Genomic DNA, 57,671 nt, shown 5'->3' with positions numbered 1-57,671 from the left:
AGCCTTTCCCTTATCAAAGAGTACTTTTTCATCGATTAACGTTAGTTTGATAACTAATTGCGCAAACGTTTGCTTTTTCTCTGGCAGGATCAAACAGTTCTGGTATGATGCGTGGCAATTATGAGTGATTCCACTCTTCCACTTGTTGTCGCCCAGTATCGCGACGTAAACCAGATAGGAATGTCTCCATGAGTCTTGCTGATCAAGTTCTAGCCGTAAACGACGATCTCCCAATCCGCACTGATAAGCCTGTTCACAGTGGCAAAGTGCGTTCTGTCTATTGGTTGACTGAAGAAGATAGCCGCCGCCTAATCAAACAAAAAGGCTACGATGTGGCAGAAGATGCCCCACTAGCCATTATGGTTATCAGTGACCGCATTTCTGCGTTTGATTGTATTTGGCACGGTGAAGGCGATCTTCGCGGCGTTCCTGGTAAAGGCGCTGCGCTTAATGCGATCTCTAACCACTGGTTCCAACTGTTCAAAGACAACGGACTCGCTGACAGCCATATTCTTGATATTCCACACCCATTCGTTTGGATCGTTCAAAAAGCCAAACCGGTAATGATTGAAGCTATCTGCCGTCAATATATCACTGGCTCAATGTGGCGTGCGTATGAAAAAGGCGAACGTGAATTCTGCGGCATTACCTTGTCAGAAGGGTTAGAGAAAGACTCTAAACTGGATGAAATCCTCATCACGCCATCTACAAAAGGCATTTTGCACGGCATTCCAGGTGTGCCAGAAGCGGATGATGTGAACATCACGCGTCAAAACATCAGCGACAACTTCGAAGCGTTTAATTTCTCAAGCGCTAACGATATCGACAGCTATGAAAAACTGCTTAAAGACGGCTTTGGTGTGATTAGCCATGCCCTTGAAGCTATTGACCAAACGTTTGTTGATACCAAGTTTGAATTTGGCTATGTGACAGATTCAAAAGGCAACGAAAAGCTCATCTACATGGATGAAGTCGGTACGCCAGATTCATCGCGCATTTGGGACACTAAGGCTTACCAACAAGGTGAGATTGTGGAAAATTCAAAAGAAGGTTTCCGCCAGTTCCTACTTAACCACTTCCCTGATCCAGACATTCTACTAAACAAAGAGCGCATGCCAGAGCGTGAAGCATTGGCAAAAGACAACGCACTACCACTAGAAGCATTGATGGACGTTTCTCGCACATACACGGGTATTGCAGAGAAAATTACTGGACGCCCAATCACATTGAGTGAGAATCCAAAACAAGAAATCATTGATATTCTTCGCGCTGAGTACGACTTAATCGCCGATTAAGTACAGTCAGAATTGAAAAACAAAGAGGGGAGCCAATGGCTCCCCTCTTCTAATATGCGTCTAGCGAAAAGCTATGCCTGAAAAAACTAGGCTTGAATTTCTGCGATCAACACATCGTCATCTGGCAACGTGGTGATCACGGCATTAGCCTTGCTTTGTATCTTGGTGATTTGATCTGGTTCTAGCGAGTACGGCATGATCACTTGCAAACGCTCGATATGCTCATCCCTTGCGATACGGATCAACGACACCAAATTAGATTCATCACTACGGCGGCTAGAAAGAGACTGCAACGCTATTTGCCATAGACGACTGTCTGGATCGCTGTCTTGTTTGGTTGTCTCCTTCCAAGCTTCACCAAACACTGGAGCCACCGAAGCAATAGCTTCGAGGAAAGTCCATTTTTTACTGCACGACTCGCCGAGAAAACTGGTGTAATCAAACTCCACTGGCGATTTTTTATCATCACACATCTTCACTCCCGATTGCAGAATGCTACCTAATCACTATCATTCATACTCGCTTATATAGCAATAGGATATATAAAAACGGTCTTTTATAGCCTTTTTATGCCCACAAAAGTGATATAAAAACCTATCTCGCAACATCTCTTGAACATACACTCATCAAACAGAACTCTGTTGTGTAACTTGTTGTGTATTCTACCGATGCGTATGCTGTTTTATTTCGAAGCGCGAAGCATTTAGCGTAAATCCAGCACTCGGCTCGCTTTACGATATTTCACTCGCCAACCAGACCATGCCGGCAATTCTTTGCGTTTAGGATCCTCTTTTCGAGAGCCCGATGAATAGCTGACTTCCACCAGCTTGCCTTTGCCAAAATACTGCACGGTAAGTGTTAGGCCACTGAGCTGAACCTCTAGCGGATACTTATCAGCAAAATCTTGGTACTCCCACTCAGGAATGCCGTCAAACACAAAGTCGGAGGCATCGATTAACTCAAGATCGTCTTGGCTTTCAACGCCCAGCTCAACAAGCAGATGATAAAACCATTGAGTTAAATCATCTGCTGAGTTTTGTTCAGGGTTTTGAATGGGCTTCTCGAAGGTGGTGTCAGCAAGCCCCAAATCACAATAGAGCTGAAAGTGCTGCATCTGCTTACCGATTTTTTCAGCAAGCCCCGAGTATAACTTTCCTTCAACTATCGCTTTACTGATCACTTCAAGCGCCGCCTCACCTTGTGGCTGACCAGTACGATGACCAATTTTACGCCCAGCGTATACAAGGTATTGGTGACTCACCAATCCTTGCTTCGTCTGCTCAGTATCACCATTCACCCATTCACCAACGCCCTGTTCACGCAGTAAGTTTAGCTCCACCGGTACCATCAAGGTACCTAAAGTCATGGTTTGCTTTACACCTCTCCCCGGTAAAGAGTGGGTAGAAAGCACCAGCGCCGCCTCAGATTGGTGTTTTAACCGACTCGCACGTCCAAGTAACACTTCTATATGACCATTACCAAACGCATCACGCCTTCGTTCACGGCGTACAAACACTAAGTTTGAGTTGGCTTTAATCATCTCTGCCAACCACTGATTTCTGTTGTAACGAGAAGCGACCTCCAATGAAGGCAGTTCGAACGCGGCGCGCATTTGCTCTGCAAGCCCCTGCGCTTCTCGAAGCGCATCTGGCTCTACTGTTACCCCAGAATATTGATGCCCTCGAACCAAGCCAACCATCAGCTCAGCATCACAGCCATATTTTTCCTCTTGGTCTAACCGCTCCAAAGCTTCTTCGTTACTGGTTAATTGATATAACTTACCTGTGGTACAAATCGCTGCGGTCAGGTCTATCATCACTTCTTTCAATGCCCTTGTCGGCATCTTAGTCACCAAGTCGGCATAGATGGCGTCAATAGGCAGAGGGGCGAGCTTTAAACCGTGCTCTGTAATACCTTCTTGGTCGATAGCTCCCAACTCGAAAAGCTGTGCCTTGGCACTGACCAAAGATTTATCCGGAATATTGTCAATGAAAGACAAAGCGTCGAGCTCATGGCCACACACTGCGGCAGCAAGCATTGGCTCAACGATAGACTCACGCTGCAACTCTGGTGGCGTCACAGCCTCAAGCGCCGCATGTTCTCCATAGAGACGAACACATACGCCATTCATCACCCGCCCAGCACGACCGCAGCGCTGCGCCGCACTGGCTTTGGATATGTGCGTAAGCATCAGCGTCGTTTGGCCGTTACGCTGAACGTTGCGACGCTCAAGTCCTGAGTCAATGACTAATGAAATGTTGGGGATAGTGAGCGATGTTTCCGCCACATTAGTCGCGAGCACGACTTTTCGTTTTGACTGTACGGTCATGGCTCGCGCTCTTTGTTCATCACTCACCGAGGCATGAAGTGGAGTCACCATCAAATCACGGCTTTCTGCTAAGGAAATCAGTGCAGTTTGTACTTGTTGGATCTCTTTTCTGCCAGGAAGAAATACCAACACGTCACCCTCGGTGTCATCCAGCCGCAGCTCAAGTTCTTGTTTGATTCGACTATCAAGATAACGACTATCTGGAAGTTGGCGACTGTCCTCTCGGCGATGCACCACATCGACATTGTAAACACGGCCGCTCGCAACCAGTCTTGTGGCATCGAAATAGCTCGCCAGTTTTTCACCTTCAATGGTTGCCGAAGTGATAATGGTGCGATGACTTTGCTTTTGCTTGAGCAAAGCAACCAACAGATCAGTATCCCAGCGGCGTTCATGAAACTCATCCACCACGACCACGGAAAAATCCGTCAGCTGATTGTCGGCATACCAGCGCAGCGCTACACCTGGTGTCACAAATACGATATTCGACTCATCACAATATCGGTTTTCCAACTTGATGGCATACCCGACCTTTTTACCAACGCGGTCGCCTAGAGACTCGGCGACAAACTCTGCCAACGAGGTACAAGCAATACGTCTGGGTTCAACCACCAGCACTCTGCCCTGCTCCATCGCCCAAATGGGTAGTCTGGTTGACTTGCCGGAGCCTGTCTCTGCTTCAACAATTAGGTGTGAATGAGTGAGTGTATTTTTAACGTCGTGTTCGATGGCGTCGATAGGTAAGATCATGGATATGTCAGCAGTTTCTCATGGGTGTGCCGAGTATACCCTGAACCAAGCTACAGTTGCAGTGACAGTCGCACTGAGCATCCGATTTTTCCTTGATAAATTCTACAATTAGTTAACATTTGCACTTCGCTAACCTACCCTAAATGTGTTAAATTAGCGCCCTAATTGTTCCTACTTCCCGAATGACTGTTCCCATATCAGGTAACCTAATGAACAACAACAAACGACCACTCTATATTCCTTACGCAGGCCCTGCACTGCTTAGTACACCATTGCTTAATAAAGGCAGTGCTTTCACCTCAGAAGAAAGAATGTCCTTCAACCTAGAAGGCCTACTTCCAGAAACCACTGAAACCATTCAAGAGCAAGTGGATCGTGCTTACAAGCAGTACACCAGCTTTGACAATGACATGGATAAGCACATTTACCTGCGTAACATCCAAGACACGAACGAAACCCTTTTTTATCGTTTAGTTCAAAATCACATTTCTGAGATGATGCCGATTATCTATACACCAACGGTTGGTGCAGCGTGTGAGAACTTCTCTAACATTTATCGCCGTGGTCGTGGTCTATTTATCTCGTATCCAAATCGTGATCGCATTGACGATCTGCTAAACAACGCTCGTAACCACAACGTAAAAGTTATCGTCGTGACTGATGGTGAGCGTATTCTTGGTCTAGGCGACCAAGGTATCGGTGGTATGGGTATTCCTATCGGTAAACTGGCTCTCTATACCGCTTGTGGTGGTATCAGCCCGGCTTACACACTACCTATCGTTCTTGATGTGGGCACCAACAACCCACAGCGTCTTGCTGACCCTATGTACATGGGCTGGCGTCACCCACGTATTACCGGTGATGAGTACCGTGCATTTGTTGAAGACTTTATCCAAGCTGTTCAGCGTCGCTGGCCTGATGCCCTCGTTCAGTTTGAAGACTTTGCACAGAAAAATGCGATGCCGCTTCTTGAGCGCTATAAAGACCGTATCTGCTGTTTTAACGATGATATTCAAGGTACGGCAGCCGTTACCGTTGGCTCGCTTCTAGCGGCATGTAAGGCAGCAGGCAACAAACTCTCTGAGCAGCGCATCACTTTCTTAGGCGCTGGTTCTGCTGGCTGTGGCATTGCAGAAGCTATCGTCGCACAAATGGTGTCTGAAGGTATCAGTGATGAACAGGCTCGCTCACAGGTCTTCATGGTAGACCGTTGGGGTCTGCTGCAAGAAGGCATGCCAAACCTACTCGACTTCCAGCAGCGTTTGGTGCAAAAGCACAGCCACACGCAAAACTGGGAATCAGATAACTCTGGCTTCTCACTGCATGATGTGATTAAGAACGCAAAGCCAACCGTTCTTATCGGCGTTTCTGGTGCACCTGGTCTGTTTAGCAAAGAGATCATCCAAGAGATGCACCAGCACTGCGAGCGTCCAATCGTGTTCCCACTTTCGAACCCAACAAGCCGTGTTGAAGCGACACCAAACGATATTCTGCGTTGGACTCAAGGCCAAGCGTTGGTGGCAACGGGTAGCCCGTTTGACCCAGTGGTTGTCGAGGGTAAAACCTACCCAATCGCGCAATGTAACAACAGCTACATTTTCCCAGGCATAGGTCTTGGCGTATTGGCCGCACAAGCGTCTCGCGTTACCGATGAGATGCTGATGGAATCAAGCCGTGCACTTGCTGAATGCTCGCCACTGGCACAAAAAGGCTCTGGTCAGCTATTGCCACCTCTAGAAGAGATCCATTTGGTATCAAAACGTATTGCTTACGCTGTTGCTAAGAAAGCGATTGAGCAAGGTGTCGCGAAAGAATGCACTGACGAGACACTACTCAAAGCCATTGAAGAGAACTTCTGGCAGCCTGTGTATCGCAAATATAAGCGCTCGGCGTTCTAACCGGAATCAATGTCACACAAAGGCTCTTGTTATCAAGAGCCTTTTTTTTGTCTAATGAAGCGCTTAGAACACGAAGAGGAACCCTAGTTATGTTTGATATGTTTGCGCCTGGCGGACAGTTTATTTCACCTTACCTTCTTGAAATCGCCACCGCTTTAGTCGCTTGCACGCTAGTCGTGCTCGGCGCCGACATTAATCGTTTGATGCGTAACGCATTACGTGATACTAATTTCGTAATTCGAACAGTCTGTTTTATACTTCTTAACGCATTTGGTTATGGATTGATCATCATTAAAGCCACGCCAGTGTTAAAGAATGCACTTAGTAACATCGACCCGGGTTTGATGTTTTCCATTGTGGTTTTAAGCTTTATAGGTATCGGCATTTGGGCTCAAAGGAATCGACAGATTTAGTGACCTTTAAATTTGATAAGGAAATGTGGCAACGTGGTGCGCTAGTTTCATTGTTGAAACGCAGTGCACGCCTACTCGTTGTCGCTTTGCTTGCTGTCGTTGTAGCTGTGGTCGCTATTGACCGCTGGATCAGTTGGCGAGCAAAAGACCAACTGCTTACCTCTATTTCTGAGATAGACAATGTTCAAGTAGCCGTGGTGCTAGGCACAAGCAAATATCTAGGCCGAACACTCAATGAGTACTATGCTCATCGCATTAATGCAGCTATCGAACTTTACGACGAAGGCAAGGTGTCGCACTTTCTGCTCAGCGGCGACAACGCCCACCGCTCCTACAACGAGCCATGGACAATGAAGCGGGATCTGCTCAGAGCAAATGTACCTGAGCCTGCGATTCATCTCGACTACGCCGGATTTCGCACTCTAGATTCTATCGTTCGTGCCAAAGAAATTTTCGATACAGATAACTTTTTGATCATCACGCAAAAGTTCCATTGTGAACGCGCTCTGTTTATCGCTCAGTATTATGACATTAATGCACAATGCCTAGCGGTCGCAGGCCCCGTCTCTAAGTCAGGGTATTCGGTAAGATTACGAGAAGTGTTTGCAAGGACTAAAGCGCTGCTCGACTTGTATGTCATGCACACTCAGCCGCGCTTTCTTGGCCCTAAAGAGCCGATTGTGACAGCACCAGAACCTGAAAGTACTCCGCTACAAGAATCCATTGAGCCAGACAAGATAGAGCCGCGAGATAACTTGGAACAATAGAGTTTCAATCATCTAAGATACTCTCGCTTACGGTAATGGCTCCGTAAGCGATTTATTGACTGTAACGCGAATCACCCTTGCAGTGACTGTCGCTGATGCCCCGCCATCGGATAGCACATGTAAAGTGAACTCAGGATTCAAATCACCTGAAGTGCCTTGTGCAGCAGCGCTGCCAGCAGAGGCCTCTGCACCAATGTCAAAATACCACTCACCATCCTTCCAATCAGCCACCAACTCTTGCGTATTCATAAGTATCAACACCTTATAAGAACGCGCACCCCAGCCAGCGCCAAAGTCGAGTCGCTGAACTGTAAAATAGATACGAGGTTCGTCGCCCTTTATCACTAATACACCTTCCCCACCGCCGACACCCACTACAGGTATTTTAGATACCTTCATGTTTGCTACGCCGTAGGCCAACGCTTCATCCATTTGTGTTTGTAGGTGTGGTTCTTGTTTTAGTAGTTCTGATATGGTGGTTTGAGCAACCGTATCAAGCTCATTTCGCTCAGCTATCTTTTGCTGCTCGCTTAAGGATGTGCATCCACTAACGATCACCAAAGCAGCTAAAAGCAATAAGCGTTGGAGTTTCATGTTATTTCCTCATCGTGTACTGATGAAAGTAGCGACTAAAAACGTCGATTCAATGCAGAAACAAACTGACGTTTCCTATCACTTTTCCAGCCGTATTCCATCATCAAAGACCAATCACGATTAAAGTTGTAATTCGCACCAACAAGGCCAGCCCACTTATCGGTATTACTTTGTTTCACCTTGTAGTCGATACCAACCCCATTAAAGGTGTAGGTGCCTGTCAGAGTTAGCGTGCTATCGAGATATGTTGCACCGGCATATACCGCCACAGATTGCGACCCCACAGTAGGGATCACTTTACCCACACGAGGTGAAACGTTGAGAATCAATCCTTCTGCGTCGTTTTTTCTCATATCGGCGTAGGTAAATGAAATTGGCAGAGTAACGAAATAGTCATTCCATCCCGTTGCCAAAACAGTTCCGAGAGTGTAGTTATTCCCTTCAAGTTGTGCTGGCGCGACAAACTCGGCTTCCGCATCCCTTAACAAGCATACTTTCGGTCTTTGTAGTGGCGGTAGGCTGCAGTTCGCTTCCATTTGATCAATAAGGTCGTTGCCACTGAACTTAATTCCTATATCAGCCGTGCCACTGATTTTCCCCACCGCACCAAATACATTCATAAATGGAAATAGCCAAGCATCGAGCTTAAGCTGAGGTGATTGAGTATTGTTGCTATTATTATCAAACGAAACAAACTCTATTGGGTACTTCTGAGAGCCATTAATGCCAACGTTGAGGTCAGTTATATCCATATACTGAAAAGTATCGGTGTAAATAATACTGATTCCGTAAGGTTTTGGGAGAGAATACCCTCTATCTATCACCTGTTGAGCATAAAACGGCAGCGCTCTATCCCACTTCTTTGCCCCCTTCGCTGGAGCATCGGTATTTAAGTCTCTATTGGCGATACCAATGTCCCCGACTCCCGTTTCTGTTAAATCATAGTTCACAGAACTTGATACCACTCGCACGCTGCCTATCGCTGACGCACCAGATGTTGTGATTAAATAGATGGGAACGTCATCATCACCCACTATCGTGGAACTGACATGAGTACTACTCTCTCCGAAGCTCACATCCGCACCTATAGAAAACCGCCACACACCGGCTCGATAAGATTCTAGCGACTGCTTATCATCGAAAATAAGTAAGGCTTCATTATTGCCCAGTGCTAAACCTGCACCAACATCGTAACGATCCACGTCAATATAGGTTACGCTACCATCGCGGTTATTGTAGATAGCCCCTATACCCGTCCCTCCTCCAACAACCGGTACTTTGACTCCCGACATGCTGATGGCGGCATAACCGTATGCGTTATTAACTAAAGTGGGAATTTCACTGTACTCATCACTCAATTTGCTAACAATTTGACCGGAAGTAGCATCTATCTCATCGCGAGCTGTTTGTCGCTCATTGGGGGGAATATTACCGCTGCATCCAAGTAACACCAGCATTGGTAAAGAGCCGAACCACCGTAGACGTGTCTGCATTACCTAGAACCTCATAATTATTATCATAGTGCTATCTAGATTTGGGCGGCACATCCTACTAGAACCCGGCCACTAGGAATACCGTAATTTTACTGTTGACAAGATGATCCCTAGTTTTGAAGCCTTAACTTGGCTGAAAATCAGAGTACTAATTTGACACGCCTATCGTAACCATATGCCATCACTGACAATTTTTCGCTTCTTCTCTGCAGATTATTCGTTATTTTTTTACCGGGCAGTGTGAGTAGTCCATGTTCAAGCACAATCAAACGCTAATATTAATCGCTCTAACACAATTTCGTCCCTGCCGTTTCGCCTCATAAAGCATATCATCGGCAAAGTTGATGGTCTCATAAACCTGATGGTTTTGACCCAGCGCCACTCCGATGCTGCAACTCATCTCGTCACCGTGCACCCATAAATGCGCGTGAACATAGTGACGTATCTGCTCTGCCATCTTCACCAGTTCGCGTTGTGATTTTTGCTGGCAAAATACCACAAACTCTTCGCCGCCCCAACGCACTACTTTGTCTTTGCTACCTACGAGATCAGAAAGCACCATCGCAAACTCGCGCAACACATCGTCGCCGATGCCATGACCGTAGGTGTCATTGATACGCTTAAAATGGTCGATATCGATAAACAGTACACCAATCGACGAGGCCTGAATTTGAAGCTGCTGCCTTTCCAGCCAAGCACGAACGGCATGACGATTACGAATCCCCGTCAACTCATCACGGTGCGCTAACTCAGAAAACTTAATGTTCTCGCTTTCTAAGCGTTGATTAACTTGGGACAAGTAACTGGCTCTGCGTTTCTCGCGCTCCATATCAAGCTGATAGTTTCGCAGTTCCCACAGTAACGCAAACACAGCAACAATAACCCAAACCACCAGCATTAAAAGAAACAGTGTCTCACCAGACATATAGCGGCCGACCAACGTAATACTATGAATTTTGATCGAGTGTTCACCTAGCGCGGAGTTTGACCCAGTGGCCAGTTCAAACTTGTTGATATTAGTAAACTCAGGCGCCGCGTGCGCAATAGGAATTTTATTGTCCACCACCCACCAAGTCATGACTTGGAAATTACGCATCGGAATGATGATTTTCCCTGCATCAGCTTGTAACGTGACGCCGTTATATTTGTGGGTGTACTCATCTTGTGTGTTGGAGTAGATAGGATTGTAATTACGAAAGTAGATTCGAAGAGAACGATCATCATTCGGAGGAATATCGTAATCGATATCAAGTTCAAGCGTGTGATAATCAGAAAGATCTAACCCAAGTTGTGGATCTGAATAAAAGTGCACAGAGACGCCACAATAAGGCCAAGCGTAATCGCTTGTCTTCAGTCTGCAATCGAGCTGAACACCTTGATCCATTTTCTTAAGCGAAGAGAGACTAGCGCCACCTTGGAACTGATCATTAGTTGCAAAAAAACCAAATTTGTCACTCGATACCACAAGCCGTTTTTGGTCGCCCCAAAGTCGATAGCTGCTGATCACTACTAAGGTCACGAGGATAAGTGACAACAATAACTTTACCGAAAACTTCATAAAAACGACTCAACAACACCACTAGTCTTTGACAATACCATCAACAAAACTAGCTTGGCGCTTGAATATTAGCAATAGGTAAATTTGGATTGTATGACGTCCCTCGCCCGCTGAAAATGGGAGCGTTGACTTTTGGGGTGGGTTTATAAAAAAGCGAGAGCTAAAAAATAGCCCTCGCTTGAGTGAAACACGAAATATATGGTCTATTGTGTCGATGTCATTTCTCTACAAATGATTAACTAGTGATGAATTCGTCATAATAAGATACAAGACTTATAGAGTCATCATCCCCTATCTTTATCAACTCAACACCTACGACTGTATCGGTGCCCTCATTCGTCTCAATAGTATAAACATCATCGGCCTTAGTTATTTTAGTGATGCTCGCGTCATTATAAATTACGGTATCTTCCCCCTCGCCGCCATCAATGATGTCGTTCCCTCCGCCACCAACTAGAAGATCGTTTCCAGCGCCACCATTGAGTATGTCATTTCCAGTTCCGCCATTTACACCAGTGTCACCAAATAGTACGTCGCTACCCGATCCACCAGTAAGTATGTCATGGCCACCATCGCCAACTAACAAAGTATCAACCTGATCCTCTGCTGTCATTTTGTTCACATTGCCTGGGTGTCCGTCTTGAGCATTATGACCAGTAATCAATGTGTAAGTCCCTTCCGAAAATGAAACTTTTTCTACCGAACTATCTATCAGCTGATCAGTTCCATCTCGATTGGAGATTGAATCCTTGATATAATTTTTATCCACCCTGTACTCTAGGATTGAGCCACTAAATACTGCCGTATCTTCACCTATACCGCCGTCTAGTATGTCATTTCCTCCACCACCAACTAGAAGATCGTTTCCAGCGCCACCATTGAGAGTGTCATTTCCAGAACCTCCATTTACACCAGTGTCACCAAATAGTACGTCGCTACCCGATCCACCAGTAAGTATGTCATGGCCACCATCGCCGACTAACAAAGTATCAACCTGATCCTCTGCAGTCATTTTGTTCACATTGCCTGGGTGTCCGTCTTGAGCATTATGACCAGTAATCAATGTGTAAGTCCCTTCCGAAAATGAAACTTTTTCTACCGAACTATCTATCAGCTGATCAGTTCCATCTCGATCGGAGATTAAATCCCTGATGAAATTTTTATCCACTCTGTACTCTAGGATTGAGCCACTAAATACCGCGGTATCTTCACCTAAGCCGCCATCTAGTATGTCGTTTCCAGCCCCACCAATAAGGATGTCGTTACCATCACCGCCGCTTAATTCGTCACCACTACCCTTATAATGAAAGTGGGTACCATTGTCACCGATCAAAACATCGGCACCATCCCCGCCAATCAATTTGTCAACACCATGCATACCAACCATCAACGTGCCATCATTTGATATTGCTGTCATGTTATCACCAGCATTGTGACCACGTTGCCATGTATAAATGTCATCTCCGAACTGAATCTTCTGTCCGTTCTCAATGTAGACTTTCGATTCACCATCTCGACCATCGACTGAATCTACAACCCTGATATATCCATAAGTTTGAAAGCTGTAGTCAGCAGCTGAACCTTCAAAGACAGGGATGTCGCCGGTCAGCACCCCAACAATATTGTCTATCATCAAAGCATCAGCTTTATCAGTTGGGTCTAGTGCAGTTTTATCACCCATAATGCTTTTGATTAGTGCATTATCACCAAGACCTTCCAAGTTGATCGTTGTACCTTTGTTGCCTTCAAAAAAGGTAAGAACCAAGGTACCATTACTATCAAGGCTAATGGTTAGCTTTTCGCCCAATGCTTTTTCAACGAACGTATTTGCATTCTCAAAGCCAAAAGTCTCTTCACTTTCACCCTCGGCTTGTTGAAGGTTTAACTCACCCCCAAAAAACTTGGTATTCAAGCCTTCTAGCTTTCCGTCAAGCTTTTCGTCAACCCTACCCTCATGTTTATCATTTCGCGCTAAGTCGTTGGAAAGAACAAAGTGTTTGCGATCCACTAAAAACTGCAAACTATCAGTACCAACCTCAAAATCCTTGATGGTGTTCACACCACCATGAGTAATGCGCATAGCAAAGGTATCTTCTCCTTCTCCACCAGTAAGCTCATCGTTACCCACACCGCCAAATAGGATATCGTCACCCGCACCTCCATTCAGTTCATCATTACCCTGGTTTCCTTCGATCACATCGTTACCTGCACCGCCAGTAATCGTGTCTGCACCTTTTTGACCTCTCACATATACACTATCGTTGCCTGTATACGTCTCTATTTGTTCACCATCGCCTAATTTTATGACATCCATAATATTGTCCTTTTCCAACGTTGCTCTATATCTCTCTCATCCCCTTCTCCATGCTTTGAATCAATGGAGAGAGGAGATAATCGAGAACTGTGCGTTCCTCTAGTACAATTTGCGCTTCTACCGGCATACCCGGTTTAAGATCTAAGCCAAGATCGAGAAGCTCCGTTGCATCGAGGGCTATCTTTCCTTGATAGAAATGACCACCTAGCCGCTCATCGACGATGCTGTCCGCAGAGAGGTGTATGAGCTCACCTGAGACCGCTGGGACTTGTCGAAAGCTGTATGACGTTAATCGGATATTGGCCGATAACCCTTCATACACCGATTCGATATCTTTGGGTTGAATGTTGACGCTCGCCACCACGCGCGTGTTGTTGGGCACAATTTCTAGAATTGTGTTAGCAGGGGCGATGACGCCGCCTTGAGTGTGAATGGTTAAGTTGATCACTTCACCGCTCACTGGTGCCCGAACTTCAATACGGTCATTCAACGTGTTGGAGGCTTTAAGCTGCTTTAGTACTGACTGCTCTTCTGCAACCAACTCCTGCTTTTTTTGCTGCGCCGTGCGTCTAAAATCGATTTTCATTGCATCAAGCTCTGAGCCTAATTCAGTGATTTTACTTTGCGCGTGCTTAATGCGAGTGCGATGTTCGGCAATGCGCGCTTTTAAGCTTGAGTGCTCACGCTTTAGCTCTAAAAACGCCACTTTAGATACGTAGCCCTTCTCAAGCAGTGCCGAGTTTGCTTCAATCTCTTCGTTCAATAATGTCAGTGATTGCTTGTCGCTGGATAGCCAAGCTTTGTAGCTGTCGCTATCGTTTTCTGACTGGGTGATTTGTTGATAAATAGACGCAATTTGCTCTTTCAAAATCATTCGGTTTTGACTTAACAATGACTCTTGATCGCGCTGAATTTGAGCCTGAATCGGCGTTAAGCTTTGATTGCTACTCCAGCTGATGGGCTCACCAGAAAGCTCGGCTTCGACTCTCGCGAGTCTGGCTTGAACAATAAACTTGCGCTGATTCAACTGCTCCATTTGACTGACCAATAACGGATCAGACAGCACCAACAATAAGTCGCCCTTTTCAACACTCTGCCCCTCTTTGACAAGTAGCGTTTCCACCACGCCACCGGTGTGGTGCTGGACTTCTTGGTTTTCCAATTCGGTCACGAGTTTCCCTGGAGCAAGGGAGGCCGAGCTAAGTGGGGCTTGGTAACTCCAATAGCCACTTCCTACCACACAAACGAGCAGCACAGCCCAACCGAAAAGAACAAAGCCTCTGAGCGATAAGTTAAACGTGCGCGACGATTCGGTATGTTTCAGTATCATGAGACACTCCCCATTTGGGTAGATTTCGCAGGCAAATTCAGCACCTCCTGTGTTTTACCGTACTGCTGGAGTTGGTTCCCTCCCAAAACCATACAAAGGCTGGAGTGCTGAATCACAGACATACGGTGAGAGATCACGATCGTGGTGATCCTTTGAAGACGTGTATGGGCGAGCAGAGCCACTAATGCGGCTTGGCCGCTGTGATCTAAATTAGTATCCGGTTCATCAAGGATGAGCAAAGATGGCTTGGTATAGAGCGCACGAGCGAGAGCAATACGTTGCTGCTGTCCACCCGATAGCTGCACCCCTAAACTGCCCACCAAGGTTTGGTAGCCATTAGGGAGAGAGAGAATCATTTCGTGTACGCTGGCTAGCTTTGCCGCATCCACAATGTCCTTTGCCTCTGCATTCACATCAAATCGACTGATGTTTTGCGCGATTGTCCCTGAAAGCAATTGACTATTTTGAGAGACATAACCGATTTGCCACCCAAGCTCTGATACATCCCGTTGATTGAGCGTCGCGCCATCAATCCTGACATCACCATTAACAGGTTTCACAATCCCCAAAATGGCTTTGGCCAACGTCGACTTACCGACACCACTGCCACCGACAATCGCCACACACTCACCTTCAGGTATGGTGAATGTCAGATTTTCAAGTAGTGGCTTTTCTGTGCCTTGATGACCGAGCTCGACCTTTTCAAACTGAATTTTCCCTTTGATTTTAGGCAGTTCTACGAGATCTTCGCTTTGTTCAAGGAACGCTTTGCGAAGTCGTTTATGGGCTTTCCATCCCTCGAGCCAGCCCTGCCAGTTATGTATCGCTTGCTCTACGGGCGCCAGCACGCGACTCATAATCATTGAAGCGGCAATTAACACGCCCGCCCCGACTTCATTATCTAAGACCAGCACTACAGACAAACAAAGAACGCCAATTTGAAGCAGCATACGAATGTACTTTGCCAGTGCAAGGATCCCTCTCGATACTCTGTCTGCGTTCGCTTTGTCCACGGTAGGGTTAATGGACTCTTTTTGCCACTTGGCGATAAGGTTACTGTTCATTCCCAATGCTTGAACAATTTCTGCGTTCTTAAGCCAATCCGACGTCAAAGAATTAAAGGTAGAACCATGCTGACTTAAGTGGCGCTGTAAACGCTTAGTGATGATGATACTGGCAATTGAGATAGCGAATAAAACGCCAGCACCAGCTAGGGCAAAATGGCCTAAAAGTGGATGCATTAAATACATCACCGCAAGAAAAATAGGGGCAAAGGGTGCGTCAAATAATGCAAAGATACCGGGAGATGTAATGGTGTCTTTCACCTTCACCAAATCGCTCAAGGGCTGGCTATGGACTCCATTTGAACTCTGTGACTGCAACATTGATAGGCTAAACGCAAAATCGGAAGATTGCTGATTAACGCGATAACCGTAACGCAGCATTATTTGGCCTCTAATCCAGTCTAACATTGCTTGCATTGACAACAGAAACAAAGCAAATATCGCTAGCATAAGCAATGTTTCTCGACTTTCAGAAGATAATACTCTGTCAAAAACTTGCATTGAGAACAGAGGAATAACTAGAAAAAGTACATTTACAACGAGTGACATTATGATAATAAACATAACGACTCGTTTATTTACATCTGAGTATCCTGATGTTTTTATTTTATCTTTAGTAAACATAGAGAACCCTAGCCGGTAAAAATACAAACCACACACATACAAAAAGAAGATTTATAAATTACCAGTTAATATTAGTCACTAATGCTTACGAATTATTTTATATATGTACCACCCGGCCACATACATCATACCGATTCCAACTTTCGAGACAGGTTGCACACCTATTGCATATTTTAAGAGATTCATGCCACACAAATGCCGTGGTTTGTGATGTAAATCCCATTAATGACAAGTATATTAACAAACCATAGTTTATTTTTTCTTTAGTACTTTCGGCTAAAGTTACATTGGTCTAAAAACTATATGGAATCTGTTGTTTTGCTGTAGGTACTCAATGAAAACCTTATTAGTTGCACTATTGTTGTGCATATCAATAACCATTTCACCAAATGTATATTCAAAAAACACATTGAAAGTTTTATCATGGCACGGATATACAGACCAGAATGTGGTAACTGCGTTTAAAACAAAACATCGTATTGATGTGGAAATTACTTACATAAATAATGACCGAGAATTGCGCAATCATATCGAAGATTCAAATAAACAATATGATGTAGTAGCCCTAAACTCAGCAGAATTAAGACGCTACATAAAACTGTTGAAAGTAGACCCCATAAATACCAGTAAGATAAGCAACCTAAAGTGGCTCAGTGACCAGTTCACGCCTCTCTCAAGTAACCCAGAAACTTCATACAGCAGCGATGTTTACGGCATTCCCTATACTTTCTCTTCTATGGGCTTAATTTATAGTAAAGATCGCGTTGACCAGCCACCAAGAACCTGGCGCGCTCTATGGTCTCAGATATATCAGAATAAAGTCCTGGGATATGATGGTGGTACGCATAATGTCAGTCTCGCTGCTATCGCCCTTGGGTTGCCAGATCCTTTTCAGATCCCAAGTCAACATGACAAACAAATTGCCGAACAATTGATAACGCTTCGAGAAAATGCACTGACCTTCTACGACTCAGTCAATGAAGCAACGGAGCTTTTCAACAAGTTTGAGCTATCACTTATGTTTGCCAATTATGGGCACCAGCAACTCAATGCGTTACGTAAAAGTGGGGCGAATGTCGGCTACATTATTCCCGATGAGGGGGCTCTTGCATGGGTAGATTGTTGGGCAATTCTCGCCGACTCTGCTCACACTGACCTTGCTCACCTTTGGATAGACTTTCTCTTGGAGCCCTGGGTTCAGCGTAGTTTGATTGATCGGCACGGTCTGCAAAGCTCCTTGGGGCAATTCTCTCAACAAACAAGCCAGGAGAAGCTCATATGGCTGTCACCTGTAGAATCAGGAAGTAAGCGCGAAGCTATGTGGAATGCAGTCTATAGCGGAAAGTCCCTTTCTACAGTGCTAAAACATATAGAGAGGTTCACTCCATGAGACTCTCCACGAAAATAAGTTTCGCTTTAACCGGTTCTCTGTTGGTATTTTTCTTTGCCATAGCCTGGCTTAGCTATCAAGGCTCACAAACATTACTCATCAAAAATATTGAAGAGAGGATGGCACAAAGTACCAACATTGCGTATCGCTCTTTGCAAGAAAAACTGAAAGACATAGAGCGCGCCAACGAAACGCTCGTTTCTCTCGTTCGAGAACAAGTAAAAACCAATTCCGGCGCTGCACAACTCGCCACTACGGTGCACCCTTTTCTCAATCACAACCCAAGTTTTTCCAGTATTTCGATCGTTAGCCGCATGCCTATCGCTAAAGAACTGGTTCGCGTTGAACGAGACAATACGGGAAACGTTGTGCGGGTAAACAGCAGTCAGCTTAACTCTCTATCGCACATACCGGTGTTTATCGAGGCCACTGCAGCAGCTAAAGGGTCGGTCTATGTGTCGTCAGTTACCACTCACTACGATCGAATTTCCTACCCAGATCCTAAACCATTCATTTTCATTGTTTATCCGTTGATGAAAAACAACGACCAAGGCCTGTCACTTCTCATTGCCATCGATATAGAGAGGCTACTTAAAGGTGCCACACAACTACTTTCCAACCCTACCATGCTGACCATTGCCAATACCGATGGTAGCTACTTGTTGCACCCTAACAGTGAAAAGCAATTTGCTTTTGTAAAAGGGAAAATCGAAAAGCTGCAAATCGATCACCCTGAAGCCAAACCGACTATCGAACAGAATCAAGCCACCTTTTTTGAAATAGATAATGACGCAGATAGCGAGCGACTTCAGTACGCATACTTCTTGCCTGCAATATTTAAGATTCACAACACGTCAACTGAATACATTCTCGGACTACAACAAATAGACACTATTGGTGGAATGTGGATGGACAAAACGGCAAAAGCACTGGGACTCTCCTCCTTATCCTTAATCGCTATTGTCAGTATCCTCTCCTTCTCTCTGTTTCGCTTTATCACTATTCCATTAACTAACATAGCTCAGTTTGCAAAGCGTATTACCCTCGAAAAAAGCACACCATATAAATACGATGCTCAGGATGAAATTGGCGATTTAGCACGCGCTCTCAATTACCTACAAAGTAACTTGAACGCCCACTATGTGAAGTTGAAGAATTCCGAACAGAAGTTTCAAGAAATGGCTCGTCTTGATGACCTAACCAACCTTCCCAACAGGAAAGATTTTTATGAAAAACTTGAAAGTGAAGTCAAGCACCATCGAGTAAATCAACTTCACTTCGCTGTGCTGTTTATCGACATCAACAACTTCAAGCAGTTAAATGACAGCGAAGGGCATGATGTGGGGGACATATTCCTCAAAGGGGTTGCACAGCTACTTTCTAAAAACCTACGTTCAAGTGATCTTGTTTGTCGCTATGGGGGAGATGAATTCATCGTCGTACTATCCAACCTTAAACAGTTGGACGTGATTCACTCTATTTGCAGTAAACTCCATCAATCTACTCATAGTCTAGTGCGGTCGGAAAAGCTCTCTAATTATGACCTGTCATTAAGTATTGGTGTCGCTGTGTACCCAGAATCTTCCACTAACGCTAAGGAGCTTATCAAGGTTGCCGACCAAGCGATGTACTGCGCAAAAGACAAAGGACACGCTACCACCTACTGGCACACACCATTTTGTTAATGTTTACAAAGACCCACAGACTCTCTTTTGTTAAACTGACCGAAACAACGAAAAGAGTAATGTCATGTCACTATTAGCCTCGGGAACGCTATCAAAAATGCGCGCTTCCCTCGACTCAACGGTTCAGTACCGCCTTCCGGTTGGCGATGAAGAAATCGCACTGACGCCTCTGATGGGAAAATCTATTACCCTAACCCATACGGGCAACATCTTTTGTTCATCTTGTGGCAAGAAGACCAAAAAAAGCTATTCGCAAGGTCATTGCTTTGTGTGTATGAAAAAGCTTGCCAGCTGCGACATGTGTATCATGAAACCAGAAACCTGCCATTACGATGCGGGGACATGTCGCGAGCCTGAGTGGGGTGAAGCGAACTGTATGGTTGACCACTTTGTTTACCTATCCAACACATCGAGCCTCAAAGTGGGTATTACCCGTCATACGCAAATCCCAACACGCTGGATTGACCAAGGTGCTACCCAAGGTTTACCTATTCTCAAAGTAAAAACGCGCCACATCTCTGGATTGATTGAAGTTGAACTGGCTAAACACATCGCAGATAAAACCAACTGGCGTACGCTGCTGAAACAAGATGGAGAGCCTATTGATCTAGTTGAGCGTGCTCAGCAACTACTGCCATTGGTAGCGGATAAGATTGACGAAATTCGCGCTCAATATGGTGATGATGCTATCGAAATCCTTGACGAAGCTATCACGCCACTGAGCTACCAAGTTGAGCAACATCCAACGAAAATCACTTCACATAACTTTGATAAAGAGCCAGTTGTCAGCGGCGTTCTTCAAGGCATTAAAGGTCAGTATCTCATTCTAGATACTGGTGTGATTAACATTCGCAAGTTCACTTCTTATGAAGTAGAAGTGAACACCGACGCCTAACAGCCTTGCTCAAATCAAACAGCCCGCATTTAGCGGGCTGTTTTTCTAGAGGTATTTATAGACTTTCAAGTGCATCAAAGAAGTGATCGACTTCTTCTAAGGTGTTGTAGTGCATAAAGCCGACTCTCAACACACCCCCTTTATCTTCTAGATCTAATTGTCTAACAAGGCCTAGGGCATAAAAGTGACCATTCCAGACGCAGATATTCTGTTCACCAAGCGCTCTCGCAAGTTGCTCTGGCGTATATTTGTCGGAACGCAATGCAAAAGTTGGCGTTCTCACTGCATGGCTGATATCTTGACTGCCATAGAGAGTAAGACCTTTGGCTTGAGACAACCGCTTTAAAAAATAGCGGCTCAATAGCTCCTCATGCTTACCAAGGGATTCAAACGCATCCATTAACTGCTCACGAAGTGATGCTCCCTCGCCCCAAGATGCCAAATAATCAACTGCAGCTATAAAGCCTGCTAGCGCTTCAAAACTCTGCGTACCCGTTTCAAACCTTCCGGGACCGATATCTGTTGCCGGTTCAACTTTATAAGGTCTCAGCGTCTGCAGCCAATCAGAGCTGATGTAAGCCACTCCCAAATGTGGACCAAAGAATTTGTAAGCTGAGCAAGCCAAAAAGTCACAGCCTAACGCTTGTACATCAATAAGGCTGTGAGGCGCGTAATGCACAGCATCTACATAAACCGCCGCATCGTATTGCTTCGCCAACTCAACAATGCGCTTGATATCGGTAATCGTACCTGTTGTGTTTGAGGCATAGGTTACAGCTACCAACTTGGTTTTATCTGATAGCAAAGATTCAAAGTGCTCTAAATCGACCGAGCAATCCTGAGTATTTACCTTTACTTGCTTAACAACGGCGCCTCGATCTTCCGCAGCTTGCTGCCAGCTGGACACATTAGAATAATGATCGAGCGCCGTCACAATCACTTCATCACCCTGCTGCCAATCTCTGGCAATCGCACGACTCAATTGAAATGTCAGCGATGTCATATTGGCGCCAAATACAATATTGTCGGCACTTGGCGCGTTTAAAAGATCACGGCCACAATCTCTGGCAAGCCCCACCAACTCCACAGTGCGCTGGCTAGAAAAATAGTGACCACCTAGATTAGAGTTGTAAGCACCGAGATACTCATTCATCGCACTCAACACACTCTGAGGGACTTGCGATCCGCCTGGGCCATCCAAAAAGACCACTGGTTTATCATTGTGTGTTTGATTTAGAGCCGTGAATTGACGGCGCGCTTCATCAGGAGTGAAGTGCATGTTTTGCTCCCTTTGCAGTCAATACAAACACATCCATGTAACCTTCGCTTTGCTCATCGACACAGCGAATAGGTTTGGCGTTATGCCACAAACGTGCATCGTCTAGAATAGCCACTTCACCATCAACGAGTATTTTCTTGAAAAACGGCGCTTCATCATGGTTGTTATAGAGCATGATTTCACCACCACTGATGTTCTGACGACCTACCCCGACAAGAGCAATATGGTCAAACCCATCTTGGTGCACGCCTTCCGGTGCGACTTCGGTTTCATCATAAAGCGCCGCGATACGGATCTGGTGAATCTCAATCTCTTGTCCATTAGGCAAGCTATTCGTCGCCGCAAAAAGAGACACTAGCTCGCCCATCGCATCACTTTGTAACGTCGATTCAAGAACAGGTTCAAACTGCCTCACTACATCACCTTGAAAGTGATTGTAGTGCTCTGACTGTACAAAGCTGCTCAATCCCGTATCGACAATCTTGCCATCAAGGTGCTGTATAACCGAATAGCGGCGTAAACGGTATTGTCCGTCCGCATGTTGAGTATTAGGTAGAGTTGAAAATGTTGGTGCAAGCTGCTCAATAGCGCGGCCACTGAGACTAGTAAGATGTAAGGTACTTTCACTGGTGTGTAGCATCATTAACTCCTTTCCTTGTTATGCTGCAACATCTTTTGTTTACATTTTATTTACAAACCATTAAATACCAATCATTCTGCCAGATCAACTTTTTACAGCACTTAAATCCAATTCAAACAACAATAAGAAATAATAACCCATACATCTTTAATTTATTAGTGTATAACACCGCTCATTGATATTGAGCACTCCAAAATATAGAACACTTCACTAGGTCAAAATTACCCTCAAAAACAGCAGGCCAGAGTTATGTATCTTTCGATGATCTTTTGCATCAACTTTCAGTACAAAGCACTAATAAAATACAGATTAACAGAGAGTTAAACCACATCAAAAATAAGGCTACTTACAAAACCAGAGACAATCCGCGCCTCTCGACTGCGTTTATCGAACTGAGTGAGCAAAATAACAACAGACAGCACAAATCTAGTGTTGATTCCTGCCCCCTAACCCCAATATATTAGGAAGCAAAGCTACATCCATTACTGATGTTGATAAGAATTGAGAAAGTGAGATAAAACTATGGCTGACACAAAACACTGTAAATTGCTGATCCTAGGTTCAGGCCCTGCTGGTTATACCGCTGCAGTTTATGCGGCTCGCGCTAACCTTGAACCTGTATTAGTTACTGGCATGCAGCAAGGTGGACAGCTTACAACAACGACAGAAGTCGAAAACTGGCCTGGTGATGCGGAAGGCCTGACCGGCCCTCTACTCATGGAGCGCATGCAAGCCCACGCAGAGAAGTTCGACACTGAAATTATCTTCGATCACATCAATAACGTGGACTTTAGCGAACGTCCTTTCAAGCTATTTGGTGACAGCCAAAGCTACACGGCAGATGCAGTTATTATCTCAACGGGTGCATCAGCGAAATATTTGGGTCTGGACTCTGAAGAAGCATTCAAAGGCCGCGGCGTATCGGCTTGCGCAACTTGCGATGGTTTCTTCTACCGCAACCAAAAAGTGGCGGTCGTTGGTGGTGGCAATACAGCCGTTGAAGAAGCTTTATATCTTTCCAATATTGCATCAGAAGTGCACTTAGTGCATCGCCGTGATAGCTTCCGCGCAGAAAAGATTTTGGTGAAGCGTTTGATGGACAAAGTCGAAAATGGCAACATCATCCTTCACACAGACCATACTCTTGAAGAAGTGGTGGGTGATGATATGGGTGTAACAGGCGTTCGTATTAAAGACACCCAATCCGATCTTGTTGAAAAGGTCGATGTCATGGGCGCATTTATTGCGATTGGTCACCAACCAAACACGGCGCTTTTTGAAGGCCAGCTAGAGATGAACAACGGTTACATCGTGGTACAATCAGGCCTCAATGGCAACGCAACCCAAACCAGTATTCCTGGCATCTATGCCGCAGGTGATGTGATGGATCATAACTACCGCCAAGCAATTACCTCAGCTGGTACTGGCTGTATGGCTGCACTTGATGCAGAGCGATTCCTAGACGCGGAAGAGTCATAAGTCGCTCTCACCTCCTATCAGCATACCAATATCGAAAATTGAAAACCCATAGGTACCCCCTCTGGGTTTCTTTTTGTATAATCGCTGGTTCTACTAATAATAATACTCATTAAGCCTTCTACATGGATAAGAAAAAACAACTGAGCTTGAATAAGTGGCTCAAACAGCAAAGTAAGCTTGCCAAGCGCTGGCTTATGATTGCAATAGGGCTCGGCGTTCTTTCAAGTCTGTTCCTTTTGGCGCAAGCTGCGCTCATCGCCACCATCCTTCATCAACTTATTATCGATCAAGTCGATAAACACGAACTGATCCCACATTTTGCCGGCCTAATGGTCGCCGTTGCTGGCCGCGCTGCTTGTGCTTGGGGCAGAGAAATTGCTGGATTCAGATGTGGTGAACAAATCCGGATTTATATTCGTCAGCTCATACTCGACAAGCTAAGACAGCTTGGTCCTAGCTACATCAAAGGTAAACCTGCAGGAACCTGGGCAACACTGGTTCTTGAACAAGTAGAAGAAATGCAAGAGTTCTTCTCTAAGTACCTTCCACAGATGTCTCTCGCAGTTGCCGTTCCCTTTATCATTTTGATCGTTGTCTTCCCAATAAACTGGGCAGCGGGGCTTATTTTCTTGGTCACGGCCCCATTAGTTCCTATGTTTATGGCGCTAGTGGGAATGAAAGCAGCGGATGCTAACCGAAAAAACTTCAAGGCTCTGCAACGCCTATCTGGTCACTTTTATGACCGCTTGCAGTCCATGACAACAATCCGCCTATTCAACCGTACTAAAGCAGAAACCGAAGTGCTGCATGGCGCTTCAGAAGTTTTTCGCAAGCGCACTATGGATGTACTGCGTCTCGCGTTCCTCTCTTCTGCCGTTCTTGAATTTTTCACCTCAATCTCTATCGCTATCACCGCTGTGTATTTTGGCTTTAGCTATATCGGTGAACTGAACTTTGGCCACTATGGTTTAGGCGTAACGCTGTTCGCGGGTCTCTTTATCTTGATCCTCGCACCTGAGTTTTATCAACCGCTACGCGATCTTGGCACCTTCTACCACGCTAAAGCCCAAGCAGTTGGTGCAGCAGAAAGCATTGTCGAGTTTCTAGAGCTTGAAGTGCCTGCACTGCCAAATGGCAACACTAAGCTTGATGCTAAACAAGCGGTGACCATTCAAGCTGAACACCTAGAAGTCTTTAGTCCAGATGGCACTAAACTTGTGGGGCCTATTTCGTTTACTCTCAATGCTAATCAGGCAACCGCATTGGTTGGGCCTAGCGGCGCAGGTAAAACTAGCCTAATCAATGCAATTTTAGGATTTTTGCCTTACCAAGGGTCACTAAAAGTCAACAACATTGAGCTTAAAGAGGTAGACCAGTCAACATGGCGTGATGCCATTAGTTGGGTCGGTCAAAACCCTATGCTGCTGCATGGTTCTATCTTAGACAACGTGACTTTGGGTAATCCAAACGTTAGCGATACTCAAGTGAATGATGCGCTTCTGGCCTCTTTCTCTGCTGAGTTTGTCGAAAAGCATGGTCTCAATTATCAGGTAACAGATCGCTCAGGTGGTCTGTCAGTTGGTCAGGCGCAACGATTGGCTCTGGCACGTGCTATGGTTCAAAACGGCCGATTCTGGTTACTTGATGAACCAACAGCAAGTCTAGATGCAAAGAGTGAACGATTAGTGACTCAAGGGCTACATGCTTCCACGGCCGGCAAAACAACCCTAATGGTTACCCACCAGCTTTCTCAACTTAAAGATGTCGATTCCATCTTAGTGATGAATCAAGGTCAAATTGAGCAGCAAGGCAACTATGATGCGCTAGCCAAACAGCCAGGGCTGTTCCAAAGCATGTTGTCGGCACACCACTCCGCCAAATCCCAAGATAAGGGGAATCTAGATGCGTGACCTACTCCCTTATTTGAAATTATATAAAAAGCACTGGTTTGGCCTATCGCTTGGCATGGTATTGGCATTTTGTACCTTGCTTGCCTCCATTGGTCTGCTAACGCTTTCTGGTTGGTTTATTTCGGCATCTGCCGTTGCTGGCCTAACCATAGCAAGAGAAACCTTCAACTACATGTTGCCTGGAGCAGGCGTTCGTGGCGCGGCAATGGCGAGAACAGCTGGTCGCTGGGGAGAGCGTGTGGTTAGCCACAACGCTACCTTTAAGCTGCTTACCGATCTGCGCATCTTTTTCTTTAAGAAACTGGCGCCACTGATCCCTGGAAAAGCGGTCAACATTCGTGACGCGGACATGCTCAACCGTTTGGTTGCCGACGTTGATGCCATGGATCATGTTTATTTGCGACTGATTAGCCCAATGGTGGTTGGCACATTTGGCATCTTGTGTTTAACCGCAGTCCTTTGCTGGTTTGACGCTGCTCTTGGTTTGACGCTGGGCGCAGTTTTGATGCTACTACTGCTCATCTGGCCAACGGTATTCTATCGACTAGGTAAGAAAAACGGTGAAGCACTGACACTAAACAAAGCCGAACTGCGCATCAAAACGCTTGATTGGCTCCAAGGTTACAGTGAGCTGACCTTATTCGGAGCAGAGTCTCGTTACCGCAACGCTATCCTTAGCGCGCAAGATGAGCTGATTAAAAACCAGTTCGTTCACGCAAAAATCTCTGGACTCGCACAGGGTCTACTAATTCTAGCGAACGGCTGGCTACTTATTCTTATGTTGTGGCTTGCCGCAGACGGTGTCGGTGGTAACCAGCCAGATCCGCTTATCGCCTTGATGGCATTCGCAACTATGGCAAGTTTTGAGCTACTGATGCCAATTGCGGGCGCATTCCAATACCTAGGACAAACCTTAACCTCGGCGAAGCGCTTGAACGAGGTCATCCTAGCCAAACCTGATGTGATCTTCCCACAGGAAGACACCGCACACAGCGATGCTTACTCAATCAAACTGAACCAAGCAAGCTTTAGCTATCCTGGTGCAAGCCAGATGGCACTGCGAGAAATTGATCTTGACGTCCCTGCGGGTCAGAAGCTTGCTGTCGTTGGACAAACGGGATCAGGCAAATCAACACTATTGCAGCTCATCACACGTTACTGGGATGTCCAAAAAGGTTCGATTGAACTCGCGGGAGAGAACATTCAATCTTGGAGTGAAGCACAGCTTCGTCAATCAACTAGCGTTGTCAGTCAGAAAGTGGACATTCTTAATGGTACGCTACGTGACAACCTCTCAATGGCAAAACCAGATGCCACTGATGAAGAGTTAACCGCTGCGCTCGTCAACGTCGATCTTGGACATCTAACGGAAGAAACAGGCTTAGACGCTTGGCTGGGTGAAGGCGGTCGTCAGCTATCAGGTGGTGAAAAGCGACGTGTCGGTATTGCACGTGCCCTACTGCATGATGCCCCTATACTGCTATTGGATGAGCCAACGGAAGGTCTAGATAAAAAGACCGAGCAACAGATCATGGCACTGTTTGAGACTCAGTTTATCGGCAAAACCGTGGTATTTATCACTCACCGATTAGTGAGCCTAGAGTCATTCGACCAAGTCTGTTTGCTTGAAGATGGCGAGGTACTTGAACTTGGTCATCATGATGAGCTTCTCAGCCGTAAAGGTCGCTATTTCGAGCTGCATCAGACATTGTAATCCTTGAAAACGTAGCAACCCTTTAGGCTCGCTATCTAGCATGAATAAAAAAGCCCTGCACAGTTAGTTGTCCAGGGCTTTTGTTTATCTACCCGATAGAGCCTAATGTTCTCCCTCTTGTTCAAGCACAACTTCGTGAACCTTGACTTGAGTAATTCGGTTATTTTTAACCGACATCACTTCAAACACGAATCGTTGATAGTAAATCGCTTCACCTTCCTCAGGAAGACGACCCGAAAGCCAAGTGAGAAACCCATTTAGTGTCTGGAAGCCTTCACTGCCCTCTCCTTCGAGTTCACTAATGTTCAGCTTGCTTTTGAAAACAGCGATTGGGATGAGGCCGTCTAGTTGCCAACTGCCATCTTTGCATTTTCGTGCCCAAATATGCTGTGTCGTCATGGCTAATTCACCGGCAATCGAGGTGAGCAAATCGTGATGCGTCACAAGCCCCTGAATGTCACCATACTCATCCACAAGGAACGTCATTTCACAGCTCGTCTGCTGCATATAGCTTAGCAGTGACAGCCCTTTCATAGATTCAGGTACAAACCTTGGCTTACGCAATAGTTTGACCAAACGTCCAATCGACAGTTCACTGTACTCATCGAGCAATACTTTTGATGAGATAGTACCAATCAAATTGTCCAAACCACCCCGACAGACAGGCCAAACTGAATGTTTCGTTTGACGAAGATCTTTGAGGATTTCAGCAAGTGGTTGGTCGATGTCTAGATAGTGAATGTCACATCGCGGCGTCATCAATGAGGTTACAAAGCGGTCATTCAGTTGCAGCAAGTTGGCTATCATCTCCTGCTCTTGGTGTTCAATCACCCCGCTTTCAGAGCCTTCTTTGACCAAGGCTACAATGTCCTCCTCTGTGACAGCGTCACTATTATTATTATTTTGACCCAACAGTTTTAACATCAAATTAGTCGACAGCGTCAACAGCAACACAAATGGTTTGGTCGCTATAGACAACCAATGGATTGGGTACGCAACAACCAACGCAATACGCTCTGCATTATTTTGCGCTATTCGTTTTGGCACCAACTCACCAACGACAATCGCAAAATAGGTGATGACCAATACCACGCCCGTCGTCGCAAGCAAACTTGCTAACTCTGGTTCCACTCCGATACTGACCAACCAATGCATGATGGGTGCAGAAAGCACAGCTTCCCCCCAAATACCGCTGAGAATACCAATGGCAGTAATACCAATTTGTATCGTGGAGAGAAAAATCGTCGGATCATCTTTGAGCTTTAGCGCCACCCGCGCCGCACCATGATGATCGGCTAGCATTCGCAGTCGGCTGCCTTTAGCCGCCACCAGCGCTATTTCCGACATCGCAAACAAACCGTTGAGTGCTATTAAGCCGAAAAGAATTAATATATCCATAATGTGTTATCACTGTGAATGTGTACTAAGAATATGAATAGTCGCATGTTCCGTGACCAAGCGGTTATTGGATATTTTATGGTAAAGATAGAAGAAGATTGTTGAATGAGATCGAAAAAGCCGCGTAATGAACGCGGCTTTTGATTAACAAATGAAGGTAAATACGAGCAATTAAGCGTATTGCTGTTCGAACTCTTTCATAAAGTCGACGAGTGCTTGCACACCTTCTAGCGGCATCGCGTTGTAAATAGATGCACGCATACCACCAACTGCACGGTGCCCTTTGAGCGCACGCAGACCACATTCATCAGCCAATTCTAGGAACTTTTCGTCAAGCTCAGGTTTCGCCAATTGGAATGGCACATTCATGAGTGAACGGTTGTCGCTGTGTACTTGGTTCTTGTAAAACGGCGACGCATCGATGTAATCGTAAAGAATGGCTGCTTTTTCACGGTTAATACGCTCGATAGCTTGAACACCACCCAGCTCTTTCAACCACTTGAAGACCAAACCAGATAAATACCATGCAAACGTTGGAGGCGTGTTATACATCGACTCTTTTTCAGCGAGAACTTTGTAGTTCAGGAACGTTGGTAGTACGTCGCTTGCAAGCTCAAGCAAATCGTCACGTACGATGGCAATACAAATACCGGCAGGACCAATGTTCTTTTGAGCGCCCGCATAAATGACACCATACTGACTCACATCGATTTCGCGCGACAAAATGGTCGAAGACATATCAGCAACGATTGGTAAATCGGTTTGCGGCAGTTCATTAATTTCGATGCCATCGATGGTCTCATTTGGACAGAAATGGACGTAAGCCGATTCCGGGTCAATCACCCATTCACTCACTGGCTGTACTGCGGTTTTACCGTCAATCTCAGTTTTCGCCTGATGTACGATAGGTGTACAGTATTTTTGCGCTTCTTCTACCGCACTTTGTGCCCAGTAGCCTGCGTCGATGTACGTCGCCTTTCGCTTACCGCCAAGCAGGTTGAGTGGTACCGCTGAGAATTGAGCACGAGCACCACCCTGACAGAACAGTACTTTGTAATTTGAAGGGATATTTAGCAGATCTCTTAAATCTTGTTCCGCCTCTTCTGCAACCTGAATAAACGGCTTACTTCGGTGGCTGATCTCCATAACCGACGTACCCAAGTCGTTCCAATCAAGCAGCTCCGATTGCGCTTTTTTTAATACATCTCGCGGCAACCCAGCTGGTCCTGCGCTGAAATTGAATACGTTCTCTGACATCGGCTCCATGACCCCATTACTCCTAACAAAATACTTAATCGAGCCACAAGTAATATCACGTTTTCAAAGAGATAAAAAGCAAGAAAAGAGGCACATGGCCTCTTTTCTTTTGACGGGTGAAAAATTACGCTAATCGCGTTTATTGTCCCATCGGCTGTCCCATGAGCAAGGGCAGGAATAATGCAATCAACGGAATACGTTGACCGTTAGCAAACACCAACTGACCCGCTTCAATATTGGCATCCAACTGGTAGCCCGCTTCTTTTTGCTGAACCATATCCATCACCACCAGCTCATCAACCCCCTGAGCCAACATCGGATGAGCATTAATCATACCTTGTGACATGTACGCATTCATGTTGCCCTGGATAGCCGGCATCACAACACTTGGGTCACGAGACACGTTGTCTGTCCCTTCTGGTACTTCTAATAGCCACTTAGATTTGAACTCTTCTTCTGCTATTTTAAAGTGCATGTCATTCATCGACACTTGGAAGCCACGAGCGAACAGTGTCTCGATTAATGGTGCTAGAACATTGATATCCGCTTGTGCCATTGACGGGTTCGATTGATACACATCCACCAAGCCTTCAAATGACGCTCGATCTAAGGAATTGAGAGCAAAATCGATATTCAGATCGCTGAGCTCTCCACCTTCAGGGTAAGTTAGCTGAGCCAAATCAAAAATATGCTGTGTATCAATGCGATCCGTTTCAGTATTGAGAGACGATTTGAAGGTGTACCCCATAGAATCGATATCAAACAGACTTTGGTGGTTCTGATCCAAAATGGTAAAGTGCTTCATCGATGCACTTTGCTCACCCAGCCAAAAGCCGTTTTCTTTCACTCCCACGCCGTTACCCACAACATCTGTAATGCGTAGCTGCTCTCCATTCTCAAAATCGAGTTGAATCGAAGGAACATTGGCTTGGAAGGTCATCTTGCCAAGTACTGTAGCAGTACCTGTGATCACAGACGGAGAAATCGACATGCTAACCGTTTGCTGCTCGTTGCCTTGGTAACTCCAGCTGTCCAGTGTCATCTCAAACTCGGTGTTGCCATTGAGCTGAGTCACCGTCTTCATTTGTAGCGGAAAATCAGGGAAATTTGCCAATACTGAGTTTGCCGAAAGGCTGAACAATCCATGGCTAATATCGCTTTTCACAACAAGCTCAGTCGGCAAGCCATCGACTTCTAGCTGCTCCTTTAACACAGGATCTTGTACCTGGTAGCGCGTTTCTACTACTGATGACAAATAGCTGCGATCGTAGGAGACAATCTCGGCGCTCACGCCTTCATTGTTTAGCTGAGTAACGCCGTCTTCAACGACTTTTTGTCCTATGTGCCCGACCGCTAAAGGCCAGCACAATACCAAGGTTACAGCGCCGCCAATAGCGCCATACTTCTTTAGTTGATTCATAGAGATAACTTAAACAGTTTGTGAAGTGTATTTCATTCAGTCTAACTCAACTCGCTAGGATCTCCAATCTCATACCTACTTCTCATAACCCTCTGCTTTTTATTGATATATTAAAATCAATCATGACTGATGAGATAAGCTGAGCAATGACGCAAAACAATCGATACGCAGTACTGTGTTTAGATAGCGATTTCGCTAATCTCGACAAGCTGGATACCGAGCTATCTTTGTACCAATCGCATTTCGACATCCATTTGGCGACCTCGATTTCCGAGGGGCACGATCTCGTGCAGCAAATCGGCCGGCAAGGGCAGCACCTTGCAATGGTCATCGCACGCCACAGTCGTCTTTTTGATGGTGGGGAGTTCCTGATTCAGTTGGAGCAATCCGCTCACGCACAGTCGGCGCGGAAAATACTCATCAGCAAAACCGACTCTATCGATATTCAAGCTATCTTAAACGCAGTGAACGAAGGCCGGCTAGATCACTGCCTAACCTACCCTATCGAACAAGTAAGTTTGCACAAGACGGTGGTCAAAGAGCTCACGAAATATGTCGTACACCATGAGAAAGACCAACTTCTTGATTTTGGAAAAGTCCTTGATCAGCAAAAGATCCTGCGCGCTCATATTGAAAATAAAATGCACTCTTATCGTGCCAGCTTTATTCACGACTTTCATGAGCTGTCTGACAACGAGCTCGCTGTACAAGTCATCGAAGCGCTATTGGCATTTTTTGCTGAAAAAGACGAAACACGCGCGGTTAGGCAATATTCAGCAGAACACCTTCTTACCGCCGAAGGACAATCGAACCAATTCTTGTGGTTTATTGTTGAAGGACACGTTGCTTTATATAAGAAAGACGATATCGGCCAACAGCGAGAGGTGGTAAGACATAGCAGAGGTGGCATAGTTGGCGGAATGTCATTTGTTACTGGCGAGCAATCTTTCTCCACTGCAATGACGTTAACCCCAACTAAAGTAGTGAAGCTCGACCGAACCGTATTCACTCAGGTAATGCACTCTAATACCGACCTATTGCCCCTATTCACCAACTTGTTGCTGCGCCACTTCAACCGCCGCCTACAAAGAAGCATTAATACCAAACTCGAGCTCCAGAAAACGTTGGAGTCATTGGAGTCGGCACACCAGCAACTCATCGAACAGGAGAAAATGGCCATGCTAGGCCAACTCGTCGCAGGCGTTGCCCACGAGCTCAATAACCCTGTGTCTGCAATTTTGCGCGGCGGTGAAACCTTATCAATAAAAGTCGATGAGATACTCAACACCAAACATGAAGACAATACATTTGATATTGGCCTTGAGGTACTCAAACAGTCCAGACACTCTTCACCGCTTTCGACCTCAGAGCTCAGACTGCGCTCAAAAGAGCTAAACGAACGAATTGGCGATAGACGCATAGCAAAGCGTCTTGTGAACCTCGACCTTCACGACAACGATGCGCTGCTCAAGCAAGCCATAACGAACCCAGCGAAGCTTGCCGAGACTCTTAGCAAGCTAGAACGTTTTCAAGCTACCGGCACCACGCTGCGATCCATTCAAGTTTGTGCTCAGCGCATCGCTGATATGGTCAAAAGCCTCAAAGGATATTCGAGACAAGATAATGAATCTTACGAGCGAGTCGATTTACATGAAGGCATTGAAGATACGTTAGTTATCTTTGAAAACCGTCTCAAGCGCCACAGCCTAATTAAAGAGTACGGATCGCTACCTGAGATATTTTGTAAGCCCATCACTTTGCAGCAAGTATGGACCAACCTCATATCCAATGCGCTCGATGCTCTACCCGAGAAAGGCGAACTCACGATACGCAGCAGTCAAGTTTCTCGAGATGATGTTTTTTACAACTGCTTTGAGTTCATTGACAACGGCTGCGGGATCCCTCAGGCACAGCTCGAGCGTATTTTTGAACTTAACTACACCACCAAGCGTGAAGGTAACTTCGGTTTAGGGATTGGGCTGTCCATCTGTCAGCAAATATTGGCTCAACATCAAGGATGGATTGAAGCGACATCAGAAGTTGGCAAATACACCAATATGGCCGTGTACATACCTGTCACACAACAGAAACTAACCAAGGAGCACCACTATGACTGAATATCTAATTTTATGTGTCGATGATGAGCGCGAAGTACTCGATAGTGTGTTGCAGGATTTGGATGATTTCGAAGAGCACTTTATCGTTGAAGGCGCTGAATCTGTCGACGAAGCGAGAGAAGTGATCGCCGAACATACTCGTGATGGGGCTAGATTAGCGTTAATTCTCTGCGACCATATCATGCCAGAGCAAACTGGCGTCAGTTTCCTTATTGAACTCAGTGAAGATGAACACGCTAAGTCCTGTAAAAAAGTGCTCCTTACCGGACAGGCTGGCCATGAAGATACTATTGAGGCAGTGAATCATGCTTGTCTGGACTTTTATATCAGTAAACCATGGAAAGGCGATGAACTACGAGCAGTAGTAAAGCAGCAGCTTACGGACTATATGATTGCTAATACTCAAGACTTAATGCCTTGGGCAAGAGTGCTGGATACAGAACGAATATTCAATGCGATCTCAGACAATCGCATCAACTTTGGCGAGTAGAGACTGTTATTGTCACATTAGTCAAATAAATCGCCACGACTTAGGGAGTTATGCGTTTGATAGCTCCCTTTTTTATTACCATTTCCTTACACAAAGCCCCATTATTGGTTGAAATATGTATGACATTGTCAATTTTTGAGGTTTTGCCCCCGTTAGAAGCACTTTTTGTTGGAGCAGTAAGGGGAATTTGATTTATCATAGCGGGATACTTTAAGTTGCCATAAGCATCTAGCGACGTGCACTCTTATGGTCATGGAATTAAGTTCAAACAAAAAGGTTTAGAGACACTATGCGCAAAACTCTATTAGCTGCTCTGATGGTTATCGCTTCGCAGCAAGCATTCGCAAACCAAGAAGAGCAACGAGCTACGATGAGTAACTTCAGCTACGACTACGCAGAAGCTCGAATTGGTGCAAGCCCAATGACGTTTGGTGCGGCTATCAGTAAGTCGATTCACCCAAATGCTCATATCGTTGGTAGCATCGATTCTAAATTTGAAGGCGACTACGACTTCTCTGGTGGTGTTGGTTTCCATGCTCCAGTCAACAACTGGGCGGACTTCACTGGTGAAATGCTAGCGCACATCCACGACAGTGGCGATCACCACAAAACTGACACCGGTATGGAAGTTAACTTGGGTGTACGTCAATGGCTTGGTCCACAGCTGGAAATCGGCGGTAAAGCGGGTTACTTAAACGTTGGTGACAAAGATCGTTGGATGGGTTCTGTATACGGCCGTTTCCACTCTACCGAGCTATTCTCTCTAGGTCTTGAAGGTCGCATTAACCACATCTACGGTGACCAGCTAATGTTTACAGCGCGCTTCGCGTTCTAATATTATTTACTGGCTTAGCGATGAAAAAAGAGGCCGCTGTTTTAACAACACGGCCTCTTTTTGTATCAATCCCTTTCTATTTCAATCATTAGGCTACAGCAATCACTGTTCTATTTGTGAACAATGCTCCAATAAACGTTGCTTCATTGGATCTTGGATTAACTTCCAATGTACCCCATCTACTGCACCGGCGAACTTCCACAACAACTTAACATCGACATCGTTGCCATAAGTGCGCTTCACTCGATTAAACACTCTTGGTGCTCCTAGCTCCAAAAATGTTTTTACATCTTTAATACCCGACTTCTTGACCATGCGCTCTAACGTGAGTTGCATGTTTGGCAAATCTCGCAAACGGCGATTCTCGACCGCGTTCTTACTGCAATGCTGATCAACTGAGTTATCGATTGAGTTTTGAACTAAATCCTTAAGCTCAGGAGCTTGCTGTTCAAATAAGTGGGTTATGTCGTAATAGTTTACCGTCGCAGTTGATTGTTTTTTCACATGACGAAATTTCTCGCATTGTAGACCATGAAGTTTAGAGTCTAAGCCCTTTCCTCCACGGATAAACACTTTACTGTTACTAATCAATGCGTACATGGCGCCGTCCTTGAAGAGCCCAGTGCCACCAAACATCGAACGTTTTTGCGATTCGCCAAATTGAGTCGTGTAGTTGTAAAAAGATTGCTCTATCATTTCCTTTGATCCTTAATCTTTACCCCGATTAATCGATCACCAGAAATAGCAGCTAAAAAAATCAAATTTGTTATCAGCTCGGTCAATCTATAGTGGTATAAAATGCCGGGCTTTTTTATATGTTTTTATAATAGTTCACATTGCAAATTAAGTCTGGCTCAATGTCACAGTTGTGCGAGTTATCCAAAAAACATTTGCGAGTCACTTCACAAAGTAGCACTATACACAACCAATTGCACTAGCGTATGCAATTGAATGATGTTCTAAACAGCAAACGATTCAACTGCACCAATTTAAATCACTAATCTTATTGTCAATTGCAGACCGGCGCAGGTACACTGACTCCATCGCTTAACCTCTCGAATATTTATGAACCACTTATCTTTTTATTGGCTACCAGAGAACCAACAGCTGTTCATCGAAAGCCTCGAAACGGAATTTGCAGACTTAGTCGAGCAATCTATCAATACTGGGAAAATCACTCTCCCACCCATCTCTGAAGTCGTACTAAAGATACAAGCTCTTTGTAACGATGAATCCACAGGTGTTGCTGACATAGCGGAGTGCCTACTAGAAGACCCTGGACTTGCAGCAACCGTTCTTAAAGTTGCCAACTCAGTCATATTTAATCGCCGTAATATCACTTGTAATGACCTCAATACGGCGGTCTCAAGATTGGGTATCTACCGCGTTCGCGATATTGTGACCGCTCAATCCATCGAACTACTTAAGCATTCTGTTCACTTAACAGATGAATGCCACGAAGTATTGGTCAATAGTGCGAAGGTGTCGCGCGAGTTGGCGGCTGTGATGGTGTTGGTAACACGAAAATTTCATGAGATTTCTAACGAACAGTATGCGCACCTAGAGCAAGATAAATCTTTATTGGTCGGCTTCCTCGCGGATATCGGCCTATTTTGCTTAGTCAACGAGTACCACCTCTATATAGAAAAGGGCAACTACTTAAACCCTGATCTTGCTATGCAGATTTTTCAATCACGCTGCTCACTAACAAGTGAACAGGTTCTTGATACTTGGGGATTCGACTGCGACTTTATCGAAGTTGCTTCCAATCGAGTTAAGCATATAGAGCGCCCAGAAGTGTCGTATCTCGACGTTGCTCGCATTGCCAACCATATTTTACTGTTCCGCAGACAAGATCACGATGCGTTAGAAGAGCACGAAGTGGAGATTAATGTAGATGGTGCAGACGTGATGTATCAATTAACGTCATTAAGCGAGCAAGATTTTCAGGACAAAATTGCTGAAGTCATCCACTCCACTGGTATGTAGTTCAGCCACTCGGCGTTTCTACCAATAGGTATGTCAACAATTAGCCAGTAGCGGCAATCATTAAGGATAACAAAAGAGGCTCAACGCGATGTTTTCAGGGATGTTGTTTATTTTTACGCCGCTATGTATTGGCTACCTATTTCCTATTTCTAATACCAAAAAACTCGACGTCATCAACCGAGCCACTTCATGGCTGATTTATGTCATCTTATTTTTAATGGGGCTAAGTCTCGCCGCGCTCGATAACTTTGGTAGTCACTTTAAAACCATCATCACGGTTACCGCGACGTTCTTTATCGTGATTGGTGGTTGTAATCTCCTTTGCCTTCCTCTCATTGACAAACTCATGCCATTGAAAACGGAACAGCTAAAAAATCAACTGCCACTCTCTTCAATGGCAATGGAATCACTCAAGCTAATAGCTGTCGTCGGTTCTGGGTTGGTGCTCGGGCTGCTACTTCCCATTGGGCTTGGCTGGGTAGAGACCGCCAGCGAATGGATATTGATCATCCTTCTATTCTTTATTGGCATTCAACTTCGCAACAGCGGATTGACGCTCAAACAGATTTTGGTCAACAAGCAAGGAATGACCATTGCAGCCGTCATCGTGGCAAGCTCGATGGTTGGCGGCATTATCGGCGCACTTATTCTTGATATCTCTCCATATAAAGGCCTAGCCATCGCATCCGGTTTTGGGTGGTATTCGCTCGCAGGCATATTGATTGGTGATGCATTCGGCCCTGTTTACGGCGGTGCTTCATTTATGATTGAGCTACTACGGGAACTTGTCGCACTGATTATGATACCTATGTTGATAGGCAAACGTCCCTGTACCGCCATTGGTTATGCAGGCGCAACCGCGATGGACTTTACTCTACCCATCATTCAAAGCAGCGGCGGTGTAAGATGTGTACCCGTTGCCATCGTCAGTGGCTTCATTTTGAGCTTATTGGTGCCCGTTTTGATGCTGTTTTTTGTTTCTCTTGCAGGGTAGGTCTCAGGAAAAGCCTATCTATTCCTGTATTCTTGCTTGCAAACATCTCCCAGGCAGCCGCTAATTTTGCCCTGCTTGGGTATAATTATAAGAACCCACGCTCGTTAGCCCACCAAAGGATTAGAATAATGAAAAAATGGCTCACTGCTGCCGCACTGATTAGCACTTCATTTGGCGCAATGTCTGCGGATGCGACACAGTGCTACACCAATAAGTATGATGCTTATATCGACGCTTCCATTCAGTGGTACCAGGACTTAGCACAAATGACCACTAGCGAATACCCTGAGCTTGATGAAGTAAGCCAGTGGTTTTTAGAAGGCCGAAAGCATCACTTTGAACTGAATCGAGAAGCTGTTCACTACTACTTAAGCAATGAACCAGCGAAAGTGGCCACTGAGCAATCTGTAGAAACTTGGCTTCAGCTTGAGCAGCAAGACGTTAAAACACTGTCACAACGTAATGACAAGCTAGGACAGATGGCAGCTAAGAGCTTCGCCGATCGTCAAGCCGCACCTCACCCACAGAATTATGAGCTACGCAGCGCGTTTGCCGATTTGCTTAGCCACCCAAAGAAAATCGAAACTGCGCTTAATCGCTATAATCAATCGATTCAAAAAGTGGAAACGATTGACTGCAAGTAATAAGCTATCAATAGGTCAACGCTATTGATTCATCGATAGCCGAGACAACGTATAACTTTTCGCACCAAGCTGGCTGTTACGCCAGCTTTTTGCATTGTAAGTAACCAAATGGTGTAACAATGCCCTGTGGCACGGCAAAAAATCGGCATAACAGGACTTTTTTGCGAGACATTCACGCCCATTTGGTTTAGATTGTGCCGCTTGCAGTAACGGAATAATAGTAGATAACGATATGGTATCTGAGCAAAAAATTGCTGATGTCAGCTTTGAGAGCCTCCTTCGAATATTCACTATCCCAGAAGGACCTGACTCTACGCTTACCCAAATTGAAGAAAGTTTATCCAAAAACTTGAACCAGTTTTTGCGAGAGCATATTGTTGCTGAAGAAAAACCCCTTCACGAAATAGAAAAAGACTTCTCTAGTGCCGCTATTCCAGAACAACCAGAGTTCGTGTCGGCGCATACTGAACATCTATTAGATACCCTGGTTTCGCACTCAGTACACACCTCTTCTCCAAGCTTCATTGGTCATATGACTTCAGCACTACCCTACTTTTTGATGCCACTATCAAAAATCATGATCGCGCTGAACCAGAACTTGGTGAAAATCGAAACATCAAAAGCTTTCACTCCACTTGAACGTCAAGTCCTCGGTATGCTTCACAAGCTGATCTATTCCGAGTCGGAGCCTTTCTACAATAAGTGGATGCACAGCTCAGAACATTCCTTAGGTGCATTTTGCTCTGGTGGCACCATTGCCAACATAACGGCACTTTGGGTCGCACGTAATCGTGCTCTAAAAGCGGATGGCGATTTCCAAGGGGTAGAGAAACAAGGCCTGTTCAAAGCCATGAAACACTACGGCTATGAAGGACTCGCCATTTTAGTCTCTGAACGTGGTCACTATTCGCTAAAAAAAGCGGCTGATTTGCTCGGCATCGGACAGCAAGGTCTCGTTGCCGTTAAAACTGATGAATACAACCGCATTTGCCCAGAAGATCTCAAGCATAAATTTGCCGAGCTCAAACAGCAAAGCATTCACCCATTTGCTGTTATCGGTGTAGCCGGAACAACAGAAACAGGCAATGTTGACCCACTGCGTGAAATCGCTGCGATTTGCGCTGAAGAATCTTGTCATTTCCATGTTGATGCCGCTTGGGGTGGTGCGACACTTATGTCTGATAGATACCGCACTATATTAGACGGCATTGAACTCGCAGACTCTGTGACTATCGATGCGCACAAGCAGCTCTACATCCCTATGGGTGCGGGCATGGTACTGTTCAAAGATCCACAAGCAATGAAGAGCATTCAACACCATGCTCAGTATATTTTGCGTAAAGGTTCGAAAGACTTAGGGCGTCATACTCTTGAAGGATCACGCTCAGGAATGGCGATGTTGGTGTATGCTGCAATGCACATCATTAGTAGGCCCGGTTATGAGTTATTGATCAACCAAAGTATCGAAAAAGCCCGCTACTTTGCCGAGCTAATCGACAAACAAAGTGATTTTGAACTCGTTAGTAAACCTGAGTTATGTTTGCTTACGTACCGCTATGTTCCGGAAAACGTTAAGCTAGCACTGGAAATGGCTTCAGAACGTGACCGAGATGAGCTGCATGATCTGCTTAACCAACTCACCAAGTTTGTTCAGAAAAAACAACGTGAAACTGGCTTATCTTTCGTTTCTCGTACTCAACTAAACCCGATACGTTGGTCTGGTCGCGATACCATTGTGTTCCGAGTTGTACTGGCAAACCCATTAACCTCGACAGAAGTGCTAAGCAATGTGCTCGACGAGCAGCGAGAAATCGCTCAGTCCGCAACAGCATTAATGTCCGCCCTCAACGCGTTAGCCAATAAAATTTGCGACTAACCTTTCTCGTTCTCGGTTATATGAAATCACTATCACTCTCACACTTATGAAACTTTCTTTCTGTTTTGTGGGAGTGATACGGTAAAATTGCGCTAGAAACTGGCAATAAGTGAGCGTTTTTCACTCAATTGTTTTTTTCTTCCAGTTTTTTGTTTGATGCCTGTCATATTCTAAAGATTTCATGTGAGCTTTTGTTACAGCTAACCGAGTGCTTCGTTTATACTGAGGCTATGGAGTTGGCGCTGATCGACCTATTATAAAAACTCGATATCACGGTAACTTGGTCTTTCATTTAGACAAATGAGAGAGATAAGCTCCCGGATAATTAGCGTCAGCAAGTTGTTCTCTTTACCCTGTGAACACTATGAATACATTAGAGAAAGTCCAAAAGAATTTAGAAAACTTCAGCAAATCTGAGCGTAAAGTTGCTGAAGTTATTATGGCGTCCCCCCAAACCGCCATTCATTCCAGCATTGCTACGCTTGCCAAAATGGCAGATGTGAGTGAGCCGACGGTAAACCGTTTTTGTCGCCGACTCGACACAAAAGGTTTCCCAGACTTTAAACTGCATTTAGCACAGAGTCTTGCCAACGGCACACCTTACGTGAACCGCAACGTCGAAGAAGACGATGGTCCGGACGCTTACACCCACAAGATTTTCGAATCTACGATGGCGTGTCTTGATGTTGCGAAGAACAGTTTGGACTCAATGCAAATCAACCGAGCTGTTGATTTGCTGACTCAAGCAAAACGCATCTCTTTCTTCGGCTTAGGTGCCTCTTCGTCTGTCGCTCGTGATGCTCAGAATAAGTTTATTCGCTTCAATATCCCAATCTCGTGCTACGAAGATGTGGTCATGCAACGAATGAGCTGCATCAACTGCTCTGATAATGACGTTATCGTCCTTATCTCGCATACCGGTCGTACTAAGAGCCAAGTAGAAGTCGCTCACCTAGCCCGTGAAAACGGCGCGACCGTTATTGCGATTACCGCAAAGGATTCGCCGCTGGATAAAGCTAGCTCATTGTCTATTACCGTTGATGTACCAGAAGACACCGACGTCTACATGCCAATGGCAAGTCGCGTAGTACAGATGACGATTATTGACGTGCTTGCGACAGGCTTTACTTTACGTCGTGGTAGCGGGTTTAGAGATAACCTGAAGCGAGTCAAAGAAGCGCTTAAAGATTCTCGCTACAACAAAGCACCAAATTACTAGTCACTATCTATTACTAGTGACTATCTATTACTAGTCACTGTCTGCAGATGAGCTCATGCTCCTCTACCGAAACACTCAAAAGGGAGGTCAATTGACCTCCCTTTTTCGTTAATGCCGTTTCTAGCTTACCCAATAGGACTAGTCTGTCTCTACCGGATTATTTCGGTACTCTATATTGGTCGTATCTTCTGAAGACTCAGCATGACCATCACACTGACACTGGCACACTTGATTCAGGATATAGATAAGCCTGTCTTCCGTTAGAGGGATTGGATTACCTTTGATGGCGACAGACTTCATTGCATCTGCAGCCACTTGCTCAAACGAGGTTCCGCACACGCCAAAATCCGAAAGATGCGGCAAGGACAGGCGCTCTAAGATCATGTTGACCCATTGAATGCTATCTTCAATGCTGGCATCGTTTCTACTGGTAAGTAACTGCGCCATGGTTCTATAGCGATTAAGCACATCACTGCGCCCTGCTCGCTTCGCAGCTTTAATATTTTCCATCATGACATGAGGAGCAAGACGAGCAGTAATCACACTGTGCGGTGCAGAAATCTTTCCACCCAATGCCGATGCCAAGCCATGTGCAGCACCGAGTTTTGCGTTAGTAATCGCCATTCCACCTAACATCGCTGCAAAAGACAGATCTGCGCGTGACTTCGGATTATCTTGCTTACAGCCTGGAATAATCGAATAGCTAAGTCTTCGTAGCCCCTCTTCACACACCATATCAGTGAGTGGATTAGGCTCTCCGCAAACATACGCTTCCATTAAATGGGTAAAGGCGTCCATAGCGCCACGGCCAGAGGTGTAGACATCAGTCCCGTAAGTCAGCACAGGATCCACAATGGCTACATCAGGTAACATATCCGGGCTTCGTAAACTGACTTTCACCTTATCTTGACCCGATTTAAGCACGGCATTTTTAGTCACTTCCGCCCCGGTACTCGCTGTCGTAGGAATGGCAATCATAGGAATGGGCTTGGTTTTGAGAGGGACATTGCGTCCAACCACTTCAACGTAATCGTAAACATCTCCTTGGTTAGGAATGATCGCAGCAAGTGCTTTGCCCATATCGAGAACGCTTCCTCCCCCAATGGCAACCACCATGTCAGGTTTAAAACGACGCCCCATAATGGCCGTCTCTTCAACCATAGTAATGTTCGGTTCACCACGAATAGCGACATGCTGATAACGCATGTTTTGATTATGAAGATAATGGATGACTGGCTCAGCACGCTGACGGTCTTGCCCCGTCACGAGAAGTACGCTGTAACCAAATTGATTGATGATAGACAAAGAAGACTGGAGCGCCCCCTCACCAAAGATAATTCGACTCGAAGTCATAAACTGAAACATACCGGATTCCTTTAGGTACACCGTCAACTCACTATTCGAATCATTGCCTATACCGCCAGCAATACGAAAAACAAACCTTAGCGAGTCTTTTCGGTAGAGCAAACATACAAAGCTAACGTCAGCATGCTATGTTCATTGGCGACAGTTTTTGATTTATGCCAAGCAATTAGCGCATGTCACCCGATTAAATACTCAACTTTTGCACAGCATCACACCCTGTTTTCATCCAGCGTCATAGAGATTTGCGCAACTTCTGTGCTGATAGGTTTTACCTATCGCATCAAGAGACAAATGACGCTTTATTTCCTTCTCATCTTGAGGCATAGTGGTTTTCAACAAAATGATGAACCCCTGTTTTTGGTACTGCTGGTTCACGCAAAAAGTTTAGTCTTCAAGGAGAAATTGAATGTTCGTTGTTATTTTTGGTCGCCCTGGTTGTCCTTACTGTGTTCGTGCAAAAGAGCATGCTGAAACGCTAAAAGCTAAACGCGACGATTTTAACTATCGTTACGTTGATATTCATGCAGAAGGCATCTCAAAAGCAGACCTAGAGAAAACGGTTGGTAAGCCAGTAGAAACTGTGCCACAGATTTTCATCGATCAAGACCACATCGGTGGCTGTACTGAATTTGAAGCTTACGCTAAAGCAAACTTGGGTCTATTCGACTAATATGCCCATACAGTCAACTCAAGTATAGTTGACGAAATCATCTTCAAAGCCAGCGCCTTGCGCTGGCTTTCTTTTTTGCGACTCGGAACACCTTTGGTATAAATCAAACAAGACCTATTGGATAACATTATGATTTCTAACTTGTTACCCCCCACAATTGAACTAATGTCAAAACCGAAAAAATTTCACTTATCTTTTTGAAAATTTCCGCTACAATCGCCACACTTTAATCATTCTTTCACACTGTCTGTTTGAGTCGTACTAGTGAACATAGACGTCGTCAACTTGCTTGACCAAAACCCAATTCTCCTGATCTTCGTCGCTCTGGCGATTGGCTTAGCCTTTGGCAAAATTCGCTTTGGCAACCTTCAACTCGGTAACTCTATTGGGGTGCTGATTACCTCCCTTATCATGGGACACCTCGGATTCAGTTTTAACGCTGAAGCGCTGACTATCGGGTTTATGCTGTTCATTTACTGTGTTGGTATTGAGGCCGGTCCAAACTTTTTTGGTATCTTCTTCAGAGATGGCAAACACTACTTGATCTTAAGCTTAACGGTCCTGGTGACCGCGCTCACGGTTACCTACTTCGCCAGCCACTATCTAGGCTTAGATTACGGCTTATCAGCTGGTGTAATGGCAGGGGCATTGACTGCTACACCTGTTCTCGTAGGTGCTCAAGATGCACTGAACTCCGGTTTAGCTACTATCCCACGCGGTATGGATTTCAACCTAGTGATTGAAAACCTCTCGGTCGGTTACGCGATGGCCTATTTGATTGGTCTTATCAGCATGATCATGCTCGCGAAACTGCTGCCAAAGCTTCAAAAGCAAAACCTTCACGACTCAGCGCAGCAAATTGCGCAAGAGCGCGGGCTAGGTGGCAGTGGACAGCGCAAAGTGTACCTGCCGATCATTCGTGCCTACCGCGTTGGTCAGGAGCTGATTGATTGGACAGATGGTAAGAACCTTCGCGAACTGGGTATTTATCGTCAAACTGGTTGCTACATTGAACGTATTCGACGCAACGGTATCCTCGCCCACCCAGATGGTGACGCTATCTTGCAAGAAGGTGATGAAATTGCATTAGTCGGCTTCCCGGACAGTCACGCACGTTTGGATCCAAGCTTTCGTAACGGCAAAGAAGTATTCGACCGCAACTTGCTTGACCTACGTATTGTTGAAGAAGAGATCGTAGTAAAAAGTGACAACATTGCAGGTAAGAGCCTCTCTAGCCTGAATTTGTCAGAGTATGGCTGTTTCTTGAATCGCGTTGTTCGCGCTCAAATTGAAATGCCTATGGACGCTAACATCGTGCTGGCTAAAGGGGATATCCTACAGGTTAGTGGTGAAAAGAGCCGTGTGCATGGCTTAGCAGAGAAAATTGGTTTTATCTCGATCCATAGCCAAATGGCCGATCTGTTGGCGTTTTGTAGCTTCTTTATCCTTGGCATTATGTTTGGCCTAATCACCATGAGTTTTGGCCAAGTATCCTTTGGATTAGGTAATGCTGTTGGCCTACTTTTGTCTGGTATTACCCTAGGCTTTTTGCGTGCCAACCACCCTACTTTCGGCTATGTACCGCAAGGGGCACTGAACATGGTGAAAGATCTCGGTCTTATGTTCTTTATGGTGGGTATCGGATTAAGCGCTGGTGGCAAAATGTTTGAGCACCTAACGCAAGTCGGCCCTCAGGTTATTCTGATTGCTTTTTTAGTCAGTGTACTACCCGTTGTACTCGCCTACTTGGTTGGTAACTATGTGCTTAAGATGAACCGCGCGCTGCTTATTGGTGCCATTGTGGGCGCGAGAACGTGTGCACCAGCAATGGATGTTGTTAACGAGCACGCTCGCTCGACAATTCCTGCTTTGGGTTATGCTGGTACTTATGCAATAGCCAACATCCTGATGACTCTAGCGGGTACTATCCTCATCATTCTTTCCTGATGTTTACTGGCACCTAGACAACGGTTCATTGCAAACAACTGTTCACTAGATACTATAAGGGGCGCATCATGCGCCCCTTATTCATTTTAGTTCAATCGCTTTCGATTATAGGTCGATAACGTCAAACTCTACGAGTGTTGAAACGTCAGCTTCGTAGTCTACGCCTTCAATACCAAAACCGAATAGTTTCAAGAACTCTTCTTTGTACTCAACGTAGTCCGTCAGTTCTTTCAAGTTTTCAGTCGTAATTTGTGGCCATAGTTCAGCACAGTGCTTCTGGATGTCGTCACGAAGTTCCCAGTCATCTAGACGTAGGCGGTTCTTATCGTCAACCTCAGCTGCACTGCCATCTGCTTTGTATAGACGCTGTGAGAACATACGGAAGATCTGTTCCATACAGCCTTCATGAATACCTTCTTCACGCATCTTCTTAAATACCATTGCGATGTACAGTGGCATAACTGGAATTGCTGAGCTTGCTTGAGTTACAACAGACTTAAGTACCGCAACGTTTGCGCTACCGCCAGTTTGAGACAGTTTCGCGTTTAGCTCTGTCGCTGCGCGGTCTAGATCCATTTTCGCTTTACCTAGCGCACCTTCCCAGTAAATTGGCCAAGTTAGCTCGGTACCGATGTACGAGTATGCGACTGTCTTACAACCGTCTGCAAGTACACCAGCGTCAGATAGCGCGTTGACCCAAAGTTCCCAGTCTTCACCACCCATCACAGTAACAGTATCAGCAATTTCTTGCTCTGTTGCTGGCTCAACACTTGCTTCAATGATCTTGTCAGAGTTAGTGTCTACAGCTGTCGATGTGTATGCCTCACCGATAGGCTTTAGAGAAGAACGTACGAGTTCGCCTGTTTCTGGTAGCTTACGAACTGGAGAAGCCAGTGAGTAAACAACCATATCGATTTGGCCTAGATCTTCTTTGATTAGGTCGATAACTTTCTGCTTCGCTTCATGAGAGAAAGCGTCACCGTTTACGCTTTTCGAGTACAAGCCTTCTTCTTTCGCTAGCTTGTCGAAAGCTGCAGAGTTGTAGAAGCCAGCTGTACCAGGCTTTCTTTCTGTCCCTGGTTTTTCGAAAAATACGCCGATTGTTGCTGCACCACCACCGAACGCCGCAGCGATACGAGAAGAAAGGCCGTAACCACTAGAAGAACCAACCACTAGAACGCGCTTTGGAGCGTTTGCAATTGGGCCTTGAGCTTTGGTGTAAGCGATTTGTTCTTTTACGTTAGCTTCACAACCAACTGGGTGTGTAGTAGTACAAATAAATCCACGAATTCTTGGTTTGATGATCATATTCAGTTCCTCAAAAAATCCCTAGTAGGATAAGAGTTTCACTTCCAGTTCGCACCCTATTTCTGTCAATTTCTCTGATTTTGCCAAGTGGTTGGAGCACTTTCATACTCATAGCGCACAAAAAAAGCGCTCTAGAAACTAGAGCGCTTAGACCATTTAGTTCGCGTTAAGTGGCACAGTTCTGATTTATGCCACGCAGTGAACCATTACGCTACGCTGTTCAGCTTGGGCTTATCAACTTTATCCGTTCTCACTTCAGAGAAATCGTGGCTAAAGTGATCAACCTGAATCGCTTTGTAGCGCAGTGCATCAGCAGCAAGGATTTTATCGACCTCTTGCTCTGTTAACACATTCGCTTCAATAGCTTGCTGCAAGCGATCTTTCAGTAGACCTTTTCGAGCAATTTTGCCCTCTTTCACGCCGACAAACAGTTTCTTCTCTAGGTCACGGATGTCGTACATCGCTAGGAACGCGTTTTCCATCAAACCAATCTTGTCGTTTGGCTGCTCACCAATGTAGCAAAGGTGAGTCAAGCGGTCACGATGCGCACCCGGAACCATCATGCTCTTCGCCAATTCAAGCGTTAGATTGTCAGATGGTTTCTCGAAGTGGTTGCCTAGTGGGAACAACAGTCCTTTTAGCGTGACACCTGCCCAACGAGCTGGGAAGTTTTTGTACGCTTCGTTTAGCGACTTAGCCGCGTTGTGGAAACAGTGCTGAACCGCATAATGCACGTAGTCGAGATCCGATGCCTGACGGCCATCATCTTCGTATTTCTTCAGAGCCGCAGAAGCCATAAATAGATACGCTAGACCATCACCTAAACGCGCAGAGATCATTTCTTTACGTTTTAGGTCGCCGCCCAATGTTAGCATCGCGAAGTCTGAACTGACCGCAAGCGCCTTACTTAAACGCGTTAAGTCTTTGTAGTAAACCTTAGTTGGACCGCTCATATGTGCGCCGACAAATTTAGAACCCGTCAGAGCCGCGGCAAAGGCACCAAAGGTATTTTTAGTCGCATGACCAATGTGCTTAAACAGTAACTGATCAAAGTCAGCAGCACCTTGCTTAGCATCTGGATTCGCTGCTGCTTCCATTTCTTGTAGAACGTAAGGGTGACAACGTGTCGCACCTTGACCAAAGATCATCAGGTTACGAGTTAGGATATTCGCACCTTCAACCGTAATCGCGACAGGAATACCAAGGTAGCTCGATGCAAGATAGTTCATAGGGCCATCTTGAATAGCTCGACCGGCATGGATATCCATTGAATCGTTTAGAATCGTACGCGCCATCTCTGTCATGTGATACTTAGCAATCGCTGTCACGATCCCAGGTTTCTCACCCATATCCAGTGATGTTGTTGTTAGCGTTCGTGTTGCCTCAAGCAGGTAAGTAAGACCACCAATGCGACCCATCGCTTCTGCTACGCCTTCAAACTTACCAATCGACATACCAAACTGTTTACGGACATAAGCGTACGCGCCAGTTGTTCTCGTCGTTAGGTGGCCAATTGCTGTACCTAACGCAGGAAGTGAGATACCACGACCAGCAGATAGACATTCAACGAGCATACGCCAGCCGCGCCCTGCGTACTCTTGGCCACCGATCAGCCATTCCATAGGAATGAACACATCTTTGCCGCGTGTTGGACCATTCATAAATGCAAGGTGAAGTGGGTCATGACGCTCACCAATTTCTACACCTTTATGGTCTGCTGGGATAAGTGCACAGGTAATACCAATGTCTTCCTTTTCACCCAGTAACTGATCTGGATCGTGAAGCTTGAATGCCAAGCCCAATACTGTTGCAACCGGTGCAAGGGTAATATAACGTTTGTTCCAGTTTAGACGAATACCGAGCACTTCTTTGCCTTCATGCTCACCGTAACAAACCACACCTTTATCTGGAATACCGCCCGCATCCGAACCCGCTTCCGGCCCTGTTAGAGCGAAACATGGAATGTCTGTACCATCGGCAAGTCTTGGTAGCCAGTAATCTTTTTGCTCTTTTGTACCATAGTGAGACAGCAGCTCACCTGGACCAAGCGAGTTAGGTACCATGACAGATACAGCCGCACTAATACTGCGCGTTGCAATCTTAGTTACGATAGTTGAGTTCGCCAGTGGTGAAAATTCACGGCCGCCAAACTCTTTAGAAATGATCAGAGAGAAGAAACGCTCTTTGCGCAGGTAATCCCAAACCTCTTTAGGTAGGTCGCGATCTTCCTTAACAATCTTGTTATCGTCGAGCATTGCAAGCAACGTTTCTAGCTCGTTGTCCATAAAAGACTGTTCTTCAGCGGTAAGAACTGGCTTTGGATACTGATGCAGCGTTTTGAAATTTGGCTTACCAGAGAAAAGCTCTCCGTCCCACCAAACACTACCCGCTTCCATTGCTTCACGCTCTGTCGCGGACAATGGCGGTAGCACTTTTTTAAACAGTTTAAACGCTGGGTCACTGATCCATTTTCTTCGTAGAGAGCTCATGATACCTATCCTTTTGTTCAGGTGTATTTTTATTATTTCGTTTCTATATACGTTTTGGTTTTAAAGTTTTACTCCGCTGCAACACCGGCTGCGAGGTAAGGAATAATCTGGTCAATAATTGCTTCTGCGCTGACTTCTTTTTCGAATGAGCTCAGCGCAATTTCAGAGAGCGCCCGACTCGACGCCATAGTAAATACGCAGGTGCCAAGCGTAAGGTGCAGACGCCAAAACAGGGTTTCTGCATCTAATTTAGGATTGGCACGCATCACTGAATGAGTGAACATGGCCAATGTTTCTGTGTATCGAGTCGTGATAAACCAGCGTAGGTGACCTTGTACATCGGTATACCCACGGCCTACTAGTGACATAAAGCGGCTCGCACCACCCGGCTTAACATCGTTAAGCGCAAGCAATGGTTCTTTGAGCGACTGGAATACGTCAACCATGTCATAGTCTTCGCGCTCATTAAGTTGGTACAGCGCCGTTTCAACCGCCGGCATAAAGGCTTCCAAGTAACGATTTAGTACCGCGCGAACGAGCGTCTTTTTGTCGCCAAAGTGGTAGTTAACCGATGCTAGATTCACGTTCGCCTTACTGGTGATCGTACGCAGTGATGTGTCGTTGAAGCCGCCGTCTGCAAATAACGCTTCAGCGACGTCCAGAATTTTGTCTTTAGTGGTAAGTCTCGTCGTCATTTCAATCGCCCGTATCAAACATATGTTTGAATATACTCCCGCAACACCAAGATAACAAGTGATTAACATCAAACTTTTCACATACTGGTCGGACATCTTTCTCAAGAGGCTGTTTTAAAGGGGCTTTGAAGTTTTCTTAATTTTTTTGCTTTTTGTGTGAACTAATTTCGATCAGGTGGGTCTATTAAAGTGTAGTCAGCGAAGAATGAGTTTCTGATGCCACTGTTTTTCTCTTTGTTGACTACATGCTGCTTTTTTCTTATTAACTCCTATTTGTATCCGCCCAAACCCTTGTTGGTTTGGGCTTTTTTTTGCTTATCGTTTTTCTAGAGCCATAAAAAAACCCAGCCGAAGCTGGGTTTGTTTTGTTCTCACTGCAATGCCTAAGCACTTAATGCCTGAGTACTTAATACCTAAGTGGCTTAATATTGAATTTTTGGCTCGGGTGCGGCTTCCTTTGGAAGCGATAGGTTCAGTAGGATGTAACCGAGAACCGCAGCGGTTGTTGAGCCCATCAAAATACCCAGTCTTGCATAAGTATCAAACTCTGCGCTCACACCTACAAACGCCAATGACGCGATAAAGATAGACATGGTAAAGCCGATACCACACAACACTGATACTGCAAAGATCTGTTTGAAGTCAACGCCCTCTGGCAGTTTCGCAACACCAAGTTTCACTGCCGCCCAGCTGAAGGTAAAGATACCCAGTGGCTTACCAACTAGAAGACCCATAGCGATGCCCAGCGGTAGCATCGAAGTTAGTCCTGACATTGATACACCCTCTAGCGAGATACCTGCGTTGGCAAATGCAAAGATAGGAAGAATACCAAATGCAACGTATGGGTGAAGAGCATGCTCTAGATGCTTAAGTGGTGAATGTTCACCCGGCTTACCATTAAGCGGGATAGCAAAACCAAGTACCACACCAGCTAGCGTCGCGTGAACACCAGAGGCCAGTACACTTACCCAAAGCACCGCACCAACCGCTAGGTAGGCAGGTATACTAGTCACCTTCTTAGCATTAAGTACGAACAGTATTGCCGTCATTATAAAGCCAAGCGTCAATGCGATAGTGGATAGGTCGCTGCTGTAGAAAAGCGCGATAATAACGATAACGCCCAAGTCATCGATAATAGCAAGCGCCAGTAAGAAGACTTTTAAAGCAACAGGTACACGCTTACCAAGCAGTGCCATGATACCCAAAGCAAAGGCGATATCTGTTGCTGCTGGGATAGCCCAGCCACTCATAGCTTGTGCATCACCCATGTTAAACAAAACATAAATAAGTGCTGGAGCAACCATACCACCGACAGCTGCAATTGCAGGGAAGATGGCTGTCTCTTTTGACTTTAGAGCGCCTTCAAGTAACTCGCGCTTAACTTCCAAGCCAATTAAGAAGAAGAAGATTGCCATCAAACCATCGTTGATCCAGTGTGAAATTGATAGACCGAAAACGTAGGTATGAAGCACGCCTTGATACATTTCATTGAGAGGAGAGTTGGCGATAACCATCGCAATTGCCGCAGCAATAACTAGGATGATGCCCCCTGCAGATTCCATCTTAAAAAAGTTACGAATGACGTCATTCATAATGTAAAGCCCTTAATATTTATTCACATTGTTTGAATGTTAAAAATTGTATATCTAGTTAAATACCATAAAAAATCGATTCTACGGATGTTAAATGTAGGAATAACCGAATAATACTCTTACAAGATTCGAGATATGTATACCAATTCAGCACCATTAGTAACAGTATAGAGCAAAGATTGGCGCGATGAATGAATGACTTAGCTTAGTCTACTCAACGTCAATATCATTCTAGAACAACAATATGACACGATAGCGTAACAAGAAGTGTCAGATGTAACTGAGTAACGCACAAAAAAAGCGGCTTAGTAGCCGCTTAATTGCATGAATCCTTGAGCTTGGTGGGAGCCATTTGCCATGATAGCCCCTTGCCATTGGGGCACAACGAAGTTGACCCAGTTATCACGCTTACGCGCTTTAATGACAACATCTATATCATGGCTAGGTACTCGCAATCGCCAGCTAAGTGGGACGCGCCGTCCTGAGTCAAATTCGGTATAGCTAACGGCTCGAATAGTAATATCGTCTGTAGGAATATTCTTGACGTTGCCTTGGCGATCCAATATCGCAGCGCTAGTGTAAGGCATATTATCTTTGTATCGATAACGACTTACTAGTAATGCTTCATCATCGCTAAGCCAAAGAATAAAGTTATCTTCGCCAACATAGCTCGCACCAACTAACTCACTGCCCCACTCTTTGCTGAGCCAAGCTCGGCCTTTAGCCGTCAGTACCTTTCCATTCGCGAGCACCAGAGTTCCGACGGTTTTCACAAATGGAGCCTCAATGGCATAAGACGCGCGCGGCAGTAAGTCATGCTTCTTGTGGTAACCATTTTCACCAATCAGAGCATAATGACCGGCCGCCATAAGCTGTAGATTCACCGCAAATTGCTCGGTCGCCAATTTTAAATTACCCGGCAGTGGCTCACTCGATAAAGAGCGCCAAGACCAATCATCAATCCACACTCGAAACGGGCGACTTAACCCACCCGCTTGGCCGATACCGCCACGAGCTATGCGCTGGTCCGTAAACATGCCGAGATGGCTATTAAGCACCACGTTAGCAATATAGATTTGTGGATCCTGCCATCCAGTAGCAACGCGATCGTCACTGGCATAACGGAAGAATCGAACTCGCAACCAATAGGTTTGCCCTGCTTCATCTTCTAATTGAGCGACAAACTGCCACCACTCGTGCTGAAACTCTGGATGAAAACGAAAATCTTGCGGTAGCTTGATCTCTCTATCTGGCAAAACCGGCTCAAATACCTTTTTGCCTGGGGAACCAAACACCGCATTAATTTGACTTGTTTTGGTGACGGTAATTGCATCGTGTACCGGTTTAGTCGCCCAGATAACCGTTCCTGCGACCACAACAATCAGCAAACAAGAGAAAATGAGTTTCTGCATTCGATTCATTTATAGCGCATCCCTGAGTGAATGAATCGGCGAATTGCGAATAAGCTTCAATACAGGAAGCGCACCCGCGATGACCAATGCTACCAACGACCATAAACACGTTCCTAGGTATTGCCAAGGAACGATTTGAAGCTCAAGTGACCAACCAAAGGACTGCTTAATCACAATATCGACAATGAGCTGCGCTAACGCCACACCCAACGGCATTGCGATCGCGGCGGAGATCAAGCCAAACACCAATAGCTGTAGACCACCAATCATCACCAACTCTCTACCTGAAACACCAAGACAACGCAGCAATGAAGTATGTCGCTGACGAGTAATTTCCCCGGCAATAGTCGCAAAGAAGATACCAAACACGGCAATGACCAATGTGATGTTGCCAAGCGTATCGGCAATAGCAAAGGTGCGATCAAACGTGGTCATCGCTTTATTGTGAATAGAGGTATTATCATAAATACGCTCACTGCTTAGCCTAAAGCGTGACTGAAGCCTCTGTTCGACAAACAGTGATTGTGTCTTATCTTTTAACACCGCGCCCAAGGCGACATCACCAGAGCCGGCCAAATTCGCAAGCCAACGGTTTTCCGACAACAAGACCTGATGATATGGGTTGCCGTAGTCATAATAGACGCCAACAATATGCCAATTGCCGCCTAACGGCGCGCCCAAGTCGACATAGTCTCCCGGGCGTAAATCGCGTTTCAGCGCCATAGACTCACTGATCATAATGCTGCGAGAATGGTGAAGATGATACCAATAGTTAGGAACCGCGATTTTCACCGTCAATGCATCCATCTCGCCGACCGAATTACCGGTACTCACAACTTGCATCAAACCAGATTCGGTTGGGATTTCTTCTTCCCAGCGCCACCATACGCGTTCGACTTCTGGTTGCTCTTCCAACCAGCGGCTCATACGATTCGCACTGTTATTGGTCGGATACACATAAATATCCGCCGCTAATCTCTGAGTTAGCCAACGATCCGTGGTATCACGGAAACTGCCAACCATGGTTTCAACACCCATGTTCGCCGCCATTGCCAACATGAACGCCATGTTCGCCACACCGCGATAGCTCATACTCGCCGCTGCATCAGCAAAGAACCAGCGCAGTTTGACCCAGCGAAGTGAGTAGGAGAACAGGGTAAAAATCTTCCAAGTAATAAAGGGGGTAATCAATGCCACGCTAAGTAACATGAGTACGATAATAGCGTAACCTGAGTTTTGAGACTTCGGAGCCTGATAAATCGCGACTGCCGCCACACACAGGCCACAAGCTAAAAATGCCTGCCAAGTAAACTCTGCACCTGTAAAGCGCATTAAAGAAAGTCGCGCAGATAAACGGACTGGCTGCGTCTTCAACAAGCGGAACAAAGGCCAGCCACAAGAAATCACCGCGCCCGACATCGCAAGCACAAAGCTGTACAAGCTCCATTGCCAGCTCCACTCGATACTCAAGCCAATATTGGCGTCATAAAGATCACTCAAGCTTTGCGAAACGGCAGGGATAAGTTGGTTTGCTAACACAAGACCAAACACGTTGCCACATAGCCAGCTTAGGAAGACCAATACCGCGAGCTCCATACAGAGCGCTTGCGCCAATTGCCAACCAGACACTCCGACTTGTCGCAGGCTACCAACAAGCGGTTGACGCTGAGCCAATGACAGTGACATTGCCTGATAAAAGATAAACAGCCCAACCACGAACGACAGCATACTCATCGCTGACAAGTTAGTGTGAAAAGCGGCGGTCAGAGATTCCAGCTCAGATTGAGAACTGCGTGACAGTGTCATCCCATTTGGGATCATTTTGCGAAGTCGTTCTAGTTGACCAGAACTCATTTCACCGCAAGCAATGACAGACAAACCCGCAGAACGTTTAAGCGCACGAACCAAGGACATATCCGCGACAATCTGCATGCCTTTAATGCCGACTTTTCGATCCACTTTCACAGGCCCAAGCACTAAGCCATTGTCTAAAGTAATCGAGTCGCCATTTTTCCAACCCTTTAGTTCAGACAGATCATGGCTAACAAGAATCGTGGTGGGCACCTTAATCAAATCTTGTGATTCAATGTCACTGATAGTGACCTTGTTCTTCAATTGCAGGAGAGAAATAGGATCGGCGCCCACTAAGTTCAGCTCTAAGCCATCTTTAGTGGTCACTTTCTGGATATCAAACGGAACGCATTGCTTGAAGCCATCACGGCGCAATTGAATATAGAAACCTTGCGGGATTTTGGTTTCCGCGTGTTTAGGACGAATGCGATAAGGAACCGGATTGGCAAACAGTCGCTCGCCACTGGCATAGGCTTGCTGAGCATGATGGTTGATTGCGGTAACACCAACAAGCAGTGATACACCCAGTGTTAGACCAAGCCAAACGAGAAGAATTTGTAGAGGATGGCGACGATAATGTCCCAGTAGCGCCTTAACTACGGGCCATAACATGCAATTGCCCTCCTTGAAGGCGAATTGAGCCATCTAGATGCGACGCCACTTTTTCACTGTGAGTCACGACCAGCAAGGTACATTCCAAGTGTCGAGTGAGAGACGTCAACAAGCGCATGACCGCCTCAGCGTTTCGCTCGTCCAAACTTCCGGTTGGCTCATCCGCAAGCAAGATTTTCGGCTCCATATACAACGCTCTAGCGATAGCCGCACGTTGCTGCTGACCACCGGAAATTTCTTCTGGATAACGTCCTAATAACGCCATTAAATCGAGTGCGGAAAGAATTTGACGCCACAACCCACGATCTTCAGGTAAGCCTTTAATTTGGCGGCAGAAGCGAATATTGTCGGCGATGTTTAGCGTTGGCAGCAAATTAAATTGCTGGAAGATATGACCAATATTGTTGCGGCGATAAGCAGTGCGCTTATTCTCTTTCGCTTCATGCATAGCAAAGTCAGGGTACCAAATTTCACCAGAATCTACTTTATCGATCCCTGCGATTAAATTCAGTAAGGTACTCTTTCCAGAGCCACTTTCACCCATTAATGCCAGTTGTTCACCTTGTGCCAGTGTTAACTCTGCACTTTGCAGTACAGGATGGAATTCACCACCGTCAATGTAGCCCTTGCTAAGGTCAGACAACTTAAGCATTGAAACTCTTTACGCAAACGAAAATTTGGACACTGAATCTACACTAAAATCGACCTACAAGGAAGGAAAAACCCCTAGATCACCCGACTATTCTGCGAGTTCGCTATTCTTATAAAATATGCTGTCGCTCAATAATAAAAGAGCACTTCAATAATTTGCTTTTCCGCCAATGAAAAATCAGCGACTATGCAGAATAGCTTTTCTGAAAATTTTCTAAAATGTGTTAAGTTTTAGAGAGATAGTTTTTCTTGTAATAAAATCGAGGGATAGAAATGAAACGAGTTTTGGTTCTCGGCGCATCGGGCTATGTTGGCTCACAACTAATCCCTATTTTACTCGCTCAAGGTTATCAAGTAACCGCTGCAGCGCGGCAAATTGACTACCTTAAAGCTCGGGTTATCCCCCACTCACATTTAACCTTCGAATACCTAGACTTAGCCGATCGTGAAGCCACTCTTGCGCTCGTTCCGCAATTTGATCTGGTCTATTTCCTAGTACATGGAATGGCGCATGGACATGATTTTCTAGAATACGAACTGTCGCTCGCACAAAACTTTCGCGATGCGCTGGAAATCAGCGAGGTAAAGCATGTTATTTATCTCAGCGCCATACAGCCACAAACCGGAAACTCTGCGCACCTAGCCGCTCGTAAAGCAACGGGCAAGTTACTACGCACCAGTACAGTACCCATCACTGAATTACGCGCAGGCGTGATAATAGGCCCAGGCTCCGCCGCGTATGAAATCATGCGCGATTTTGTTTACAACCTCCCCGTGCTTATCGCGCCAAAATGGGTGGATTCTAAAGCCAACCCTATCGCGCTGGAGAACCTCAACCACTATCTTATTGAACTATCAAAAGAAGCCGAACCAAATAGCGAGATTTATGAGGTCGGTGGACCCGATGTACTCTCCTATCGCCAACAATTTGAGGTCATTTGTCAGCAAATAGGCAAGCCGTTGCGTCTATGGGCAACACCACTTCTCACCCCAAAAATCGCCTCTTACTGGCTCGGCGTGGTCACATCCGTGCCTTCAAGTATCGGCCGTGCTCTACTGGCTGGGCTTGAGCATGATTTTATTGCCAACTCTCAATCGATTAGGCAGCGCTTCCCGCAAGAGCTCATTTCTTACCAGCAATCCGTCGCATCCAGCATTCAGCAGGACGGTGAATTCATTCGCAGCAATGTATGGGGTTTTGAGCCCGCAGCACTTAGCCGTTGGCAAGCTGGGTATGGTTATTATCCTAAAAAAACCGGAGCGAGCTTCACAACGAGTAAAAGCGCTGAGCAGCTATGGGATGTCGTTAAAACCATTGGCGATCCCAAAGACAGCTACTTCTTCGCCAATATACTTTGGCGAACCCGAGAGTGGCTTGACATCTTCTTTGGTGGTGGTCGTCCGGTGAGGCGCTCTCCC

Annotated in this window: 43 protein-coding genes (1 of these 43 only partly in view); 21 read left to right on the top strand and 22 right to left on the bottom strand. The window is 45.7% G+C overall.

What is annotated here, in order from left to right; all coding sequences use genetic code 11:
- Window positions 1-188: 188 nt before the first annotated feature.
- Window positions 189-1,295: a phosphoribosylaminoimidazolesuccinocarboxamide synthase gene (locus L4C42_RS02255; RefSeq protein ID WP_353498619.1), complete on the top strand. Its 1,107-nt coding sequence runs from the start codon at window positions 189-191 to the stop codon at window positions 1,293-1,295.
- Between the two features lie 86 nt (window positions 1,296-1,381).
- Here the strand turns inward: L4C42_RS02255 and L4C42_RS02250 are convergent, their stop codons facing one another.
- Together L4C42_RS02250 and L4C42_RS02245 are read right to left on the bottom strand one after the other, a co-directional pair.
- The gene (locus L4C42_RS02250) at window positions 1,382-1,768 is read right to left on the bottom strand and encodes a transporter (protein WP_353498618.1); all 387 of its coding nucleotides are present in this window, start codon (window positions 1,766-1,768) and stop codon (window positions 1,382-1,384) included.
- Between the two features lie 230 nt (window positions 1,769-1,998).
- Window positions 1,999-4,374 (bottom strand): helicase-related protein, encoded by a 2,376-nt coding sequence (locus L4C42_RS02245; protein WP_418641458.1) that lies wholly within the window; start codon window positions 4,372-4,374, stop codon window positions 1,999-2,001.
- Window positions 4,375-4,583: 209 nt separating this feature from the next.
- Between L4C42_RS02245 and L4C42_RS02240 the strand changes: the two genes are divergently transcribed.
- The 3 genes from L4C42_RS02240 (at window position 4,584) to L4C42_RS02230 (ending at window position 7,452) form a co-directional block, all read left to right on the top strand.
- A complete protein-coding gene (locus tag L4C42_RS02240) occupies window positions 4,584-6,272 on the top strand; it encodes an NAD-dependent malic enzyme (RefSeq protein ID WP_353498616.1) in 1,689 nt (562 codons plus the stop codon).
- A gap of 89 nt (window positions 6,273-6,361) precedes the next feature.
- Entirely contained in the window at window positions 6,362-6,685 is a 324-nt protein-coding gene (locus L4C42_RS02235) for a DUF3392 domain-containing protein (protein WP_353498615.1), read from the top strand.
- A gap of 23 nt (window positions 6,686-6,708) precedes the next feature.
- Entirely contained in the window at window positions 6,709-7,452 is a 744-nt protein-coding gene (locus L4C42_RS02230) for a SanA/YdcF family protein (protein ID WP_429759291.1), read from the top strand.
- Between the two features lie 27 nt (window positions 7,453-7,479).
- Here L4C42_RS02230 and L4C42_RS02225 read toward each other — a convergent pair whose 3' ends face one another.
- The 6 genes from L4C42_RS02225 to L4C42_RS02200 all read right to left on the bottom strand — a co-directional run bounded on the left by L4C42_RS02225 (window position 7,480) and on the right by L4C42_RS02200 (window position 16,429).
- Window positions 7,480-8,046 (bottom strand): hypothetical protein, encoded by a 567-nt coding sequence (locus tag L4C42_RS02225; protein ID WP_429759147.1) that lies wholly within the window; start codon window positions 8,044-8,046, stop codon window positions 7,480-7,482.
- A gap of 35 nt (window positions 8,047-8,081) precedes the next feature.
- Window positions 8,082-9,539 (bottom strand): lipid-binding SYLF domain-containing protein, encoded by a 1,458-nt coding sequence (locus tag L4C42_RS02220; RefSeq protein ID WP_353498613.1) that lies wholly within the window; start codon window positions 9,537-9,539, stop codon window positions 8,082-8,084.
- A gap of 265 nt (window positions 9,540-9,804) precedes the next feature.
- Window positions 9,805-11,097 (bottom strand): GGDEF domain-containing protein, encoded by a 1,293-nt coding sequence (locus tag L4C42_RS02215; protein ID WP_429759145.1) that lies wholly within the window; start codon window positions 11,095-11,097, stop codon window positions 9,805-9,807.
- A 235-nt stretch (window positions 11,098-11,332) separates the two neighbouring features.
- A complete protein-coding gene (locus L4C42_RS02210) occupies window positions 11,333-13,429 on the bottom strand; it encodes a calcium-binding protein (protein ID WP_353498611.1) in 2,097 nt (698 codons plus the stop codon).
- Window positions 13,430-13,436: 7 nt separating this feature from the next.
- Complete coding sequence (locus L4C42_RS02205) at window positions 13,437-14,741, bottom strand: HlyD family type I secretion periplasmic adaptor subunit (protein ID WP_353498610.1); 1,305 nt, start codon at window positions 14,739-14,741, stop codon at window positions 13,437-13,439.
- Window positions 14,738-16,429, bottom strand: coding sequence for a type I secretion system permease/ATPase (locus L4C42_RS02200; RefSeq protein WP_353498609.1), 1,692 nt, complete (start codon window positions 16,427-16,429; stop codon window positions 14,738-14,740). The genes L4C42_RS02205 and L4C42_RS02200 overlap by 4 nt, the downstream gene beginning before the upstream one ends.
- A gap of 334 nt (window positions 16,430-16,763) precedes the next feature.
- On the opposite strand from L4C42_RS02200, the gene L4C42_RS02195 reads away from it, so the two are divergent.
- The 3 genes from L4C42_RS02195 (at window position 16,764) to L4C42_RS02185 (ending at window position 20,399) form a co-directional block, all read left to right on the top strand.
- Window positions 16,764-17,819, top strand: coding sequence for an extracellular solute-binding protein (locus L4C42_RS02195; protein ID WP_353498608.1), 1,056 nt, complete (start codon window positions 16,764-16,766; stop codon window positions 17,817-17,819).
- A 119-nt stretch (window positions 17,820-17,938) separates the two neighbouring features.
- Window positions 17,939-19,504, top strand: coding sequence for a diguanylate cyclase domain-containing protein (locus L4C42_RS02190; RefSeq protein WP_353498607.1), 1,566 nt, complete (start codon window positions 17,939-17,941; stop codon window positions 19,502-19,504).
- A 64-nt stretch (window positions 19,505-19,568) separates the two neighbouring features.
- The gene (locus L4C42_RS02185) at window positions 19,569-20,399 is read left to right on the top strand and encodes a DUF2797 domain-containing protein (protein ID WP_353498606.1); all 831 of its coding nucleotides are present in this window, start codon (window positions 19,569-19,571) and stop codon (window positions 20,397-20,399) included.
- 55 nt (window positions 20,400-20,454) lie between these two features.
- On the opposite strand, the gene L4C42_RS02180 is transcribed toward L4C42_RS02185, so the two are convergent.
- Window positions 20,455-21,678 (bottom strand): cysteine desulfurase-like protein, encoded by a 1,224-nt coding sequence (locus L4C42_RS02180; protein WP_429759141.1) that lies wholly within the window; start codon window positions 21,676-21,678, stop codon window positions 20,455-20,457.
- A complete protein-coding gene (locus L4C42_RS02175) occupies window positions 21,662-22,318 on the bottom strand; it encodes a 2OG-Fe dioxygenase family protein (RefSeq protein WP_429759139.1) in 657 nt (218 codons plus the stop codon). The genes L4C42_RS02180 and L4C42_RS02175 overlap by 17 nt, the downstream gene beginning before the upstream one ends.
- A 522-nt stretch (window positions 22,319-22,840) precedes the next feature.
- Between L4C42_RS02175 and trxB the strand changes: the two genes are divergently transcribed.
- The 3 genes from trxB (at window position 22,841) to cydC (ending at window position 27,421) form a co-directional block, all read left to right on the top strand.
- Window positions 22,841-23,797: a thioredoxin-disulfide reductase gene (trxB, locus tag L4C42_RS02170; RefSeq protein ID WP_429759137.1), complete on the top strand. Its 957-nt coding sequence runs from the start codon at window positions 22,841-22,843 to the stop codon at window positions 23,795-23,797.
- 122 nt (window positions 23,798-23,919) lie between these two features.
- Window positions 23,920-25,707, top strand: coding sequence for a heme ABC transporter permease/ATP-binding protein CydD (gene cydD, locus L4C42_RS02165; RefSeq protein WP_429759135.1), 1,788 nt, complete (start codon window positions 23,920-23,922; stop codon window positions 25,705-25,707).
- The gene (gene cydC / locus L4C42_RS02160; protein ID WP_429759133.1) at window positions 25,700-27,421 is read left to right on the top strand and encodes a heme ABC transporter ATP-binding protein/permease CydC; all 1,722 of its coding nucleotides are present in this window, start codon (window positions 25,700-25,702) and stop codon (window positions 27,419-27,421) included. Before cydD ends, cydC begins: the two co-directional genes overlap by 8 nt.
- 102 nt (window positions 27,422-27,523) lie before the next feature.
- Here cydC and L4C42_RS02155 read toward each other — a convergent pair whose 3' ends face one another.
- The 3 genes from L4C42_RS02155 to L4C42_RS02145 all read right to left on the bottom strand — a co-directional run bounded on the left by L4C42_RS02155 (window position 27,524) and on the right by L4C42_RS02145 (window position 31,496).
- The gene (locus L4C42_RS02155; RefSeq protein ID WP_429759131.1) at window positions 27,524-28,819 is read right to left on the bottom strand and encodes a hemolysin family protein; all 1,296 of its coding nucleotides are present in this window, start codon (window positions 28,817-28,819) and stop codon (window positions 27,524-27,526) included.
- A gap of 171 nt (window positions 28,820-28,990) precedes the next feature.
- Window positions 28,991-30,085, bottom strand: coding sequence for a 3-phosphoserine/phosphohydroxythreonine transaminase (gene serC / locus L4C42_RS02150; RefSeq protein WP_429759129.1), 1,095 nt, complete (start codon window positions 30,083-30,085; stop codon window positions 28,991-28,993).
- A 130-nt stretch (window positions 30,086-30,215) separates the two neighbouring features.
- Window positions 30,216-31,496 carry a DUF945 family protein gene (locus L4C42_RS02145; protein ID WP_353498599.1) on the bottom strand — a complete coding sequence of 427 codons (1,281 nt, stop codon included), beginning with the start codon at window positions 31,494-31,496 and terminating at the stop codon, window positions 30,216-30,218.
- A 146-nt stretch (window positions 31,497-31,642) separates the two neighbouring features.
- On the opposite strand from L4C42_RS02145, the gene L4C42_RS02140 reads away from it, so the two are divergent.
- The 3 genes from L4C42_RS02140 (at window position 31,643) to L4C42_RS02130 (ending at window position 34,938) form a co-directional block, all read left to right on the top strand.
- A complete protein-coding gene (locus tag L4C42_RS02140; RefSeq protein ID WP_418641464.1) occupies window positions 31,643-33,613 on the top strand; it encodes an ATP-binding protein in 1,971 nt (656 codons plus the stop codon).
- On the top strand, window positions 33,606-34,103 hold the full coding sequence (locus tag L4C42_RS02135) for a response regulator (protein ID WP_418641465.1): 498 nt from the start codon (window positions 33,606-33,608) through the stop codon (window positions 34,101-34,103). Before L4C42_RS02140 ends, L4C42_RS02135 begins: the two co-directional genes overlap by 8 nt.
- A 289-nt stretch (window positions 34,104-34,392) precedes the next feature.
- Window positions 34,393-34,938 carry a hypothetical protein gene (locus tag L4C42_RS02130; RefSeq protein WP_353498596.1) on the top strand — a complete coding sequence of 182 codons (546 nt, stop codon included), beginning with the start codon at window positions 34,393-34,395 and terminating at the stop codon, window positions 34,936-34,938.
- A gap of 102 nt (window positions 34,939-35,040) precedes the next feature.
- Here the strand turns inward: L4C42_RS02130 and L4C42_RS02125 are convergent, their stop codons facing one another.
- Window positions 35,041-35,634, bottom strand: coding sequence for a TfoX/Sxy family DNA transformation protein (locus L4C42_RS02125; RefSeq protein ID WP_353498595.1), 594 nt, complete (start codon window positions 35,632-35,634; stop codon window positions 35,041-35,043).
- A gap of 369 nt (window positions 35,635-36,003) precedes the next feature.
- Here L4C42_RS02125 and L4C42_RS02120 point away from each other — a divergent pair, with 369 nt between their 5' ends.
- The 5 genes from L4C42_RS02120 to L4C42_RS02100 all read left to right on the top strand — a co-directional run bounded on the left by L4C42_RS02120 (window position 36,004) and on the right by L4C42_RS02100 (window position 41,660).
- Window positions 36,004-36,927 carry an HDOD domain-containing protein gene (locus tag L4C42_RS02120; RefSeq protein WP_429759126.1) on the top strand — a complete coding sequence of 308 codons (924 nt, stop codon included), beginning with the start codon at window positions 36,004-36,006 and terminating at the stop codon, window positions 36,925-36,927.
- Between the two features lie 88 nt (window positions 36,928-37,015).
- A complete protein-coding gene (locus tag L4C42_RS02115) occupies window positions 37,016-37,921 on the top strand; it encodes a LysO family transporter (protein ID WP_353498593.1) in 906 nt (301 codons plus the stop codon).
- A gap of 128 nt (window positions 37,922-38,049) precedes the next feature.
- Window positions 38,050-38,565: a hypothetical protein gene (locus L4C42_RS02110; protein WP_353498592.1), complete on the top strand. Its 516-nt coding sequence runs from the start codon at window positions 38,050-38,052 to the stop codon at window positions 38,563-38,565.
- Window positions 38,566-38,797: 232 nt separating this feature from the next.
- Complete coding sequence (gene panP / locus L4C42_RS02105; protein ID WP_429759123.1) at window positions 38,798-40,441, top strand: pyridoxal-dependent aspartate 1-decarboxylase PanP; 1,644 nt, start codon at window positions 38,798-38,800, stop codon at window positions 40,439-40,441.
- A gap of 364 nt (window positions 40,442-40,805) precedes the next feature.
- Window positions 40,806-41,660 carry a MurR/RpiR family transcriptional regulator gene (locus tag L4C42_RS02100; protein ID WP_418641467.1) on the top strand — a complete coding sequence of 285 codons (855 nt, stop codon included), beginning with the start codon at window positions 40,806-40,808 and terminating at the stop codon, window positions 41,658-41,660.
- Between the two features lie 138 nt (window positions 41,661-41,798).
- On the opposite strand, the gene L4C42_RS02095 is transcribed toward L4C42_RS02100, so the two are convergent.
- Window positions 41,799-43,025, bottom strand: a complete 1,227-nt coding sequence (locus tag L4C42_RS02095) for an iron-containing alcohol dehydrogenase (RefSeq protein ID WP_429759121.1) — start codon at window positions 43,023-43,025, stop codon at window positions 41,799-41,801.
- A 406-nt stretch (window positions 43,026-43,431) separates the two neighbouring features.
- Between L4C42_RS02095 and L4C42_RS02090 the strand changes: the two genes are divergently transcribed.
- Together L4C42_RS02090 and L4C42_RS02085 are read left to right on the top strand one after the other, a co-directional pair.
- The gene (locus L4C42_RS02090; protein ID WP_353498588.1) at window positions 43,432-43,695 is read left to right on the top strand and encodes a GrxA family glutaredoxin; all 264 of its coding nucleotides are present in this window, start codon (window positions 43,432-43,434) and stop codon (window positions 43,693-43,695) included.
- A gap of 264 nt (window positions 43,696-43,959) precedes the next feature.
- Complete coding sequence (locus tag L4C42_RS02085; protein WP_353498587.1) at window positions 43,960-45,642, top strand: aspartate:alanine antiporter; 1,683 nt, start codon at window positions 43,960-43,962, stop codon at window positions 45,640-45,642.
- A gap of 105 nt (window positions 45,643-45,747) precedes the next feature.
- Here L4C42_RS02085 and fabV read toward each other — a convergent pair whose 3' ends face one another.
- From fabV to L4C42_RS02050, 7 genes are all read right to left on the bottom strand, one after another.
- On the bottom strand, window positions 45,748-46,950 hold the full coding sequence (fabV, locus tag L4C42_RS02080; RefSeq protein WP_353498586.1) for an enoyl-ACP reductase FabV: 1,203 nt from the start codon (window positions 46,948-46,950) through the stop codon (window positions 45,748-45,750).
- 206 nt (window positions 46,951-47,156) lie between these two features.
- Window positions 47,157-49,439: an acyl-CoA dehydrogenase gene (locus L4C42_RS02075; RefSeq protein ID WP_353498585.1), complete on the bottom strand. Its 2,283-nt coding sequence runs from the start codon at window positions 49,437-49,439 to the stop codon at window positions 47,157-47,159.
- Window positions 49,440-49,507: 68 nt separating this feature from the next.
- The gene (gene psrA, locus L4C42_RS02070) at window positions 49,508-50,134 is read right to left on the bottom strand and encodes a TetR family transcriptional repressor PsrA (RefSeq protein WP_353498584.1); all 627 of its coding nucleotides are present in this window, start codon (window positions 50,132-50,134) and stop codon (window positions 49,508-49,510) included.
- A gap of 422 nt (window positions 50,135-50,556) precedes the next feature.
- Window positions 50,557-51,726: a Na+/H+ antiporter NhaA gene (gene nhaA, locus L4C42_RS02065; RefSeq protein ID WP_353498583.1), complete on the bottom strand. Its 1,170-nt coding sequence runs from the start codon at window positions 51,724-51,726 to the stop codon at window positions 50,557-50,559.
- A gap of 305 nt (window positions 51,727-52,031) precedes the next feature.
- Window positions 52,032-53,147 carry a lipocalin-like domain-containing protein gene (locus L4C42_RS02060; protein WP_429759117.1) on the bottom strand — a complete coding sequence of 372 codons (1,116 nt, stop codon included), beginning with the start codon at window positions 53,145-53,147 and terminating at the stop codon, window positions 52,032-52,034.
- Window positions 53,148-55,601 carry an ABC transporter permease gene (locus L4C42_RS02055; protein WP_429759115.1) on the bottom strand — a complete coding sequence of 818 codons (2,454 nt, stop codon included), beginning with the start codon at window positions 55,599-55,601 and terminating at the stop codon, window positions 53,148-53,150. It abuts the gene before it with no gap.
- Complete coding sequence (locus tag L4C42_RS02050) at window positions 55,582-56,253, bottom strand: ABC transporter ATP-binding protein (RefSeq protein ID WP_353498580.1); 672 nt, start codon at window positions 56,251-56,253, stop codon at window positions 55,582-55,584. Before L4C42_RS02050 ends, L4C42_RS02055 begins: the two co-directional genes overlap by 20 nt.
- Window positions 56,254-56,525: 272 nt before the next feature.
- On the opposite strand from L4C42_RS02050, the gene L4C42_RS02045 reads away from it, so the two are divergent.
- Window positions 56,526-57,671, top strand: partial view of a DUF2867 domain-containing protein gene (locus L4C42_RS02045; protein ID WP_353498579.1) — the 5' portion only. Its footprint extends 279 nt past the window's final position; the window shows 1,146 of its 1,425 coding nt (coding positions 1-1,146); it begins with the start codon at window positions 56,526-56,528; the stop codon falls past the right edge of the window.

The sequence above is a fragment of the Vibrio wakamikoensis genome, assembly GCF_050337275.1.
Taxonomy (GTDB): domain Bacteria; phylum Pseudomonadota; class Gammaproteobacteria; order Enterobacterales; family Vibrionaceae; genus Vibrio; species Vibrio chaetopteri.
Note: the sequence above shows the minus strand (reverse complement) of the source record. Positions and strands in the feature narration are given on the sequence as shown.

Coding starts and splice junctions, on each gene's coding strand:
- L4C42_RS02255 (WP_353498619.1), top strand. CDS start 189: ATGAGTCTTGCTGATCAAGTTCTAGCCGTAAACGACGATCTCCCAATC.
- L4C42_RS02250 (WP_353498618.1), bottom strand. CDS start 1,768: ATGTGTGATGATAAAAAATCGCCAGTGGAGTTTGATTACACCAGTTTT.
- L4C42_RS02245 (WP_418641458.1), bottom strand. CDS start 4,374: ATGATCTTACCTATCGACGCCATCGAACACGACGTTAAAAATACACTC.
- L4C42_RS02240 (WP_353498616.1), top strand. CDS start 4,584: ATGAACAACAACAAACGACCACTCTATATTCCTTACGCAGGCCCTGCA.
- L4C42_RS02235 (WP_353498615.1), top strand. CDS start 6,362: ATGTTTGATATGTTTGCGCCTGGCGGACAGTTTATTTCACCTTACCTT.
- L4C42_RS02230 (WP_429759291.1), top strand. CDS start 6,709: ATGTGGCAACGTGGTGCGCTAGTTTCATTGTTGAAACGCAGTGCACGC.
- L4C42_RS02225 (WP_429759147.1), bottom strand. CDS start 8,046: ATGAAACTCCAACGCTTATTGCTTTTAGCTGCTTTGGTGATCGTTAGT.
- L4C42_RS02220 (WP_353498613.1), bottom strand. CDS start 9,539: ATGCAGACACGTCTACGGTGGTTCGGCTCTTTACCAATGCTGGTGTTA.
- L4C42_RS02215 (WP_429759145.1), bottom strand. CDS start 11,097: ATGAAGTTTTCGGTAAAGTTATTGTTGTCACTTATCCTCGTGACCTTA.
- L4C42_RS02205 (WP_353498610.1), bottom strand. CDS start 14,741: ATGATACTGAAACATACCGAATCGTCGCGCACGTTTAACTTATCGCTC.
- L4C42_RS02200 (WP_353498609.1), bottom strand. CDS start 16,429: ATGTTTACTAAAGATAAAATAAAAACATCAGGATACTCAGATGTAAAT.
- L4C42_RS02195 (WP_353498608.1), top strand. CDS start 16,764: ATGAAAACCTTATTAGTTGCACTATTGTTGTGCATATCAATAACCATT.
- L4C42_RS02190 (WP_353498607.1), top strand. CDS start 17,939: ATGGCACAAAGTACCAACATTGCGTATCGCTCTTTGCAAGAAAAACTG.
- L4C42_RS02185 (WP_353498606.1), top strand. CDS start 19,569: ATGTCACTATTAGCCTCGGGAACGCTATCAAAAATGCGCGCTTCCCTC.
- L4C42_RS02180 (WP_429759141.1), bottom strand. CDS start 21,678: ATGCACTTCACTCCTGATGAAGCGCGCCGTCAATTCACGGCTCTAAAT.
- L4C42_RS02175 (WP_429759139.1), bottom strand. CDS start 22,318: ATGCTACACACCAGTGAAAGTACCTTACATCTTACTAGTCTCAGTGGC.
- trxB (WP_429759137.1), top strand. CDS start 22,841: ATGGCTGACACAAAACACTGTAAATTGCTGATCCTAGGTTCAGGCCCT.
- cydD (WP_429759135.1), top strand. CDS start 23,920: ATGGATAAGAAAAAACAACTGAGCTTGAATAAGTGGCTCAAACAGCAA.
- cydC (WP_429759133.1), top strand. CDS start 25,700: ATGCGTGACCTACTCCCTTATTTGAAATTATATAAAAAGCACTGGTTT.
- L4C42_RS02155 (WP_429759131.1), bottom strand. CDS start 28,819: ATGGATATATTAATTCTTTTCGGCTTAATAGCACTCAACGGTTTGTTT.
- serC (WP_429759129.1), bottom strand. CDS start 30,085: ATGGAGCCGATGTCAGAGAACGTATTCAATTTCAGCGCAGGACCAGCT.
- L4C42_RS02145 (WP_353498599.1), bottom strand. CDS start 31,496: ATGAATCAACTAAAGAAGTATGGCGCTATTGGCGGCGCTGTAACCTTG.
- L4C42_RS02140 (WP_418641464.1), top strand. CDS start 31,643: ATGACGCAAAACAATCGATACGCAGTACTGTGTTTAGATAGCGATTTC.
- L4C42_RS02135 (WP_418641465.1), top strand. CDS start 33,606: ATGACTGAATATCTAATTTTATGTGTCGATGATGAGCGCGAAGTACTC.
- L4C42_RS02130 (WP_353498596.1), top strand. CDS start 34,393: ATGCGCAAAACTCTATTAGCTGCTCTGATGGTTATCGCTTCGCAGCAA.
- L4C42_RS02125 (WP_353498595.1), bottom strand. CDS start 35,634: ATGATAGAGCAATCTTTTTACAACTACACGACTCAATTTGGCGAATCG.
- L4C42_RS02120 (WP_429759126.1), top strand. CDS start 36,004: ATGAACCACTTATCTTTTTATTGGCTACCAGAGAACCAACAGCTGTTC.
- L4C42_RS02115 (WP_353498593.1), top strand. CDS start 37,016: ATGTTTTCAGGGATGTTGTTTATTTTTACGCCGCTATGTATTGGCTAC.
- L4C42_RS02110 (WP_353498592.1), top strand. CDS start 38,050: ATGAAAAAATGGCTCACTGCTGCCGCACTGATTAGCACTTCATTTGGC.
- panP (WP_429759123.1), top strand. CDS start 38,798: ATGGTATCTGAGCAAAAAATTGCTGATGTCAGCTTTGAGAGCCTCCTT.
- L4C42_RS02100 (WP_418641467.1), top strand. CDS start 40,806: ATGAATACATTAGAGAAAGTCCAAAAGAATTTAGAAAACTTCAGCAAA.
- L4C42_RS02095 (WP_429759121.1), bottom strand. CDS start 43,025: ATGTTTCAGTTTATGACTTCGAGTCGAATTATCTTTGGTGAGGGGGCG.
- L4C42_RS02090 (WP_353498588.1), top strand. CDS start 43,432: ATGTTCGTTGTTATTTTTGGTCGCCCTGGTTGTCCTTACTGTGTTCGT.
- fabV (WP_353498586.1), bottom strand. CDS start 46,950: ATGATCATCAAACCAAGAATTCGTGGATTTATTTGTACTACTACACAC.
- L4C42_RS02075 (WP_353498585.1), bottom strand. CDS start 49,439: ATGAGCTCTCTACGAAGAAAATGGATCAGTGACCCAGCGTTTAAACTG.
- psrA (WP_353498584.1), bottom strand. CDS start 50,134: ATGACGACGAGACTTACCACTAAAGACAAAATTCTGGACGTCGCTGAA.
- nhaA (WP_353498583.1), bottom strand. CDS start 51,726: ATGAATGACGTCATTCGTAACTTTTTTAAGATGGAATCTGCAGGGGGC.
- L4C42_RS02060 (WP_429759117.1), bottom strand. CDS start 53,147: ATGAATCGAATGCAGAAACTCATTTTCTCTTGTTTGCTGATTGTTGTG.
- L4C42_RS02055 (WP_429759115.1), bottom strand. CDS start 55,601: ATGTTATGGCCCGTAGTTAAGGCGCTACTGGGACATTATCGTCGCCAT.
- L4C42_RS02050 (WP_353498580.1), bottom strand. CDS start 56,253: ATGCTTAAGTTGTCTGACCTTAGCAAGGGCTACATTGACGGTGGTGAA.